Here is a 55,845-nt window from a genome sequence, read left to right on the forward strand (position 1 = left end):
CCACAGCGGTCTGCGCGATGTAGCGGAAGGCGCCGGTCTCGTTCAGGCTCTTCACGCCCTCAGCCAGGCTGGCCTTCTTGAAGAAGCTCACGCGCACGTCCTTGGCTTCCTTGCTCAGCTTGTGGGTGTCCCACAGGCGCACGAAGATGATGTACCAGGAGCCCATGGACATCAGCGCCAGAATCACCAGCACGCCCTGGTCGACGGCGTGGCCGTGCTTCACCAGGGCCATCAGGCCGTAGGGGTTCTCAACCGACTTGGCTGCGGTTTCCGCAGCAGCAGCAACGGCGGGCGCAGCCGAAGCCGCATCGGCGGCCTGGGCAGAGGCATTCATCGGGGACACGGCCAGCGTCGCGGCCATGGCGATAGCGGCAAACAGGCCGGCAAGACGAGAGATCATGGAGTCAACTCCTACTAGACGAGATCGAGAAACGAAACTCAGGTTGGGTTTGGATTCGGGAGTGCTTGTGACACCCCCGGGGTGCAGGACGCCTTCGCGCCTGCACTACTCGATACGGAACAGGAACTCCTGCTCGAACACATGGTCGCCAGGGCACTCGTAAGTGCTCTGCAGCGTTTCGGTGATGGCGGCGATCAGCGCACGCTGGGCGCGACGATCGACGCCACCGCGCATCGGCGTGATCTCGACCGACACCACACGGCCAGCCTTGACGGTGGCGAGCGCCTTGTACATGGCTTCGCCGCTCCAGTTCACAGCCGGCACCTCAGGCTTGCCCATCTTGGTACAAACCATGCCAGCCTTCACCGGACCAGCCGGGCGAGGCGCCGGCGCGGGCGCGGGCGGCGCAGGCGGCGGTGTAGGGGCCACATCCCGAACCGGCGGCGGTGTATTGCTCACCGGGGCCTGAATGGCATTGGGGGGCGGCGGGGCAGCCACCTGCACCTCGGGCGGCGGCACGAAGGGGGGCGGCGGCGCCTTCATGTCGGGCGGCGGCGGCACCACCTTCTCAGGCGGCGGCGGCGGCTTGACCTTCTCTTCGACAACCTTCACGTCGATCGGACCCTTGACCGCCTCGACCACCTTGTGAGCCAGACCACTGGCCAAGGCCCAGACGATCAGGACGTGGATCAACACGACGATCACGAAGCCGGTCACGCGCGACGAGCTCTGGTTCTCCTGCGCAAAGTTCATGCGCACTCCTTCGTATCACTGCGAAATTCGTTCATCGGTACACGCGCAGAGTCTGGCTCTTCACAGTCCGAGCAGGGTTCCCGTCGCTGCCCAGTCGCGTCCTGGGCCGGGGCGCCACGTGCAGCGGCACCGCGATGAGAGCCATGGCCGGCTGCGCCGCAGCTGGACACATCGAAAACGACCGCCAATGGCTTAGGCCACTTCCGACACACTCAATGTCTCGACTCACGAACCAGGGCACGTTGGGAACCCGCACTCAACAAAAATGCCCGCCGGCTTGTGGCCTGCGGGCTATCCTCAGGTGAACACACCACCCGATCCCAATGGGGACGGATGCTCTCGAGAGAGACTTGAATCATACCTTCACCTGGAACTGGCGACCCATCGGGCTTTCCCGCCCCTTACAGAATCAGCAAGAACCCTGGTAAAGCACCTTTAACACCATCGCATAGATGGAAACCCCATGTGCATGCGTGGGGCATTGCATCATCTGAGCAACAGGATCCGGCCTGACTGGAAGTCGCTGAGCCGGATAGCGGCGCGTCAGCGAGGGTGACCCCAGGCGAGCAGCAGGTCGCGCCCCTGCACGACCAAGTCTGCCCGCACACCGACCGGCAAAGTCACCTTCGTCGGCACATGACCGACAGGCAGGCCGTCGAGGATAGTGAGGTTCGGGCAACGCGCCTGGACAGCCGCCACGACATCCTTCAGACCATAGCCGCGATCCAGCGGCGACTTCTTCCACTCGGTGAAGCGCCCCAGCAGCAGCACCTTCTGCGACTCAAGCACGCCAGCCTGCTGCAGCTGAAGCAGCATGCGTTCGATGCGATAGGGATGCTCGGCGACGTCTTCGACAAAGAGGATGCCGCCCTTCACCTTCGGCAGGTGCGGCGTGCCGATCAGCGAACAGAGCATGGTGAGATTGCCGCCCCACAGCGTCCCGCGCGCCTCGAAGCCATCGTGCCCCGATGCGGTGCGGCAGCCGACGGCCTCCAGCACACCCTCCATGGCCTCGACGAAGCAGTCGCGCGTGATCTCGTCGACGCCGCCCTCTTCTTCTTTGCGACCGAAGTCATAGCAGGCCATGGGTCCGTGCCAGCTCTGCGCCTTGGTGTGCGCCAGCAGCCCCAGCTGTAGGGCGGTGAGGTCGCTGTGGCCGACCCAGCGCGTGCCGCGCTCAACGCTGCGCGCGAGCAGCTTCCAGTCGATGCCATCGAGCAAACGCGTCAGGCCATAGCCCCCACGGGAGGCCAGCGCCACCGACGGTGCGGCTTTCGCGATGCGGTGCAGCACCGCGAGCCGCGTCGCGTCGTCGCCAGCAAAGCGCTGCTGGCGTGTCAGCGCATCGGCATCGATCTCGGTCTCGAAGCCCAGCTGTTGCAGGCGCTTGGCCGCGCGACGCAGCACGGGTGCCTGCGCGACCATGCCGGCCGGGGAAAAGAGTGTCAAGGTGCTCATGGTCTGTCGCTGTCTGTGTCGTCGAGATGAATCGCTTCACCGGTTGGTATGACCTCTGGCTCCGGCGCCGCACCCGCGCTGCGCGCGAGTTCGCGTCGTAGGCGCGCCGCCTGTCGGCGCTCGGCAAAGAAATCGCGCAGCAGCCGCGCCGAGGCCTCGGCCAGCACGCCGCCTTGGATGAGGGTGTGGTGGTTCAACTGCTTCTGGCCGAACAGGTCCAGCACCGAACCAGCAACGCCGGTCTTGGGATCGGGAGCCGCAAAGACCACGCGCTTGAGCCTCGCATGCATCATCGCCATCGCGCACATCGCGCAGGGCTCCAGCGTCACGTACAGCTCGCATTCGGGCAGCCGGTAGTTGCCAAGCAAGGTGGCCGCGTGCCGGAGCGCAACGATCTCGGCATGCGCGGTCGGATCGTGAGTGGTGATGGGCCGGTTGTAGCCTGTAGCGATCACCTGGCCCTGGCGCATCAGCACCGCGCCCACCGGCACCTCGCCGACCAGCAGCGCGTTATGCGCCTGGTCCAGCGCCAGGCGCATCGCGTACTCGTCGGCAGCAGTGGTGAGCGAGGGTGAGGAATCCATGCGGGCAACGTCGTCCGGCGGCGAGCTGGGGCGCTGCCCCAGGGCCGCGCAGTGTAATGAATGAACCAAGCGAATGCCGCTATTCTCGCCGCCCATGCAGGACGCCCTGTTCCCTGACGAGAGCCCCCCCGATGCGGCACAGCCGAAACGGACGCCCACGCGTGGCGGCGTGCGGCCAGCTCCGGTCGACGAACCGCTGCGCGATCTTGCCTCGCAGCTGCCGCTGCGACTCTTTCTCGGCACTTCGACCTGGAGCTATCCCGGTTGGGCCGGCCAGGTCTGGGACCGGGGCTACAGCGAGCAGCTGCTTGCGAAGAAAGGCCTCGCCGCCTACGCGCAGCATCCGCTGCTACGTTGCGTCTGCATAGACCGCAGCTTCTACCGACCGCTGACGGCCAGCCAGTACGAGGCCTATGCGGCGCAGGTGCCGGAAGGCTTTCGCTTCGTGGTCAAGGCCCCAGCACTGGTCGCCGACGCGCTGGTGCGCGATGACCAAGGCCACGGCAGCCGCCGCAACCCGGCCTTCCTCGATCCGCAGCTGGCCGTGCAGGAATTCGTGCAGCCGGCGCTCGAAGGCCTGGGCGCCAAGATCGGCGCACTGGTCTTCCAGCTCAGCCCCCTGCCCGCCGCCCTGCTCGGCGAGATGCCCGCGCTGATCGCACAGCTCGATCGGCTGCTCGCCGCGCTGCCCAAGCTCGCGCCGATCGCGCCAGACGGCGTGGTCGCGATCGAGGTACGCGACCGCGAATGGCTCAGCGAGGACTTCGTAGCCGTGCTCAAGCGCCACGGCGCCACCTACTGCCTGGGCCTGCACCCCAAGCTGCCGCCGCCCGAAGAACAGCTGTGGCTGCTGCGCCGGCTCTGGCCCGGCCCTTTTGTCTGCCGCTGGAACCTCAACCGCCTGCACGGGCCCTATGGCTACGAGGCCGCGACGCGCAAGTACGGCGCCTACGAGCGCATCGTCGATCCGGATCCGGGCACGCGCGCGCTCGTCGCCAAGGTCGCCCGCGCTACCGCCAGGGCCGGCCAGGCGGCCTATGTGACGATCAACAACAAGGCCGAAGGCTGTGCGCCGCAATCGGTGGCGGCGCTGGCGCGGGAGATCGTCGAGGGCTCGGCCGAGTAATAACTCATCCGCTCAGCGCCCAGCTCGCCAGCTCTTCATGCCGGCTCTTGCCCAGATGGCTGAGCATCAGCGCGAAGCCTTCGACGCCGAAGCTCAACGGCTCGATGGAGCGCAGCTGCACGGCCGTGTCGTCGTAGAGCAGGGTCAGATGTGGCGTGTAACGCTCATGTACCCAGCGCGCCAGGCCTTCACGTCGCAGCGCTTCACCCAGCGCCTGTTGCAGCGCCAGCAGACCATCCAGGCCCGCATCGGCCTGCGGATGCGCCACCAGCGGCCGGTTGCGCGGCTTGTGCGCGAAGCTGGCCACGCGATCGAGCGTCAGCGCGAAGGGACCTGCACGCACGCTGTCCGCGGCGCGGCGTGCCGCGGTCACCAGCCCGGGCTCCAGCGTGGCGTGGTTGCCCAGGTGATGCAGCGTGATGTGCAGTCGCTCGGCCGGGAAGGCGCGGCCGGCGAGCTTGTGGTGCTCGCGCAGCTGCCGGCCCAGCGCGGCAAGCTGCTCGGCCGTGCCGGCGTCGGGATAGACGGCGAAGAACAGCCCGTGGCGGGCTGCTGCGGTCGCCGTCCCTCCCGCAGCCATCACTCCCACTCGATGGTTGCGGGCGGCTTGCTCGAGACGTCGTAGGTCACGCGGTTGATGCCGCGCACCTCGTTGATGATGCGGCTGGAGACCTTCTTCAGCAGGCCATAGGGCAGCTCGGCCCAGTCGGCGGTCATGAAGTCGCTGGTCTGCACTGCGCGCAGCGCCACCACATAGTCGTAGGTGCGGCCATCGCCCATCACGCCCACGCTCTTCACCGGCAGGAAGACGGTGAAGGCCTGGCTGGTCAGGTCGTACCAGCTCTTGCCGGAATGCTCGTCGCGCCACATGCGCAGCTCGTCGATGAAGATCGCGTCGGCGCGACGCAGCAGGTCGGCGTATTCCTTCTTGACCTCGCCGAGGATGCGCACGCCCAGGCCCGGGCCCGGGAAGGGGTGGCGGTAGACCATCTCGTGCGGCAGGCCCAGCGCCACGCCCAGCTCGCGCACCTCGTCCTTGAACAGCTCGCGCAGCGGCTCCAGCAGCTTCAGGCCGAGCTGCTCGGGCAGGCCGCCGACGTTGTGGTGGCTCTTGATCGTCGTGGCCTTCTTGGTCTTGGTGCCGCCGCTCTCGACCACATCGGGATAGATCGTGCCCTGGGCCAGGAAGGTGGCACCCTTGTGGCCGCCGTCACCGGCCTTGAGCTTGGCCGCCTCGGCCTTGAACACATCGACGAAGAGACGGCCGATGATCTTGCGCTTCTGCTCGGGGTCGGTGACGCCGGCCAGCTCGCCGAGGAACAAGTCGCTGGCATCGACGCGGATCACCTTGGCGTGCAGCTTGCCGGCGAACATGTCCATCACCATATCGCCTTCGTTCAGGCGCAGCAGGCCGTGATCCACGAAGACGCAGGTCAGCTGGTCGCCGATGGCGCGGTGGATCAGCGCCGCGGCCACCGAGGAATCGACGCCGCCGGACAGGCCGAGGATCACTTCCTCGTCGCCGACCTGCTCGCGGATCTTCTGCACCGCCTCGGCGATGTAGTCGCCCATGATCCAGTCGCCCTTGCAGCCGGCGATTTCGCGCACAAAGCGCTCCAGCATCGCCTGCCCCTGCAGCGTGTGCGTGACCTCGGGGTGGAACTGCACCGCGTAGTAGCGCTTGTCCTCGTTGGCCATGCCGGCGATCGGGCAGCTGGGCGTGCTGGCCATCAACTTGAAACCCGGCGGCAGCGCGGTGACCTTGTCGCCGTGGCTCATCCAGACCTTGAGCATGCCGTGGCCCTCGGCGGTGGCGAAGTCCTGGATGCCCTTGAGCAGCTCGGTGTGGCCATGCGCCCGCACCTCGGCATAGCCGAACTCGCGGTGGTCGCTCCATTCCACCTTGCCGCCCAGCTGCACGGCCATGGTCTGCATGCCGTAGCAGATGCCCAGCACCGGCACGCCCAGATCCCACACCGCCTGCGGCGCGCGCAGCTGATGGTCCTCGTAGGTCGAGGCATGGCTGCCCGACAGGATGATGGCCTTGGGCGCGTAAGCGCGGATGAAGTCGTCGCTGACGTCGTTGGGGTGGATCTCGCAGTAGACATGCGCCTCGCGCACGCGGCGCGCGATCAGCTGCGTCACCTGGGAGCCGAAATCGAGGATCAGGACTTTGTCATGCATGGTGGATTCAACTCCGTCAGGAAACATGGGGCACGGCCGCGGCGGCACGGCGGCTGTGCGAGAAATGGCGCCAGGCGAAGACCAGCGAGAGCAGCTGCATCGCCGCGCAGAAGTAGAAGGGCGCGCCGATGCGCCAGTCGCCCTTGGGCAATTCGGCCACGAAATACATCAGTCCCGAGCCGACCACAGGTGCCAACACGGCCATCAGGCTGTTCAGAGAGGCCACGGCGCCCATGGTCTGGCCCTGGGTGCGCTCATCGGCGGCATTGGAGATCATGCTTTGCAGCACCGAGCCGCTGGCGTAGGACAGCAGGTTGAACACGATCACCGCGTACATCATCCAGCCCGCAGTCGCAGCACCCCAGGCGAGGTTGGCCAGCACGCTGGTGGACAGCCCGGCCAGAAGCAACATGCGGCCGGAGATGCGCTTGAGCAGATGCTTGAGCAGAAAGCCCTGCACCAGCACCGAGAGCAGGCCCACGACGAACAGCGACAGCCCGTTCTCCTTCGGGCCCCAGCCGAACTTGAAGCCGGTATAGAGCACCCAGCTGGTCTGCAGCACCAGCTGCGCCAGACCGCTGAGCGCAATGACGAAGACCAGTCCGCCCACACCCTTGAGCGCCCTGAGCTTGCGGAACGAGGCCAGCGGATTCGCCGCGCGCCAGTCGAAGGGCCGGCGATGCTCTGGCGAGAGCGATTCGGGCAGCACGAAGTAGCCATAGACCCAGTTCAGCAGCGCCAGGCAGCCGGCCACGTAGAAGGGCAGGTGCAGGTCGATGTCGCCCAACAGGCCGCCCATCACCGGGCCGAGGATGAAGCCCATGCCGAAAGTGGCGCCCAGCATGCCGAAGCGCTTGGCGCGCTCCTCGGGCGGCGTGATGTCGGCCACATAGGCATTGGCCACCGCTGCATTGGCCTGCATCGCGCCGCTGAACAGGCGCACCAGCACCAGCATCCACAAGGCACTGGCCATCGCGGTGACGAAGAAGCTCAGCGCCAGGCCTGAGAAGCCGATCAGCATCACCGGCCGGCGACCGTAGCGGTCCGACAGCGCGCCCAGCAGCGGCGCGCCGACGAAGTTGGCCACGCCGAAGGCCAGCGTCACCGCCAGATAGGCCAGCGTGTGCTCGGACGGGCTGGTCGCGAACGTGCCCACCAGCGGCGGCAGCACGGGGATGATCAGGCCGATCGAGATCATGTCGATCAGCACGGCCAGCATGATGAAGCCCATGCCGGCGGCGCGGGGCTTGTTGCCACCTGGCGCGTCGTCGACCGTCGTCTGGGCTTTGCTATCGCTCACTTAAATGCTGCTCCTTGCCGGCGAGGAACCACCGGATGCCGCCTGGGGCCGAGAAAGGCAAAGGGGCCGACGCCTCGCAGCCCCCGCCCCTTTGCCGTCACCTTCAGGCGTCATTCCGAACGGTAGTTCGGCGCCTCCTTGGTGATCTGCACATCGTGCACATGGCTCTCGCGTATGCCCGCCGACGTGATCTCGACGAACTCGGCCTTGCTCTGCATCTCCGCGATGGTCGCGCAGCCGCAGTAGCCCATCGAGGCGCGCAGGCCGCCGGCCATCTGGTAGACGATCGCCACCATCGAGCCCTTGTAGGGCACGCGGCCTTCGATGCCCTCGGGCACCAGCTTGTCCGCGTTGGGGTTGGTGGTCTCGTCGTTCTCCTGGAAGTAGCGGTCGGCCGAGCCGGCCTTCATCGCACCGATCGAGCCCATGCCGCGATAGCTCTTGTAGCTGCGACCCTGGTAGAGGATGACCTCGCCCGGGGCCTCCTCGGTGCCGGCGAACATGCCGCCCATCATCACCGTGCTGGCGCCAGCGGCGATGGCCTTGGCGATATCGCCCGAGTAGCGGATGCCGCCGTCGGCGATCAGCGGCACGCCGGTGCCCTTCAGCGCGGTGGCCACATAGTCGATCGCGGTGATCTGCGGCACGCCGACACCGGCGACGATGCGGGTGGTGCAGATCGAGCCGGGGCCGATGCCGACCTTGACGCCGTCGGCACCGGCTTCCACCAGCGCCAGCGCCGCTGCGCCGGTGGCGATATTGCCGCCGATGACCTCGATGTGCGGATAGTTCTTCTTGACCCAGCGCACGCGCTCGATCACGCCGGCACTGTGGCCGTGGGCCGTGTCGACGACCAGGGCATCGACGCCGGCACGCGACAGCAACTCGACGCGCTCTTCGGTGCCCTCGCCCACACCGACCGCGGCGCCGACGCGCAGCTTGCCTTGCGAGTCACGCGCGGCGTTCGGGAAATTGGTCTGCTTGGTGATGTCCTTCACCGTCATCAGGCCACGCAGCTCGAAGCTGTCGCTGACGACCAGCACGCGCTCGAGCTTGTGCTTGTGCATCAGCGCCTTGCCTTCGTCCAGCGAGGCGCCTTCCTTGACAGTGACCAGGCGCTCGGCCGGCGTCATGATCTCGCGCACCGGCGCGTCCATGCGGGTCTCGAAGCGCAGGTCGCGGCCAGTGACGATGCCAACGACCTTCTTGCCTTCCAGCACCGGGAAGCCCGAGATGCCATGCTGTTCGGACAGCGCCTTCACCTGACGCACCGTGGTGTCGGGCGTGATCGTGATCGGGTCGCGCAGCAGGCCGGACTCGTAGCGCTTGACCTTGGCGACCTCGGCCGCCTGCTGTTGGGCGGTGAGGTTCTTGTGCACGATGCCGATGCCGCCCTCCTGCGCCATGGCGATGGCCAGGCGGGCTTCCGTCACCGTATCCATGGCCGCGGAGACCAGGGGCAGGTTCAGGCGAATATTGCGGGTCAGCTGGGTGGCGAGGCTGGTGTCGCGGGGCAACACCTGGGAGAAGGCTGGCACCAACAACACATCGTCGAAGGTGAGCGCTTTACCGAGAAGGCGCATGTGGGAAGCTCCAGACGCAAAGCGGCATTATACGGAAGGCCTGAAGACGGGGCCCGACGCTACACTCGGCTCCATCGTCTCATGCAGGATTCTTCGCGATGCCGATGCCGCTGTTCTCGTCGCCCAGGTTCCGCCCCGCCTTGCTTGCACTGCTGCTGATCGGCACGCTGCCGATGGCCGCCCATGCGCAATGGAAGTGGCGCGATGCCGCCGGCAAGGTGCAGTACAGCGATCTGCCGCCGCCGCAGGGCACACCAGAGCAGGACATCCTGCAGCGCCCGCCGACGGCACGCAAACCGGTGGTCGTGCGTCCGATCGGCAGCGCCGACGCAGCCAGCGTGCCCGCCTCGGCCGCGGCAAGCGCGCCACGCCAGCCCAACCGTGCCGAGCTGGAAGCCCAGGCCAAGCGCAAGCAGGCCGAGGCTGAGATCGCCGCACGACGCAAGGAAGAAGAGCGCAAGATCGCCGAACAGCGGGCCGAGAACTGTCGGCGCGCCACCGAGCACCTGCGGGTACTGGAAAGCGGCGCACGCATCACCAAGCAGAACGCTGCCGGCGAAACCATCTTCCTCGACGATCAGCAGCGCGCGCAGGAGATCCAGTACGTGCGCGGCATCATGTCCAGCGACTGCCGCTGAGCCCCGCAACAGGCGCGGCGTACGCGCCTAGCCCTCGCCACCGCCAGTCGCACCGACGACGCTGCGTCCGGCCTTGGGCCGGTGCCGCGAGACGATGCGCTCGCCCGCAGCGCGGTAGCGCAAGCGCCGCGCCTCCTTGGGGTCAACGGTCAGCGGCCGGTAGACCTCGATGCGGTCGCGGTCGCGAAGCAGCGTCTGCAGCGGCTTCACGCGGCCCCAGATGCCGATGCGCAAATCCGCCAGGCGCGGCAGCATCGCGGCGAACTCGGTACAGCCGCGCAGCGCCGCTTCGATGCTCGTGCCTTCGCTGACGCGCAATCGCTGGTGAAGCACCTCGCCGCGCTGCGGGCTCCACACCAGTTCGATGTCGAGCAGCGCCAGAGCACCAGCCGAATCAGCGGGGACCATAGACGCCTTCGGCACGCTGCACGAAGCTGTCGACGAAGGTGTTGGCAATGCGGTCGAACACGGGGCTGACCACCGCCTCCAGCGCGCGGCTGGAGAAGGCATAGCGCAGCTCGAACTCGATCTTGCAGGCCTGCGGCTCGGCGCTTGCATCTCCGCCAGGCTTGCCCAGCGGGTGGAACAGCCAGACACCGTCCAGCAGCGAGAACGGCCCGTCGACCAGCGCCATCTCCACGCGCTTGCCGTGCTCGTGGCTGTTGCGCGTGGTGAAGGCATGCTTGACGCCGGCATAGGCCAGCGACAGCCGCGCCGTCATGCCGCCCTCGTGCTGCTCCAGCACCTCGGCCTGCTGGCACCAGGGCAGGAACTCCGGATAGCGGCTCACGCCGGTGACCAGCTCGTACATCTCGTGCGGCGAGTACCAGAGCAGGACGGACTTTTTCACGTGCTTCATACAATGCCGAAATTGTATTGGCGCGCGCCGCCCCCAGATCGAGACCCATGACCATCGCTGAAAACCGGCGCGCCCGGTTCGAGTACCACATCGAAGAGCAGTTCGAAGCCGGCGTCGTGCTCGAAGGCTGGGAGGTGAAGGCGATACGCGCCGGCCAGGTGCAGCTGACCGACGGCTACGTGATGATCAAGAACGGCGAGCTGTTCCTGATCGGCTGCCGCATCAACCCGCTGCGCACCGCATCCACCCACGTCAACCCGCTGGCCGACCGCACCAAGAAGCTGCTGATGAAGAAGGACGAGATCCGTCGTCTCATCGGCAAGGTCGAACAGCGCGGCTTCACGCTGGTGCCGCTGAACCTGCACTACAAGGCCGGCCGGGTGAAGTGCGATATCGCCTTGGCCAAGGGCAAGGCCCAGCACGACAAGCGCGAGACCGAGAAGAAGCGCGACTGGGAACGCGAGAAAGGCCGTTTGATGCGACACAAAGTCGCATCGAATCCGAAGGACTGAGCCCCGCGCAGCGCCCATGGACATTGACTTCTCCCGCATTCCGCGCAGCGCCCTGCCCGCGCTGCTGGCCGCCGCACCCAAGGCCGAGCTGCATCTGCACATCGAGGGCTCGCTGGAGCCCGAGCTGATGTTCGCGCTGGCGCTGCGCAACGGCATCACGCTGCCCTATGCCGATGTGGATGCGGTGCGCCGAGCCTATGCCTTCACCAATCTGCAGAGCTTCCTGGACATCTACTACGCCGGCGCCGGCGTGCTGCAGACCGCGCAGGACTTCGAGGACCTGGCCTGGGCCTATTTCCAGCGCGCCGCCGCCGACAAGATCCGCCGCGCCGAGATCTTCTTCGACCCGCAGACGCACACCGCGCGCGGCATCGGCCTCGATGTCGTCATGACCGGTTTCACGCGCGCGGTCGCGCGGGCCGAGCGCGAGCTGGGCCTGAGCGTGGGCCTGATCGCCTGCTTCCTGCGCCACCTCAGCGAAGAGGACGCACTGGCCACGCTGGAGCTGCTCAAACCCTACCGCGCGCAGCTGCTGGGCGTCGGCCTGGACAGCAGCGAGGTCGGTCACCCGCCGGAGAAGTTCGCGCGCGTGTTCGCTGAGGCCGGCGAGCTGGGGCTGCATCGCGTCGCGCATGCCGGCGAGGAAGGCCCGCCGGCCTATGTGTGGGGCGCGCTGAACGCGCTGCAAGCCGAGCGCATCGACCACGGCGTGCGCAGCCTCGAAGACAGCGCCTTGGTCGACGAGATGCGCCGTCGCGGCACGCCGCTGACCGTGTGCCCGCTGTCCAATCTGAAGCTCTGCGTCGTGAAGACGCTGGCCGAGCATCCGCTGCCCGCGCTGCTGAGCCAGGGACTCAAGGCGATGCTGAACTCGGACGACCCGGCCTACTTCGGCGGCTATCTGGGCGAGAACTTCCAGCAGAGCTTTGCCGCGATGCCGGCGTTGGGCGCGGCCGAGGCCTACACGCTGCTGCGCAATGGCTTCGAGGCCTGCTTCGCGCCGGCGGCAGAGAAGGCGCGCTGGATCGCCGAGCTGGACGAAGTCTTCGCAGCCGCTGCGGCCTGAGCCCTGCAGCTCAGCCGCGCAAGCGTGCCAGGGCCTGCGCCAGATCGGCGCGCAGATCGGCCTCGGCTTCCAGCCCGATCGCGAAGCGCACGATCTGACCCTTGCTGTAAGGCAGACCGAGTGAGCGGCTGCGGCTCATGTCGTAGGGCACGGCCAGGCTCATCGGCCCGGCCCAGGAATAGCCGATACCGAACAGGTCCAGCGCATCGACAAAAGCATCGACCTGCTGCTGGCTGTACTCCGGCTTGAACACGGCGGAGAACAGGCAGGCAGCACCGCCGCTGCTCACCTGCTGCCAGTGCTGATGACCAGGCGAGTTCGGCAGCGCCGGATGCAGCACCTGCGCCACCTCGGGCTGCTCGGCCATCCAGGCTGCCAGCGCACGCGTCGTGGCGTCCTGTGCGCGGTAGCGCAGCTCCAGCGTGGGCAGGCCGCGCAGCACCAGCTCCACATCGTTCTGGCCCAGGCCGTAGCCCAGGTGTTCATGCGCATGGTTGAGCTTGTCGTGCAAGGCCTGGTCGCGGGTGTAGACCGCACCCATCAGCACATCGGCGCCGCCGGAGGGGTATTTAGTCAGCGCCTGCATCGAGATGTCGACACCGAAGCCGGGCTCGCTCGCCGGCAGCAGGTCGAAGGGCTTGAAGGCCACGCCGGCGCCCCAGGTGTTGTCGAGCGCAGTGGCCACGCCACGGGCCTTGCAGGCGCGCAGCAGGCCGATCAGATCGGGAAACTCCAGCGTGATCGAGCCGGCGGCCTCCAGCCAGACCAGCTTGGTGCGCTCGCTGAGCAAGGCCTCGAAGGCCGGCAGGTCCAGCGGATCGTAGAAACGATGCGTGATGCCGAAGCGCGGCAGCCAGTCCTCGCTGAGATAGCGGTTCTGGCCGTAGACGTTGTCGGGCACCAGCACCTCGTCGCCCGGACGCAGCAGGCCCAGCGAGACCAGCGTGATCGCCGACAGGCCGCTAGGCGTCAGCAGGCAGTGCTCGGCACCTTCGAGCGTGGCCAGGCGCGCGGCCAGCGTGTACGAGGTCGGCGTGCCGTGCAGGCCGTAGCGATACGACAGCCCATCGCGCGGCCGCGGCCGACGCAGATCGGCCGTGCTCTTGAACAGCACCGTCGAGGCCTTGTACACGCCGACCGGAAACGCATCCCAGCCCTCCGGCGCCTGGTAGGGATGGTGGATCTGCTGCGTGGAAATCGCGCGCTGCTTCTTGTCGCTCAAGGCCGGCCTCACAAATGAAAAAGCGGGCTGAAGCTCATGCCGCTCCAGCCCGCTGCAGATTGTGCGCGATCAGATCGGCATGCCGATCAGGTCGTGGCCCTCGACGGCCACGATGCGCGCGCGGGTGAATTCGCCGACCTTCAGCGTCTTGCTGGCCTTCTCGGGCGGCAGCAGACGCACGGTGCCGTCGATCTCCGGCGCGTCGGCGTAGCTGCGGCCGACACCGCCCTTGCGGCCCAGGGCCGGAGCCGAATCAACCAGCACCTGCATCGTCGCGCCGACACGGCTGCGCAGTTTGTCGATGGACACGGCCTCGGCCACCGCCATGAAGCGCGCGCGGCGTTCCTCGCGCACCGCGTCGGGCAGCGCGCCGGGCAGATCGTTGGCCGGCGCGCCCTCGATCGGCGAGTAGGCAAAGCAGCCAGCGCGGTCGATCTTGGCTTCCTGCATGAAGTCCAGCAGGTACTGGAACTCCTCCTCGGTCTCGCCGGGAAAGCCGGCGATGAAGGTGGAGCGGATGACGATCTCGGGGCAGATCGCGCGCCAGGCCTGGATGCGCTCCAGATTGCGCTCGCCATTGGCCGGGCGCTTCATGCGCTTGAGCACGTCGGGGTGCGCGTGCTGGAAGGGCACGTCCAGGTAGGGAAGGATCAGGCCGGAAGCCATCAGCGGCAGCACTTCGTCCACATGCGGATAGGGGTAGACGTAGTGCAGGCGCACCCAGGCGCCGTGGGCCTTGGCCAGCTCGCCCAGCTGCGCGACCAGGTCGAGCATGCGCGTCTTCACCGGCTTGCCGTCCCAGAAGCCGGTGCGGTACTTGATGTCCACGCCATAGGCGCTGGTGTCCTGGCTGATGACCAGCAGTTCCTTGACGCCGGATTCGAACAGCGCGCGCGCCTCGCCGAGCACATCGCCGATCGGGCGCGAGACCAGGTCGCCGCGCATGCTGGGGATGATGCAGAAGCTGCAGCGGTGGTTGCAGCCCTCGCTGATCTTCAGGTAGGCGTAGTGCTTGGGTGTCAGCTTGATGCCTGCCACGCCGCGCGCCTCGGGCACCAGGTCGATGAAGGGATCGTGCGGCTTGGGCACATGGGTGTGCACCGCGTCCATCACTTCCTGCGTGGCATGCGGCCCGGTGACGGCCAGCACGCTGGGGTGCATCTCGCGCACCAGGCCGCCGGCCTCGTGGCTCTGGTGGCCGGCCTTGGCGCCCAGGCAGCCGGTGACGATGACCTTGCCGTTCTCGGCCAGGGCTTCGCCGATGGTGTCCAGGCTTTCCTTGACGGCATCGTCGATGAAGCCGCAGGTGTTGACGATCACCAGATCGGCGCCGGCGAAGGTCTTGGAAGTTTCATAGCCCTCGGCGCGCAGCTGAGTCAGGATCAGCTCGGAATCGGTCAGGGCCTTGGGGCAGCCGAGAGATACAAAGCCGATCTTGGGAGCAGCCTTGGCGGCGGCTGGGTCGTAAGTCATTGATTCCATTTGAATTCCGCCCTTCGGCCTGACTGGTGTACTCGGGCTGCATTCTACGATGGCCACTCCCTTAGCCCTTGACTCTGACCGACTCACGAACCAGGCAAGTGAGCTCCCCGGACAGTTGACTACCACCGCGCCGTTCCCCTACCGACTAGTACTTGCTTCTGCAACTCGGATATGGGGCGCTTTCGTTCGGCTTCTGCTCGCAGACGAGGATCGGATTGAGTGCTTTCAAGCGACCACTCCAGATCGCGGGATCAAGATTCGGGGCAGCAGCCTGCGGGCTACCACGCTCAGACCACTGTACGGAATAGACGTTTTGAGCGCCTTTAACTACAGCCACCAATGCGACCTCACTTGTAGCCGTTCTCGTTGTCGTCAAGTTATGCGTGCCACAGCCCACCAGGACTACGTGCACGGGATGACCTGTTTCGATTCGGGAATCTGCGACGCTTGCCCCAACAAACGTCGTCGGGCACGACTGCTGAAAGCCCTGGGCAATTCGCATAGCAACAGCCTTTGCCGTTAGCTCCGACTGCTTCCCGAGATCCTTGTTGGCGGTAACCAAGACACGCTGCGTCCAAGGACCGGTATCCGGATCAGTGGCGAGCACGATGGTCCGTGCATACACATCGCCACGCGTCTGCTCAGTCTGGGCCTTGAAGCCGTTCGGTATCTGATGCGCAAAGAGCTCGCCGAACAGCGGAGACACGACGAGCGCCGCTGGAAAGTCAGATGTTGTTCCCACAAACTCGGCAGCAACGGAATGACTAGCCATCACGGCCAGCCAGATGGAAACGCCAGTTCGCAAAGATGACGCCAATTGCATTTAGTTCTCCCTGCTTTGCTCGCATCGTAATCGTGGGCCTAATCACATGAACGATGTCCCTGCCTCACCGACACGACGCACCATGAAAAAAGCCCGCTGCTAACGGGCTTCATGCTGCTCTGAATGCTGTTTGTCTGACGCCTTACCAGCAACCTCGGCTAACGAAGCCGTTCCTCGATGCGGGCTGCGGGGTAACAGAGGTATCGCTCATGGCCTAGACTGTCCCCGATGCGCCGACCTCGCGCCGCCGCTCGGGCATTTGCGCCCGGCCGTGGGGCGCGACCAGGGATCAGTCTCGCCATGCGGGACATGGCTCGCCCTTCGCTGGGCGTCGTACAGCCCGCAATGGGCTGTCCTCGGTCCGTGCTCAGGGCTTCTTGGCGGGCGGGAAGCCGGGCATGCCCGGAAACAGGGCAGCCGCCTGGTTCATCTGCTCCTGCATCTGCGCCAGCAGGTTCTTGCTCTGCTCCATATAGCCGCCCATCAGGTTCTGCATCGTCGGCGACTGCTGGCCGAGGAACTGCGTCCACAGCTCGGGGCTGAAGGCCAGGCCCTTGCTCTGCTCGGCGAACTTGGCCTGCATGTCGGAGAAGAGCTGCATGTTCTTCTCCAGGTAGGAGCCCATCACGCCCTGCATCGCATGGCCGTAGAAGCGGATGATCTGCTCCAGTGCCTGGGTGCTGAACATCGGCACGCCGCCGGTCTCCTCCTCGAGGATGATCTGCAGCAGGATGGAGCGCGTCAGGTCTTCGCCGCTCTTGGCGTCGCGCACCTCGAAGCTCTGGCCTTCGAGCACCATCTTCTTCACGTCGGCCAGTGTGATGTAGCTGCTGGTCTGCGTGTCGTAGAGACGGCGGTTGGGATATTTCTTGAGCACGCGCACGCGGGCAGCGGCGTCTTCGGTAGAGGTGTCCTGCTGCTGCGTCGAGGCAGTCCTGGCGCGACGGGCCGTGGCCATGATGAGCTGATCTCCCGGATAGTCGTTCGTTCTATGGCTCGCTTCGCTGCGAGGGCCAGGCGAACGATTCTAGGAGTGGCGCCGGAGCCGACCCGGACGGGTTTACCCCTGAGAAAACGCCCGGCTTGCGACAGGCGTACAACAGTGCGCGCCCGAGCTGGCGTCCAATAGCGACATGGACGAAACCAAGACAGAAGCGGCGACGGCTCAGGCCGAGACCGAGCGGCGACTCACCGAGCTGGAGATCAAGGCCAGCTATGCCGACGACCTGCTCGAAGAGCTCAACCGCGTGGTCGTGCGCCAGCAGCAGCAGATCGACAAGCTGCAACGCGAGCTGGCGGAAATGCGCCGCCAGATGCCCGACCCGGGCAGCGCCGCGCCCTTCCGCAGCCTGCGCGACGAACTGCCGCCACACTACTGAAGCGACGCTGGCGACTCAGGCGTTGACGTTGACCACCAGTCGCCCGCGCACCTTGCCGGCGAGGATGTCGGCGCCAGCCTGCAGTGCCTCGGCCAGGCCGATCTCGCGCGTGAGTGCTTCAAGCTTGGTCAGGTCCAGATCGCGCGCCAGCCGCGCCCAGGCTTCCTGGCGACGCGCCAGCGGCGCCATCACGCTGTCGATGCCGTAGAGCGTCACGCCACGCAGGATGAAGGGCGCTACCGAGCCGGGGAAGTCCATGCCCTGGGCCAGGCCGCAGGCGGCGACGGCGCCGCCGTAGCGCGTGCCGGCGCAGGCATTGGCCAGCGTGTGGCTGCCCACCGAATCGACGACGCCCGCCCAGCGCTCCTTGGCCAACGGCTTGCCCGGCGCCGACAGCTCGTCGCGCGAGATCACGTCGGCGGCGCCGAGCGACTTCAGGTAGTCGCTCTCCTGCATCCGGCCGGTGGACGCCACCACGCGATAGCCCAGCCGCGCCAGCAGCGCCACCGCAACGCTGCCCACGCCGCCGCTGGCGCCGGTGACGAGGATGTCGCCGCTGTCCGGACGCAGGCCGTGCTTCTCCAGCGCCAGCACGCAGAGCATCGCGGTGTAGCCCGCGGTGCCTATGGCCATGGCATGCCGGGCGCTGAGCGCCGCAGGGATAGGCAGCAGCCAGTCGGCCTTGACGCGCGCCTTCTGCGCGAGGCCGCCCGAATGCGTCTCGCCCACGCCCCAGCCATTGAGCAGCACGCGATCGCCGTGCTTGAAGCGCGCATCGCTGCTCGCCTCCACCACGCCGGCGAAGTCGATGCCCGCATGCAGCGGGAACTTGCGCACCACCGGGCTCTTGCCGGTGATTGCCAGACCGTCCTTGTAGTTGATCGTCGAGTAGTCGACGCGCACCGTCACCTCGCCCTCGGGCAAGGCGCTGTCGTCCACATCCTTCAGGCTGGCGCGGTAGCCAGCCTGCTCATCCTTCTCGATCACGATGGCTTTGAACACACGAGTCTCCTCAGGCCTGACATGCAGGCTTGTTGCCGATGTGCGCAGAGCATAGAGCGGCGCGCATCCAGCTGTTGTCGCAGGGGCAACAGGGACAGGCGTGAGAGCCGGACACGCAAAGCAAAAGCCCCGAACCGCTTTCGCGATCCAGGGCTTTATGTCTTCAGAATTTGGTAGGCGCGATTGGACTCGAACCAACGACCCCCACCATGTCAAGGTGGTGCTCTAACCAGCTGAGCTACGCGCCTGAAGAGCTTCGCAGTATAGCAGAGATTTTTGGCAGCGCCAGCGAATCAGCCAGGCGTGTACGAAATTCCCCAGGGCGCACGCGCCTCAGCGCCGCCGAGCACCACGCACGCCGCTGATCTGCGCGACGGCGCGCAGGACCTGGGCCAGGCGGGTCGAATCGGCCACCTCGACGGTGAAGCTCATCCACGCGGTGTCGCCACGCGGCACCTTCACCGATTGGGTGTTCACCGCGGTGACATTGAGCCGCTCCTTGGCGAAGACTTCGAGCACATCGCGCAGCAGGCCCGGCCGGTCGGAGGATTCGACGATCACGTCCACCGGATAGAGCCCGCCCTTGTCGGACTTGCTGCCCCACTCCACCGCGATGACGCGCTCCGGCGAGCGCTGCGCCATCTCGCGGAAGTTGCTGCAGTCGGAGCGATGGATCGCCACGCCCTTGCCCCGCGTCACATAGCCGGCGATCGCATCGGGCGGTGCCGGACGGCAGCAACGCGCCAGACTGGTCAGCAGCGAATCGACGCCGACCACGAGGACACCGCCACGCGGACCGCCGCCGCTGCTGGCGCTCTTGGTACGCCGCTGCGCGAGCATCTCGTCTTCGTCGACCTCGGGCACCGGCGGGCGCAGCAGGGTCTCGATATTGCGCAGCGAGTATTCGTCCTTGCCGACCACCTCGAACAGCGCATCGGCGTTCTTGAAGCCCAAGCGCGCGGCGAGCTCCTCGAGCTTGATCGCCGTCTTGCCCTCGCGCTGCAGCAGTTTCTCGACCAGTTCCCGGCCACGCGCGATGGTCTGCGCCTGCGCCTGCGCGTTGAACCAGGCACGCACCTTGGCGCGGCTGCGCTGGCTCTGCAGATAGCCCAGTTCGGGGTTGAGCCAGTCCAGCGACGGCGCGCCTTCCTTGATGGCGGTGATCTCCACCGTCTGCCCGTTTTGCAGCCGCGTATTCAGCGGCACCATCTGGCCGTCGATCTTGGCGCCGCGGCAGCGATGGCCGAGCGTGGTATGCACCGCGTAGGCAAAGTCGATCGGCGTGGACCCGGCCGACAGTTCGACGATCTGCGCCTGCGGCGTGAACACATAGATGCGGTCGTCGAACACGCCGCCGGTCTCATCGGGCTGCTGCGCCTCGGCGAAATCGCGCTCCCAGGCCAGCAGCTGGCGCAGCACCGCCTTGCGTGCCTGCGCCACCTGTTCCTCGAAGTCGCCAGCCGCCGTCACGCCGGCATAGCCGCGCGCACCGGCCTCCTTGTAGGCCCAGTGCGCGGCCACGCCATGCTCGGCATGCTCGTGCATCGCGCGCGTGCGGATCTGCACCTCCATCGCGCGGCCGTCGCTGCCGATCACCACGGTATGCAGCGACTGGTAGCCGTTGGGCTTGGGCTTGGCGATGTAGTCGTCGAACTCGCCGTCCACCGGCTTGTAGAGCTCGTGTAGGCGGCTTAACGCGCTGTAGCAATCGGCAACCGCAGGCACGATGACGCGCAGCGCGCGCAGATCGAAGACGCGCTCCAGCGGCAGGTTCTTGCCCTGCATCTTCTTCCAGATGCTGTAGAGGTGCTTGGGCCGGCCCTGCACCTCGGCCTGCAGACCTTGCGCGCGCAACTCGGCTTCGAGACGCGTGCGCGCGGCCTCTACGGCCTGCTCACGCTCGACGCGCTTTTCGTCCAGCGCACGCGCCAGCTCGCGGTATTTCTGCGGCTCGAGGAAGCGGAAGGCCAGGTCCTCCAGCTCCCACTTGATCTGCCAGATGCCCAGCCGATTGGCCAGCGGCGCGAAGACCTGCTGCGACTCGGCCGCCAGCGCGCGCGGGCACTCGGTCTTGCTCGCCGCGTAGTAGCGCAGCGTCTGCAGCCGCGAAGCCAGGCGCAGCAGCACCACGCGCAGGTCGCGCGAAAAGGCCAGCAGCATCTTGCGCACGCGCTCGGTCTGCTGCTGGCGCAGTTCAGTACCCAGCTCACCGCCGACGTGTTGCGCCTCGCGGGCCGCGCGCTGGATCTGTACCAGCTTGCGCGTGTGCTCCACCAGGCTCGCATAGCTCTCGCCGAAGCCCTTGGCGACCACGTCCTCGGGCTTGGTCAGGTAGTCGGCCGCATAGACCAGATAGGCCGCGGCCTGCATCGCCGGCGCCGCGCCGACGCCGCCCAGGATGGCGGCCACGCCATCGGCATGGGCGAGCGCATCCTCGCCGGTATCCAGCGGCTGCTCGGCCAGCAGCGGCTCGGCAAAGGCGCGCGCGCGCTGCACCGCCGCCGCGTCGGTCTGCTCCAGGCGATCCGGCCCGCTGTCGGCCAGCGCAACGATGGCTGCGGCCGACTGGGCGCCCTGGGCGTCCTGCCCTGTCCTCATCGGCTGGCGAGCAGGAACTGGCGCACCACGTCGATCTGCTCCGGCGCCACCAGCGTCGGCGCATGGCCGACACCGGCGAATTCGTGCAGCTGCGCGCGCGGGCCGCGCTGCGTCATCGCCTCGGCCGTGGCGCGCGAGAGCAGATCCGAGTCCGCGCCGCGCAGCAGCAGCGTCGGGCAGGCGATGCGCTCGTAGCTCTGCCACAGCATCGCCTCGCCGGCGGCGATGATCTCGGGCGTCGCAGCACGGAAGGGCACCGCGATCGCCGGGTCGTAATGCAGCTTGAAACGGCCCTCGCCATCGGGCTGCAGCATGGGGCGCGACAGCGTCAGCCAGTCCTCGTCGCTATGCGGGCCAAAGGGCTGCGAGATGCTGCGCAGGTAGGCGGCGCCCTGCTCCACGCTGTCGAAACGCAGCGGCTGACCCAGGTAGGTGCCGATGCGCTGGATCGCCTCGAATTCGATCGCCGGCCCGACATCATTGAGCACGAGACGCGCGATCGGGCTCTTGGGCAGCGATGCCAGTCCCATGCCGATCAGCCCACCCATCGAGGTGCCGACCCAGTGCACCTGCTCGACACCCAGGCGCGCGATCAGCGTGACCATGTCGGCCACATAGGTCGGCACCTGGTACAGCGCCGGATTGGCCAGCCAATCCGAACGGCCGCGGCCGACGACGTCGGGGCAGATCACCCGGTAGTCCTTGGACATCGCCCGAGCCAGCCAGTCGAAGTCGCGCCCCTGGCGCGCCAGCCCATGTACGCAGACCAGCACGCGCGGGTTGTCGCGCTCGCCCCACTCCCAATAGGCCATGTGGTGCAGGCCCACGGGACTCAGACACTGGACTTTGTGCAGCAGCGGTTCAGACATGATCGGCTATCCTCTTCGAGCATCGTATCAACCCCCGCGGGGGCTTCCGCCCCAGAAGGACCAAGCATGTTGTTGAAAGGCAAGACCGCACTCGTGACCGGCTCCACCAGCGGCATCGGGCTGGGCATCGCGCTGAGCCTGGCGCGCCAGGGCGCGAACATCGTTCTCAACGGTTTCGGCGACGCCGAGACGCCGAAGGCACAGGTTGCCGCACTCGGCGCCAAGGTCGGCTACCACGATGCCGACATGAGCAAGCCCTTCGAGATCGAGCGCATGATGGACTACGTCGATGCGCATTTCGGCGGCTGCGACATCCTCGTCAACAATGCCGGCATCCAGCATGTCGCGCCGGTGGAGAGCTTCCCGCAGGACCGCTGGGACGCGATCATCGCGATCAACCTCAGCTCGGCCTTCCACACCACGCGCATCGCGCTGCCGGGCATGAAGGAGCGCGGCTGGGGCCGCATCCTCAACATCGCCTCGGTGCACGGCCTCGTGGCCTCGGCGCAGAAGTCGGCCTATGTGGCAGCCAAGCACGGCCTGGTCGGCTTCACGAAGGCGGTGGCGCTGGAAACCGCGACCACGCCGGTGACGGTCAACGCGATCTGCCCGGGCTGGGTGCTCACGCCGCTGGTGCAGAAGCAGGTCGACGCACGCGCCGCTGCCGACGGCGTGGACAACGAGGAAGCCAAGCGCCGCCTGCTCGGCGAGAAGCAGCCCTCGCTGCAGTTCACCACGCCGGAGCAGCTCGGCGAGCTGGCGGTGTTCCTCTGCTCCGACGCCGCCGCCAATGTGCGCGGCCAGGCCTGGTCGCTGGACGGGGGCTGGACGGCCCAGTGACTTTGAGCCCCTCGGCCGCGGCGTACCGCAGCCGATCCCCCGAGGGGAACGAAGGCTGCGGCTCCAAGCTCGCCTGCGCGAGCTTGGACAGCCTGAGTGCCATGCGCGTCCTGCTCATGGCCGCGGGGCCGGCTTGGGACGGCCCGGCGCTCGGCCCGCCCGCGCTCAACTGCGGTTCATCGCGTCATCAGCACCACACCGCTGACCGAGGCGCTCACTGTCGCCTTGCCGGCCTCCACCGGCAGGGCCTCTTCCACCAGCGCCGCGCTCTTGAAGCGCATGGCTGCCGGCGCGGCCATCGGCACGGACACGCCTTCCGGCGCGTTCACCGCCACCTCGCCGATGGTGTAGCCGCTGTAGCCGAACTGACGCGCATAGTCGCCGGCACGCGCCTTGAAGCGCGCGATCGCCTGGCTGACCAGTTCGGCTTCGACCTTCTGCTGCGCCTCGCGCGACAGGCCCCAACCGACCCTACCGATGCTCATCGTCGTGATGCGACTGCTCAGCTGCGCGATTGCCGTGCTGTCCTTGCCCTCGACCACGAGCTCGGCACTGCCGGCCCAGCCGTTGATGCCGCCGGTCTTGGGTGCATGGCGCGGATAAAGCGAGAAGTTGCCGGTTTGCACCTCCAGCTGCCCCGGCTTGGCCACCTTGCGTGCCTCGGCCAGCGCCGCATCCAGCGCCTGCTTCAGCGCCGCCTGCACACTGGCCGCGTCGGCGCCCTCCTTGGTCGTGGTGAACACCAGGCTCAGCAGATCGCGGGTGAGCTCCTGGCTCGCAGTGGCGCTCAGGCTCAAGGCATCGCGGCGCGGTGCTGTCGCGGCATTGCCCTGAGCCGACGCCGAGGTGACAAGAGTCAGTGCCGCCAGCAGGCCCAGCAGCGGCTTGTTCATGTGCTTGGTATCCATCCCGGTGTGTCCTTTCATCGACGGATCATGCGCCAACGCGCAGCCACCACCGGCAGAGGACAGCGAAACATCTGCTCACAGTCCCAAGCCGCAAATTTGTAACAGCGGCGCAAACCTGCGCAAAATCCTGCTGTTACATCTTCTGGAGTGGTCATGAGCAGCGCCCCCAACCGCCCGAATCGCATCCTCGTCGTCGATGACGACGCGCGCATCCGCGACCTGCTGCGCCGCTACCTGACGCAGGAGGGTTTCGACGTCGTGCTGGCCGAGGACAGCAAGGCACTGAACAAGGTGCTCACCCGCGAGACCGTCGACCTGATGGTGCTGGACCTCATGCTGCCCGGCGAGGACGGCCTGTCGATCTGCCGCCGCCTGCGCGCCGCAAATGACAACACGCCCATCATCATGCTCACCGCCAAGGTCGAGGAAGTGGACCGCATCGTCGGCCTGGAGGTCGGCGCCGACGACTACCTGGCCAAGCCCTTCAATCCGCGCGAGCTGCTGGCCCGCATCAACGCCGTGCTGCGCCGGCGTCCGCCGCCCGAGGCGCCCGGTGCGCCGTCCAAGGAAGCGATGACGGTGAACTTCGGCCCCTTCGAGTTCGACCTCGCGCTGCGTCGCCTGACCAAGAACGGCGAGGTGCTGCCGCTGACCACTGGCGAGTTCTCGATGCTCAAGGCCCTGGTGCGGCATCCGCGCCAGCCGCTGTCGCGCGACAAGCTGGCGCAGCTGGCGCGCGGCCGCGAGTTCGAGCCCTTCGACCGCAGCCTGGACGTGCAGGTCTCCCGCCTGCGCAAGCTGCTGGAGGACGACCCCGCCCAGCCGCGCTACATCCAGACGGTCTGGGGCGTGGGCTATGTCTTCGTACCTGACGAGGCGAGCGCCAGCAACGCCGCCGCATGACCCAGCCCCGCCTGGCGCTGACGCTGTTCTGGCGCACTTTCGCCTTGCTGGCCCTGCTGCTGGCCGGCGGTGTGCTGGCCTGGCAGCAGACCTTCAAGGCGCTGGAAGCCGAGCCGCGCGCGCTAGACGCGGCGCACCAGCTGGCCGGCCTGGTCAACCTCAGCCGTGCGGCGCTGGAGCACTCCGACCCGATCAACCGCGTCGCGGTGATCAGCTCGCTGGAGCGCAGCCAGGCGGTGCGCGTGCGCGTCGCCGAGAGCAGCGACCAGTGGCTGAACTATGACGTCAACCCCTTCGCCAAGCGCCTGGTCGCCGAACTGCGCGGCCAGCTGGGCATAGACACCTTGGTGGCGCGCAGCGTCAACGGCGTGGACGGACTGTGGGTGCGCTTCGGCATCGGCCCCGACCACTTCTGGCTGCAGACCAGCCCGGCGCCGCTGTCACTGGGCCTGACGACCAACTGGTGGTGGCTGGGTATCGCGCTGGCGGCCTCGCTGCTCGGCGCGGTGGCGGTGGCCCGACTGATCAACCAGCCGCTGCGCGAGCTGTCCATCGCTGCACATCGCATCCGCGAGGGCGAGTACGACTCGCGCCTGGACGAGAGCACCCGCACCAGCGAGATCCGCGAGGTCAATATGGGCTTCAACCGCATGGCCCGCGAGCTGGCCAAGATGGAAGAGGACCGCACGGTGATGCTGGCCGGCATCTCGCACGACCTGCGCACGCCGCTGGCGCGGCTGCGCCTGGAGGTGGAGATGAGCGTGGCCGACGAGCAGGCGCGCCTGTACATGGCGCAGGACATCGACCAGCTCGACGCCATCATCAACAAGTTCATGGACTATGCGCGGCCCAGCGAGCTGAAGCTGCAGCCGCTGCCGCTGGCCGAGATCGTCGAGCACGAGGCGCAGGCCTTCCGCAACCCCGAGCAGATCCGCATCGAGGTGCATGTGCCGCGCAGCCTGCGCGTCTTCGCCGACGAGACCGAACTGAGCCGCGTGCTGCTCAATGTCTTCGAGAATGCCCGCCGCTACGGCCATGACCCGGGCGAAGCGGCGCTGGTCGAGGTGACGGCGGACGCCAGCGGCGACCGCGTGCTGCTCAAGCTGCGCGACCACGGCCCCGGCGTGCCGGACGACAAGCTGGCCCGGCTGACCACGCCCTTCTACCGCGGCGACGCTGCACGCACCGCGGCCACCGGTGCCGGCCTGGGGCTGGCCATCGTGGAGAAATCGGTGCAGCGCCTGGGCGGCGAGCTGCAGATCAGCAATGCCGACGGCGGCGGCCTGCTGACGGTGATCAGCCTGCAGCGTCCCCGTTAGTTTCAGCTGCGAGCAACACCACGGCCCGTGCCTCGATCGCACGGCCCTCGCCCACCGGGCCCATCTTCTCGGCCGTCTTGGCCTTCACATTGACCTGGCCGGCATCGATGCCCAGCACCTCGGCCAGGCGCGCGCGCATCGCAGCGATGTGCGGCGCCATCTTCGGTGCCTGCGCAACGATGGTGCTGTCCACATTGACCAAGGTCCAACCCTCGGCGCGCACGCGCCGGTAGGCTTCGGCCAGCAGCAACATCGAATCGGCGCCCTTGAACTCCACTGCGGTATCAGGAAAGTGGCGCCCGATATCGCCCAGCGCCGCGGCGCCGAGCAGCGCATCGGTGATCGCATGCGCCAGTGCGTCGGCATCGGAGTGGCCGAGCAGGCCGTGGCTGTGCGGGATGGTGACGCCGCCCAGGACGAGCGGGCGGCCGGTGACGAGGGCATGGGTGTCCCAGCCTTCGCCGATACGGAACGGAACAAGAGGAGAAGCCATCGAGAAGCGCGCGGTGCGGATGAATGCGACAGACAGGTGAGCGAGCTTACGCGAAACCGCAGGCCGACCGCTGCAACCGCCCCGCTGCCCGCCGATACGATGCGATGGCCGCAAGAACAGGAGAATCAAGCACATGTCCCAGTCGACCGCCACGCAGCCGGCCCTGGCCGAGCGCCCCCTGCCTCGCGCCGAATTCCGCGTCTTCGGCCAAGGCCTGATCGCCGCGCTGCAGCCGCGCCTGTTCAACGGCCGCACCGTGCTGGGCCATATGCGACGCCACCCGCCCGAGGTCTACCTGGTCTCGGCCGCGGACGACGGGCTCAACGTCAAGCTGCGCGACGGCATGCTGGACGTGAAGACGCGCATCGCCATCACGCCCGAGGGCTACGAGACCTACGCGCCGCGCGCCAAGCTGCCGCTGCCGCTGTCGCCCGCCGCAGTGGCCGAGCTGTTCGAGTTGCTGAGCCTGCCGGCGCAGGCACTGCCGGCCGGCGCGGTGGACATGGCAGCGCTGCTCGCACTGGCGCGCGCGCAGCCCGGCCTGCGCGTGCTTGAGGTGGAGAAGCAGCGCCATGGCTTCAGCATCGACGGCGTCAGCTGCGAGTACGCACAGGTGCTGTTCAACGGGGCGCAGCTGGAGACCGTCTGCGTCGAGAGCAGCGATCCCGCGGCGATGACGCCGGTGATCGCCGAGCTGGGCCTGACCGGGATGAGCAACACCGGCTATGTGCGCGCAGCCCAGCGCGTGCTGGGCCTGCGCTGAGGTCGCCGCGATGGCCGACACCGCACCCAGCCAGAACAAGGCCCCACCGGCCGCGGGCGGCTTCGACCCGCTGGACATGCGCAACTATGGGCTGGAGAAGCTGCAGGAGATCCCCGGCGGCCCGTGGATGGCGCGCGCCAAGCTGGTGGGCGTGCCGCTGGCGGTGCTGCTGCTGCTGTTCTTCCATCTGCGCTGGTGCGGGCCCATAGACTTCTTCGAGCAGGCCAGCGGCGTCAAGGACGTCGGCAAGCTCTACACCGTCACTGGCATCTTCATGTTCTCGCTGGTGCTCTGGCTCACCGAGGCGATTCCGAGCTACCTGACCTCCTTCATCATCATCGTCGTCACCGTGCTCTTCGGCGTGCTCGACATGAAGAGCACCTTCGCCTACCTGGGCGAGCCGGTGATGGTGCTGAACATCGCCAGCTTCATCCTCGCCAGCGCGCTGGTGGTGACAGGTCTTGCCAAGCGCATCGCGCTGCTGCTGGTGATCAACTGGGGCCGGCACCTGAACGGCATCTTCTGGGCCTTCATCGCGCTGAACCTGGTGCTGGGCGCCTTCATCAGCGCCACCTCGGCCAAGACCGCACTGCTGCTGCCGCTGTTCATGGTGATCGCGGCGATGTACGGCGCGGTGGCCAATGTCCAGGGCGAGGTCCGACGCAACAACGTCGGCCGCAATCTGGTGCTGCAGAACCTGCTGGCCAACAATGTCTCGGCCTCGGGCTTCATCACCGGCTCGGCAGCCAATCTGGTCGCGGCGCATCTGCTGGAGCGCGCCGGCCACAAGGTCTACTACTCCGAATGGCTGCTGGCACTGCTGCCGCTGGCGATCCTGCAGTGCGCCGTCTCCTGGTACACCGGCACGCGCTGGATCTTCCCGATCAGCAAGGCGGATGCCCAACCCAAGCTGGAAGGCGGGCTGGAGCATCTGCAGGCGGAGCTGAACAAGCTCGGCCCGCTGCAAGGCGCCGAGCTGCGCGCCGGCGGCGTCTTCCTCGGCGTGCTGGCGCTGTGGGCCACCGACACGCTGCACAGCATCCCGGCGCAGATCGTCGCGATGTGCGGTGCCATCCTGGTGCTGATGCCGGCCTTCTCGGGGCTGAAGCGCTTCGGCGTGATGAACTGGAACCAGGCCGACATCCCCTGGCACATGCTGATGTTCAGCTGGGGCGCCTATGTGCTGGGCGGCATCCTGGACAACACGCATATCGTGGATCTGGGCATGGCGGCGCTCTTCGGCCATCTGGGTATCGATGCGTCAACGCCCAAGTGGCTGGTGTTCGTCGTGCTGGCCGCCCTCTTCGGCTTCTCCACGCTGATCAGCGAAAGCAAGACGGCGCGCACGATGATCATGTTCCCGATGATGATCGCCACCGCCACGCAGTTCGGCTGGGACGTGGTGGGCTTCTGCCTGCCGATGGCCTTCCTGATCAACCAGGTCTATGTGCTGTACTTCAACAGCAAGCCGGCCAACATCAGCTATCTGACCAATATGTACTCGATGGGCGAGTCGGCCCGCTTCGGGCTGATCCAGCTGATGCTGGCGCTCGTGATGCTGGTGCTGTGGACGCAGTACGCGATGCCGCTGCTGGGCTTCGACAGCCGGCTTTGGTAAGACCAACAAGGAAGAGCAGAACCATGGGCCAGGAAATCGAACGCAAGTTTCTCGTCGACGTCGCGCGCTGGCAGCCGCGCGACGCCGGCGTGCACTACAGCCAGGGCTATCTCAGCTCCGACAAGGAGCGCATCGTGCGCGTTCGCATCGAGGGCGAGCAGGCCAAGCTGACCATCAAGGGCCGCAGCACCGGCATCACGCGCGCCGAGTTCGAATACCCGATCCCGCTCGCCGACGCGCAGGCTATGCTGCAACTGTGCGAGCAGCCGCTGATCGACAAGCACCGCCACATCGAGCAGCACCATGGCAAGACCTGGGAGATCGACGTCTTCCACGGCGACAACGAGGGCCTGGTCGTCGCCGAGATCGAACTGGCCAGCGAGGACGAGACTTTCGAGCGGCCCGATTGGGCGCTGCGCGACGTTTCCGACGATCCGCGCTACTTCAATGCGGCGCTGCTGAAGAACCCGTTCAAGAACTGGGGCTAGGGCTGAGCGCAGCGGTGGCGGTAGCGGCAGCAGCTGCGGCTGCAGCGAGACGCGGGTAGCTCATCATCCCTGCAAACGCTGGGGCGCGGCACTGCGGCCCGGGCAGCCACCGGGTTCAGGTGCGGCGGCCGGCCCTGCGGGCCGACTCCCTTGCGCTGCTCGCCACGCCGGGCCGGCGCCGAACTCGCTTCGCTCACTGCGTTCGCTACGCTCAGACAGGCGGCGCCTAGTCAGTGCTTGATGCGCGCTGCGCGCGCGCCCGGCGCGGCTGCGCTGCTCAGCGCCGCACATTCACCCGGCGACTACCCGGGCCGCAGTGCCCGAGACGCTGAGTGCTGGCACGAACTCATGGCGTGCCAACACAGTGTGCTGGCAGCGGGCCGAGCCGCCGCCGCGCGCCGACCACCGCATTGCTCCGGTCGCCGCGCCGCCTCCCCTCGCCGCACCGCGGCAAAGAAGCAAAGAGAAGGGGCGCCATCGGCGCCCCTTGCTTTCATACACGCAGGACTCTGCCGAGATCAGAACATGTACTGCGCCCGCAAGCCCAGCACCTTGATCTTGTCGCCACCGAGGATGGGCACCACCGTGCCGTTGGCGTACTCGAAGCTCCCCGCGTCGGCATCCGCGTAGTTGTCGAGCTTGATCAGCATGTAGTTCAGCACGAACTTCAGATTGGTATGCGGATACCAGTTGACGCCCAGTGTGGCGATCTTGGCCTTGCCGCCGAACACGCCGCGGCTGCTGGCGCGATAGCTGGACGTGCGATTGCGCGTGTAGCCGCCGTCGGGATCGTTCATGTCGGCCATCGAGTAGCGCGCCGTCAGCTCGATCGCGTTCTTGCCGGTCACGCCGGCGAACTCTGCCGCGGTCGGGTCGTACTTGCGGTCGCCGTTCAGGAAGTAGCTGTAGGCCACGTAGTAGGCATCGAACTTCGGCCCCTTGATGTTCGGCCACTGCGCCGCCAGCCCAGCATCCATGTCAGGCCGCACGCCGCCGAGCTTGACCTTGGTGTGCAGGTACTCGCCGCTCAACATGTGCGGGCCGTACTTGAAGGCCAGCTCCAGCCCGGTGGTCAGCGCGCTATCCACGCCCTGGATCTGCTTGGTGTCGATGAACTCGACCTGGCTGAGCTCGTTCTCCAGCACCGAGGCGAATTTCAGCCGCGCATCGTCAGGCTTGGCATTGCTGCGCGGCCGGTTGTTCAGCACGTTCAGGCCGACATGGAAGACCTTGCTGCTCTCGCCACGCCAGAAAGGCCGCGCCACCGCGCGCATCGAGTAGCCATAGGTCTCGCTCTCGCCGTTGAGCGACGGGTTGTCGCGCGCCTCGCCCTCGGTATTGGCCTTGTCGCCGAACACGCCGGCACCGACGAAGACCCAGTCGTTCGAGTAGTCGCCAGCCAGGCCGATGCGACGGCTGGGTGCGAACAGCTCGGTCGCAATGGACGACTCCATATAGGTCGCCACGCGCGACGAGGTCACCTGATCGAGGCTGAAGTGCGGCTTGAAGTGACCGAACTTGATGCCGACATTGGGAATGCCCTTGTAGGCCACCCACATGTCCTTGGTATCAACCGCGTTGTTGGCGAAGTCCAGATCGAACTCGGCTTCCCAATCGGGTCCCAGCTTGGTCTTTGTGGCCAGGCGGACGCGGCGGAACTTGGTGTCGGACTTGACCACGGCGCCATTGAGTTCAGAGTCCACCGAGCCGGTATCCAGCTGCACCCGGCCGTCGAGCTTGAGTTCGTAGTTGCCGTCGGCCGAACTCCAGACGATGTAGCCGTCCTCGTACTTGCTGCGCACCGGGGACGCCGGCGGCGCGACGGCTGCCGCCGTCATCGCCTGCGCAGGCGCCGCGGGAGCAGCCGCAGCCTTGGCTGCCGGTGCGCCGCGCTGCGTCGCCACCTCGGCCTTCAGCGCATCGATCTGCGCCTGCAGCGCTTCGATCTTCTTCAGCAACTCGGCCTCCGAGGCCTGCGCCACACCCGGCAGCAACGCCGCAGCACCGAACGCCGACGCCAGCAGCGCCGACAACACACTCCGCTCGAATCTCTTGCTGCTCATCGTGGTCTCCTTGCTCGTTGAATCCTGACGTTTCCCTTGTGAGAAATGTCACGCCGCAAGCCGACCCTCGTGTTGATCGATCTCAAGAGGAGTGATGCGAGCGTGGCGAGTGTCGCCATCCCACGCCAGGCCACGACATTCGCTGTTGCCTGCGGCCGACGCGCACTGGCGGCGTTGGCGATGCAGTAGTTCGGCCGAGCAAGCCCAAAAGGACAAAGGCGCAGGCCCTTGCGGGGCTGCGCCTTGGAGGCACTGCGGAGTGCTTGTCCTCGGTCCCGCCTCAGCCCTCCCGCTCGTAGGCGGCCGGTCCTTCGGCGGGCGTCGCACAGTGCGCAGGCACTGTGCTCGGTCCCGCCTCAGTGCACCACTCGCCCGAAGGCGAACTCGCCGTTCTCGACCCGCACCGGGATCGTGTCCTTGGGGCCGAAGCGGCCCTGCAGGATCAGCTTCGACAGCGGGTTCTCGATGCGCTGCTGAATCGCACGCTTCAGCGGCCTTGCGCCGAACAGCGGATCGAAGCCGACCTTGGCCAGCTCGGCCAGCGCTTCCTCGCTGACGTCGAGCTTCATCTCCAGCTTCTCCAGCCGCTCCTCCAGCGCCTTGAGCTGGATCCTGGCGATGGACGCGATGTGCTTGTTGTCCAGCGCATGGAAGATCACCGTCTCGTCGATGCGGTTGAGGAACTCGGGGCGGAAATGCGCCTTGACCTCGCCCCACACGGCGTCGCGGATCACTTCCTGCGGCTCGCCGGCCAGCGCCATGATGTGCTGCGAGCCGAGGTTGGAGGTCATCACCACCACGCAGTTCTTGAAGTCCACCGTGCGGCCCTGGCCGTCGGTCAGGCGGCCGTCGTCCAGCACCTGCAGCAGCACGTTGAACACGTCCGGGTGCGCCTTCTCGACCTCGTCGAGCAGCAGCACGCTGTAGGGCTTGCGGCGCACGGCTTCGGTCAGGTAGCCACCCTCGTCATAGCCCACATAGCCCGGAGGCGCGCCGATCAGGCGGCTGACCGAGTGCTTCTCCATGAACTCGCTCATGTCGATGCGGATCATGTGCTCCTCGCTGTCGAACAGGAAGCCCGCCAGCGCCTTGCACAGCTCGGTCTTGCCCACGCCGGTGGGGCCGAGGAAGAGGAAGGAACCCAGCGGCCGGTTCGGGTCCGACAGACCGGCGCGGCTGCGGCGGATCGCATCGGCCACCGCGGTGATCGCCTCTTCCTGGCCGACCACGCGCTCGTGCAGCTTGTCTTCCATCTGCAGCAGCTTGTCGCGCTCGCCCTGCATCAGCTTGGCCACCGGGATGCCGGTGGCCCGCGCCACCACCTCGGCGATCTCCTCGGCGCCGACCAGCGTGCGCAGCAGCTTGTTGGCCTTGCCTTCGGCACCGCCCTTGCCGGCCTCCTTGGCCTGCGCTTCCTTGAGCTTGGCTTCCAGGCCCGGCAGCTTGCCGTACTGCAGCTCGGCCACCTTCCCCAGCTCGCCCTTGCGCTTGAGTTCCTCGATCTGCAGCTTGATGCGCTCGATCTCTTCCTTCACATGGGCCGAGCCCTGCGCAGTGGCCTTCTCGGAAGTCCAGATCTCCTCGAGGTCGTTGTACTCGCGCTGCAGCTTCAGCAGCTCTTCCTCGATCAGGCCCAGGCGCTTCTGCGAGGCCTCGTCCTTTTCCTTCTTGACCGCCTCGCGTTCGATCTTCAGCTGGATCATGCGGCGGTCCAGCTTGTCCATCACCTCGGGCTTGGAGTCGATCTCGATCTTGATCTTGGCCGCCGCTTCGTCGATCAGGTCGATGGCCTTGTCGGGCAGGAAGCGGTCGGTGATGTAGCGGTGGCTCAGCTCGGCCGCGGCGACGATCGCCGGGTCGGTGATCTCGACACCATGGTGCACCTCGTACTTCTCCTGCAGGCCGCGCAGGATGGCGATGGTGGCCTCGACGCTGGGCTCGTCGACCAGCACCTTCTGGAAGCGGCGCTCCAGCGCGGCGTCCTTCTCCACGTACTTGCGGTACTCGTCCAGCGTGGTTGCGCCTATGCAGTGCAGCTCGCCGCGCGCCAGCGCGGGCTTGAGCATATTGCCGGCGTCCATCGCGCCCTCGGCCTTGCCGGCGCCCACCATGGTGTGCAGCTCGTCGATGAAGAGGATGATGCGGCCCTCGTCCATCGCCACTTCCTTGAGCACGGCCTTCAGGCGCTCCTCGAACTCGCCGCGGTACTTGGCACCGGCCAGCAGGCCCGCCATGTCCAGCACCAGCACGCGCTTGTCCTTCAGCGTCTCGGGCACCTCGCCATTGACGATGCGCTGCGCCAGGCCTTCGACGATGGCGGTCTTGCCGACGCCCGGCTCGCCGATCAGCACCGGGTTGTTCTTGCTGCGACGCTGCAGCACCTGGATCGCGCGGCGGATCTCGTCGTCGCGGCCGATCACCGGATCGAGCTTGCCTTCGCGGGCGCGCTCGGTCAGGTCCAGCGTGTATTTCTTCAGCGCCTCGCGCTGGCCTTCGGCTTCCTGGCTATCCACTTTCTGTCCTCCACGCACGGCTTCGACGGCGGCCTCCAAGGCCTTGCGCGACAGCCCGTGGCTGCGCGCGATGCCTGCCAGATCGGTCTTCGCATCGGCCAGCACCAGCAGGAACATCTCGCTGGCGATGTAGTGATCGCCACGCTTGGCGGCTTCCTTCTCGGCAGCCTGCAGCAGGCTGATCAGGTCACGGCCGGGCTGGACCTGCTGGCCTTCGCCCTGCACCTGCGGCAGACCGGACACCACGCTCTCCAGCGCGGTCTTCAGCGCGGCGATCTTCACGCCGGCGCGTTCCAGCAGCGCCCGCGGGCCGTCTTCTTGGCCCAGCATGGCCAGCAGCAGATGCGCCGGCTCGATATACGGGTTGTCGCGGGTCACCGCCAGGCTCTGGGCCTCGGCCAGGGCTTCCTGGAAACGGGTGGTCAGCTTGTCGAAACGCATGGTGAGAAATCCTCCGTTGCCGCCCACATGGGGAATGGCAGTCCGAATTTCAAGTCACCAGCAGCCCCGCTGGGCTTGCGAATTGTCAAAGCCTGAGCAGCAGCGCCTGCATCAGCTTCAGGCCCAGCGCGGCTGCACCCAGCGCGCCCAGCACATGGGCCAGCGCATGCGCCAGCGCCATGCCGAAGGCACCGCGCTGCAGCAGCGCCAGCGATTCGCCCGAGAAGGCCGAGAAGGTGGTCAGCCCGCCGAGGAAGCCGGTGACCAGCAGCAGCTTGAGCATCTCGTCGGGCTGGCGGCCGAACCACTCCAGCGCCATGCCGATCAACAGGCCGCCGACGATATTGACCAGCAGCGTGCCGAGCGGAAAGCCGGCCCAGACGCCGTTGAGCAGCACGCCGCCGCGCCAGCGCAGCAGTGCACCAGCGGCGGCACCCAGCGAGACGGCCGCCGCCTGGGCCAGCACGCCTGCGCTCATCGCGCCTCAGCGGCGTTGCCGCCCGCAATGCCCCAGCGTGCCAGCGCCGCGTCGTCGCTGACGCGGGCATCGACCCACTGCGCGCCCTCGCCGGTGTGTTCCTTCTTCCAGAACGGCGCCTGCGTCTTCAGATAGTCCATCAGGAACTCGCAGGCCTTGAAGGCTTCGCCCCGGTGACCGGATGCCACCAGCACCAGCACGATCTGCTCGCGCGCCGCCAGCGGCCCGACACGGTGGATCACCCGCGCGGCGCGGATGTCGAAGCGCCGACAAGCCTCGTCGATCATCGCCTCGATGGCCGCCTCGGTCATGCCTGGGTAATGCTCCAGCTCCATCAGGCTGACCGCCTGGGGCTGGCCGTGCGTCAGGTCGCGCACCGTGCCGACGAAGGCGACGACGGCGCCGATGCCGCCATCGGCGGCACGCAGCGCGGCCGTCTCGGTCGAGAGGTCGAAATCTTCGGTCTGAACGCTGACGCGGGGTGGGATGACGGCCATGGCCGGATTCTGGCACCGCTGCGTGGCCTGCCGGCCCCGACTGCCAAATAGCGCACGAATGGCCGGGCACCGGGGACGGTGCCGACAGGCATCCCGGGGACGGCTTGCTATATTCGCCGCCCATCACACCGTCCGGCTGGCCTGCGGGTGGTGATAGGGTAAGTCCAACAACAACGAACGACTGCGCCAGAGGCTGACCTCATGCACTACGGCAGGGGCGAGGGTGATCGAGCAACGACGAGCGGTGCGTCCCTGCTGAGCCTGGGCCGCGACCTGATCGCGACCGCGCGCTACGACGAGGCCTACCGGACGCTGATGCGCGCGGCCAAGCTGGCCCACGACGCCAACGACCTTGCCGACGAAAGCCGCTGCCTGGCCCAGCTCTCCTATGCCACCGCGGCGCTGGGGCTCAACGAGGAGGCGATCGAGACCGCGATGCTGTCCTCCCAGCTGGCCGACGCCTGCGGCGACGCCTCCGCGCGGCTGATTGCGCTGAACTACCTGGGTGTGGCGCTGATGTGGAACGGCAGCCATGAGGGTGCCGAGGCGATGTTGCGCCCGGCCTTCGAGTTGGCCCGCGAACTGGGCAAACCCGGCCAGAGCTGGCGACCGCAGATCAACCGCTGCTTCAACGAGGCCTACCGGCAGATCGGCCAGCGCCATCTGGAACGCCGTGCACCGGACGTGCAGCGCCTGGCTGTGCTGATGGACGAGCTGCGCGGGCGTGAAGAGCGCTCGACGCCGCTGGCCCTGCTCACCCAGGGTTTGTGGCTGTGGCTGCAGGCACTCACCGCTGCCTGGCAGCAGGGCAGGTCCAGTGCGGGCGCCGAGGCCGAGATCGAGATGGCGGCGCTGTGCGCCCGCCATCCGGAGCTGGGCTTGCTGCAGGCCATGCTTCCGTGGTTGCGATGCGAGCTGGCGCTGGTGGATGGCCGCTTGCAGGCTGCCTCCGAGGCCGCGCTGCAGATGCGCCAGCGTGCGCTGCAGATCGAACAACAGCCGCTGTTGCGCAACGCCTTGCGTCTGTCCTGCGATCTTCATGAGCTGCAGGGCCAGACCGCCCGCGCGCTGGACTGCATGCGAGAGCTGCAACTCAATGAACACCGCCTGCGCCAGGTGAGCATGAGGCACCGCCGCGAGGTGGCCTCCCTGCGCCTGGAGCTGCGCGAGCACAAGCGCGAGATGCAGACACTGCGCAGCGACGCGCAGCAACTGCAGCGACTGTCGGTCGAAGACCCGCTGACCAGTCTGGCCAACCGGCGCGGCATCGAGCAGCGTCTGGTCGAGGCGCTGCTTGGCCAGGGCCGTCCGGAGCCCGAGGCGGCGCTCTATGTCTCGGTGATCGACGTCAACGACTTCAAGGGCGTCAACGACCGCCATTCGCACCAGATCGGGGACCGCGTGCTGCAGACCCTGGCCATACTCTTCCAGCAGCAGCTGCGCAGCCAGGATCTGGCCGGGCGCTGGGGCGGCGATGAATTCGTGCTCGCCTTCTGGGCGCTGGACGACGCACAGGCCCAGGCAGTGGCGCTGCGCGTGAGCGACGCGGTGAGCCGCCACGCCTGGTCGCAGCTGGCGCCCGGGCTGCACATCGGCATCAGCCTGGGCCTGACCCGTGCGCTGCCCGAGGACACGCTGGACAGCCTGCTGCTTCGCAGCGACCTGGGCATGTATGCGCACAAGCGCAGCGCAGCGGCAACCGCGCCCGCCGTGGCGGCCGCCGCGCCGACGACCCAGTCGCTTTGACAGCCCCGGAGTCCACAGTAGCATCGCTGCTGAGACAGACAGATTCCGGAGACCCGCCATGGCTGCAAGCTCCCGCCGCAGCGCCCAGGACCTGATGGTCCAGTACGCCCGCTACCACCGCGATCGCCGCAACATCTCCACCCACTTCGTCGGCATCCCGCTGATCGTCTTCGCCGTCGGCGTGCTGCTGGCGCGGGCGCAGTTCAGCATCGGCGAACAGTCGCTGACGGCCGCATGGCTGGTCTGGCTGCTGAGCACCTTCTGGTACCTGACGCGCGGCGAGTTCGTGCTCGGCGCGGCCACAGCCCTGGTGAATGCCGCGCTGATCGCTGCTGCCGAGCCGCTAGCCGCCGGCTCCATCAATGCCTGGCTAGGCTGGGGCTTGGGCCTGTTCTTCGCCGGCTGGCTGATCCAGTTCATCGGCCACTACTACGAGGGCAAGAAACCCGCCTTCGTGGACGATCTCGTAGGCCTGCTGGTCGGGCCGATGTTCATCGTCGCCGAAGCGCTGTTTGCCGCCGGTTGGGGGCGCAGGCTGCTGACCGAAATCGAGCGCCAGGCCGGCCCCACCTTCATCCGCGACCTGACACGCCCCGCATGAGGGCGGCACACCGGCGATGACAGATCCGCAAGGCGGCCGAGTCCGACTTCCCCGGCTTCGATGCGGCCACCTGGTATGCCTTCGTCGCGCCGAGCAAGACACCTGAAACTCATCCTGAAACGCTGGAACCAGGGACTGGTCAGGGCGAGGCGCGACCCCGAGGTGCGCGACGAACTGGTCAAGCATGGCTCGACCCCGCTGCCCGGCTCGCGCGAGGACCTGGCGCGTAATATCGACACCGAGTCGAAGAAATGGGCGCAGGTGATCAAGGAGCGCAGGATCACGGCGGATTGATTGAGCGCTGGCCGAGAACAGCGCCCGGGGCTGTCCGACTCCAAGTGATAGGACACGCGTCTAGCGCCGCGGCTTGCGCTGAACGTCTCGATCCGACCCACAACAGACGTCATTTTGGGGGGGCAAGCGGACACGCTACACAGCGGTGAGCTTGACCCCGTAGAGCACCAACGCGGCGCTTCAGACGGTGGTGTCGCCAGTGCCGATTGAACCCTGCGAGTCATCGCCTACAGCCATCACACGGATGCCAGCGACCTGCTCACCCGAGACGTATGCCCGAACGTCAAGGCCCTTCCAAGTGATGGCGATGACGATTGGCTTGTCATTGTCAGCAGGCAATGCGCACTCGCACCCGAACATCGGCAGTGGAAGTCCGGTGGCTGCGAGCGCGAGACGCCCCCGTCGCGTTATCGCTATGGATAGGACGACGCCGGAAGACTCCAAAGGCGGAAAATTGACTGGCCGCTGCGTCTTGTCTAACCGGCTTGCTTCGATCATGAACATGACTTTGGCCTCGCGCCGTGGCTCCGCATTCGCTCTAGGTAAGTCGAGCTTGTGACTGAAGCGAACAGAGTGCAGCGGCTTCAGTGGAGGCGGCGAAGCCGGGGCACGGCGACGTACGTAGCCACGCGCGATCGCGGCTTGAATTGCTCGTTCGCCGACCTGAAGAGTCAATCGTGCGTCGCTGTCAAGAATCGCGAAATACGGCTGCAAGTCACCCACGAGGTGGTCATTGATTCTCGCCACGAGCTTCGAGATGCCATGAGCCTCGTGGGCTATACCAGCCCGATCAGCAAGTTCCTTGATGAGCTCTTCGTGCGTGACGCTTTCTCCGTCGATGAATATTGCCTCGTGAATCTTGATGTGCTCCCGCAGCGGCAGCCGCTGAAGCGGTACACGCTCATCGCCCGAACCATCAGGAGCGACAGGAGCAAACACCACCTCAAGGCCACGCGCAAGCGGATGGGAAGTATTGACCCTCCCCGGATAGCGAAGCTCAACGGTGTCATCGAACCCAACGGCATCGCACACTCGCCAAAGCAGTCCGTCGAGCCCGGCTGACGAGCAGATGAGCGCGCGCAACTTAGCTGACAACTCTCGGACGTAGGCCGCGTCTCCGCCGCTCAATCCGTGCAGTGATTGGGCGAGCAAGAACAGGTGATCTTCAAGCGCGCCGATCAGCTGGTCGTGAGTCTTTGGTACGAGCTTTGCCACTCGCACATGATAGATATGCCGATTTTCAGTTGGGGCGGCATGAAGGGCTGGCCGCCGCACCTCGTGTCGAGCGTCAGCTATCGACTGCCAGGCGCGATGGGCGCCTTTTGGCCGCTATCAGAGTTCGCCCCGCGTGTGAGAGTCAGCGCGCGACGCAGCCATGCCGAAATACGGGCTGCCAAAGACGGCCCGCCCCGCCCTACTCCTCACCCCACCACTGCAGCGCCGTCTCCACGCCGCCCTTGCGCGACGGGCCGCCAGGCTTCTTGGCCGGCGTGCCCAGCGCGATCCAGCCGAGCAGGCTTTCGCCGGGGCCGCAGAAGGCCGCAGCGATCGCCGGGTCGCGCACCTTGGCGCCGCTGAGCATCTTGCCGGCATAGCCCATCGCGTGCGCGGCAGCGAGGAACATCGCCAGCGCGCCGCCAACGGCGGCCCATTGCTCGTGTGCCGGCACCTGCGGATGGCCGAGGTCGATGCGCGCGACGACAGCGACGGTGACCGGCGGCTTCAGCGCCCGCTCGGCGTCCAGCGCGGCGCCGGCTTCGTCCTTGCCGGCCTCGCGCGCGGCCTGTGCGAAGAGCTCGGCCATGCGCTGCCGCGCCGCACCGCGCACGACCTTGAAACGCCAGGGCAGCAGCTCACCATGGTCCGGCGCGCGCAGCGCCGCCGCCACCATCAGAGTCAGCTCGTCGTCGCTGGGGCCAGGCTCCATCAGGTGCTTGGGGCCGACCGAGTAGCGGCCGAGCAGCTGCATCAGGTTCGCGTTCTCGCAGGGGTAGTCCATGGCAACTCGTTGGAAGACCAGGCTAGAAGACCAGGCTAAAAGACCAAAGTTCGCCAGGCCGGATCGGCCAGGCGGCTCATGAACTGCACCGCGCCGCCATGGCCGGCTACCGCGGGGATCAGGCCCTCGCGGCTCATGCCGTTGGCATGCAGCGCATCGGTGCAGGCGAGGAAGCGCACACCGTGCGACAGCGCCTGCTGCATGTGCTGCGCGATCGTCATCGCGTTGTGTTCGGAGGCGCGCAGGCCTTCGGCGACGCCGGGCTTGAGCAGCAGCACCGAACGCGCGCTGAAGTAGATCTCCACCTCCAGTTCCAGTGCCGCCGCCGCCGCCGCGTGGAAGAACGGCGTGGCCAGGCGCTGCGGCTCGCCCGGATCGGCGGCCCAGAGCAGGATGGCAAGGCCTGTCACTGCGGGTCCTGCAGCTTGTTCAGCCATGCGTATTTCTCCATCGCCTCGCGCGCGGCGCTACCGGCCAGCAGCGCCGCGCGCTCCTCGTCCAGCCGCTCCGGCCGCAGCTCGATCAGCCAGCCCTGGCCGTAGGGGTCCAGATGCACCAGCTCCGGCGTGGCCTCCAGCGCCGCGTTGACGCGCAGGACCTCGCCCGTCAGCGGCGACTTCACCGACACGATGCTCTTGGCCAGCTCCACCACCGCCATCGAGCGGCCCTGCTCGATGCGCGAGCCGGCCGCCTTGGGCCGGCACATATAGATCTCGCCCGAAGCCTTCAGCCCCAGCGCGGTAATGCCCAGCACCGCAGTGCCGTCCTTACGCAGCCGCGCCCAGGTCTGGTCCTCGACCCAGTACAGCAAGTCCTCGGGGAGTTCAGCGCCGGCGATCAGCATGACAGTGCGGTGCCCAAGGACATTCGAACGCCGTCGCGAGCGGGCTCAGATTGGCTCGAAGCGCGGAGCCGTACACCTGTACGGCGAGCACTGCAAAGCCGAGATGTGCCCGCGCAGTAGGCGAGCGAATGTTCGTGGCGGAGGGGAATGGGAGTCGAACCCACCCAGCGACGCATGGCGCCACCCACCGGGTTTGAAGCCCGGCCGACACACCGGTGTCGTCTCCCCTCCATGAACTCTCTTGTCGGCGCAGCAGCAGTAACGATCATCATCATGCCGCCTCCTGCGCCAGGAACAACTGGCAATCGCCGCGCAGCTTGTGCACATCGCCCACGCGGCGCAGCAGACCGATGCGGTCGAAGTACTCGAGGATCTGGATCGCACGCTTGCGGCCCAGGCCCGTGGCGTCGCGGAAGGCTGCGGCCAGCACCTCGCCGCCGTTCCGAGCGCCGACCTCGCGCGCGATGCCCGCCAGTGTCTTCATCTGCGGCTGCGCGTAGAACAGGTCTTTCACCACTTGATGGATCTCGCCCTGCTGCGCCAGGCGCGACAGCGTGGTGCGCATCAGCGCCTCGCTTTCTTGCGTGTCGCGCGCCAGGTCGCGCGCCCAAGCGCCCTCGAAGCGCGCCTCGGCGAGCAGCGGCGCCACCTTCTGCGCGATGCGCTGCTCGGTGGCCGAGAGACTCACGCCATGCGCGGCCAGATGCACGAAGGCGCCGCGCTGCGCGAGCAGGCCCTCGCTGCGCAGCCGCGCCAGCAGCGCGCGCCACAGCGGCTCGGGCAGGCGCGGCGCGGCCAGACGGCGCAGCCGCGCGGCATCGGGCCCCAGTTCGTCGGGCTGCCGCTGATGGAAATCGGCCAGCACCTGCAGCACGCGCGCCTGCAAGGGCTGCAAGGCGGTCTCGGCCAGGGTCCAGTCGGCATCGGCCTCGTGCGCGCTCAGCGCCAGGCCGCGGGCCGGCGTCAGCAGCGCCGGCAGCGCCTCGGCGCGCGCGAAACGGCGCAGGTCCAGGCCCTGCGGTGCGGCAACCAGCAGCGCCTGCAGGCGCTCGGCCGCGGTGGGCAGCTGCATTGCGGCCAGCTCGGCCAGGCGCTCGGGCGTGCGGCGGTAGCGGGTCGGCGCAAAGGGATCGAGCACCACGCCGCCGGCAATCGTGCGCGAGGCGCTGGCGTCGCGCAGCACGACGCGGTCGCCACGCCAGGCGCCGATGGGCTCGCGCAGCAGCAGCTGCACCAGCGCTTCCTCACCGGGTGGCAAGGCGGCCGATGCGGCATCGCCCTCGCCTGCGCCCTCCTTCAACAGCTGCAGCACCGCCACCGTGCCCATCAGCGCACGCGCGCCGATATGCACATGCACGGGCGCTCCGGAGCGCAGCGCCTTGGCCTCGCCGGGCCACAAGCGCAGCCGCACGTCGAGCCGGTCGGTGGCCAGCGCCACGTCCGGCGCCACCAGCCACTGGCCGCGCTCGATCTGATCCTTGTCCAGGCCCACCACATTGATCGCGCAGCGCTGGCCGGCCCAGGCCTCGTCTACCTTGCGGTTCTGCGCATGCAGGCTGCGCACGCGCGCCAGCGGCGCCGAGCCGCGCAGCGCCGGCGTCAGCGCCAGCTCATCGCCGATGCGCACGCTGCCGCTGTGCACCGTGCCGGTCACCACCGTGCCGACACCGTCCAGACTGAAGGCGCGGTCTATGGCCAGGCGGAAAGCCTGCTGCTCGCGGCCGCGCGGGCTGGCCTCGGCCTGCCGCACGGCCTCGGAAACGAGCAGCTCGCGCAGGGCCGGCATGCCTTCGCCGCTGACCGCGCTGACGGCCAGCACCGGCGCCTGCGCCAGGCCCGTGCCGTCGAGCAGCGCCGCGATGTCGTCGCGCAGCGCGTCTATGCGCTCGGCCGGCACGCGGTCGCACTTGGTGATCAGCACCGCGCCACGCGTCAGGCCCAGCAGGCTCAGCACCGCCAGATGCTCGCGCGTCTGCGGCATCACGCCATCGTCGGCAGCGACCAGCAGCAGCGCGTAGTCGATGCCGGTCGCGCCGGCCAGCATGGTGTGGACCAGGCGCTCGTGGCCGGGCACGTCGATGAAGCCAATGCGTTGCAAGCCTCGGCCGCCGGCGGCGTCCGCCCCCGCCGGGGGCTGCGGCGCGTCCGAGCCGGTGTCAGGCAGGTCGAGAAAGGCATAGCCCAGCTCGATGCTGATGCCGCGCTTCTTCTCCTCGGGCAGACGATCGGTGTCCACGCCGGTGAGTGCCCTCACCAGCGTGGTCTTGCCGTGGTCGATATGGCCTGCGGTGCCGACGATCATGGGTTGAGCGCGCGACGCGCGAAGTTGGACAGCAGATCGACCATGGCCACCAGCGCCAGCGTCGCGAGCAGGATGGTGCCGGTTTCACGCATATGGAACAGGCCCATGTGGAAGCTCAGCATCTGCCCCAGGCCGCCACCGCCGACCACGCCCAGCACCGCCGCGGCGCGGATATTGTTCTCCCAGCGGTACAGCGTGTAGGACAGCAGCTGCGGCAGCGCCACCGGCAAGGTGGCGTAAAGGAAGACCCGCCCGGCGCGAACGCCCTGGCTGCGCAGCGCGAAGGCGGGGCCGTCGGGTGCGTTCTCTATGCTTTCAGCAAACAGGCGCCCCAGCACCCCGCTGGTGTGCAGCGCCAGGGCCAGCGTGCCGGCCAGCGGGCCGAGGCCGGCCGAGATCAGCAGCAGCGCGGCCCACACCAGCTCGGGGATGGAACGCAGCACATTGAGCAGCCAGCGCGTCGGCCGGCGCCACAGGCTGCTCGCCTGGCCGCTCAACTGGCTGGCCGGCAAGGCCAGCAGCAGGCCCAGCAGCGCCGCCAGCAGCGTGCCCACCGCCGACATGGCCAGCGTCTCCAGCGTGGCGATCGCCAGGCGGCCTAGGAAGGCCGGCTCGCGCGCCGGATCGCTCAGCTCGCCCAGGAAGCGACCCATACGCTGCGCGGCATCCCAGGAAAACAGCCGGCCCCAGTCGACGCCGACTTCGGCGAAGCTGGCCGCACTCAGCAGGCCCAGGCCGACCAGCAGCAGCGGCAGGCTCCAGCGCCGCGGCGGCTGGGGCGGCAAGACGCGGGTGGCGGCGCTGCGGCTCATCCGATCACCTTGCGCAGATAGGCGCTCAGCCAGTCGGCCAGGGCCACCAGCAGCACGAAGGCCAGCAGGATGGTGGCCACCTCGCCGCCATTGAACATCTTCATCGAGGCGTCCAGCTGCTGCCCCAGCCCGCCCGCGCCGACGAAGCCGAGCACGGCCGAGGAGCGGATCGCGCATTCCCAGCGGTAGACGGTGTAGCTGGTCAGCTCGCTCGCATTGCCCGGCAGCAGCGCATAGAAGAAGGCTTGCAGACGCCCGCTGCCGTTGCGCAGCAGCGCGCGTGTGGGCTGCAGATCGCCGCTCTCCAGGATCTCGCCATAGACCTTGCCCAGCATGCCGGCGTAGGTCAGCGCAATGGCCAGCACGCCAGCAGCCGGCCCCAGGCCCAGCACGCGCACGAAGACCAGGGCCCAGACCAGCTCGGGCACGCTGCGCAACAGCACCAGCAGCAGACGCACGCCCTGGCGAAGCACTCGGGCCAGCGGATGCATAGGCCCGCTGACCGCCGAGATCGACAGCGCCGCGCTGGACAGCAGCGTCAGCGGCAGCGCCAGCAGCAGGGCCAGCACCATCGCGGCGGTGGCGATGGCCACGGTGCGCCAGGTCTCGCGCGCCACCATCGCCAGGAACTCGGGCGCGGTCGCTGGCGGCAGAAAGTCGGCCAGGAAGCGCAGCGTAACGCGCAGATTGTCGGGCTCGAACAGCAGCCAGGGCTTGAACTCCACCGCCACCAGCGCCGGCGCAAGCAGCAGCGCCGCGGCCACGGTCCAGAGGACGCGGCTGCGCCAGGCGGGGTCGCGGTAGCGATGAGGAGCCAGCGTCGCTTGCATCGGGCGGGGTCTCAGCAATGCGGCGCGACGATGCGCTCGGCCTCGATGGCCGCGTTGCGTGGTGGCAAGGCGCTGGCGCCCTGCAGCTCATGCTCATGGCTGGCGTAGAGCTCCGCGAGCAGCGCAGGCGTCACCTGGGCCGCGGGCAGGTCGAACACCAGCCTGCCCTCGCGCAGGCCCAGCACGCGCGGGAAATGCGCCAGCGCCAGATCCACCTGGTGCAGGCTGGCGACCAGCGTGACGCCACGCTCGGCGGCTTGCTGGGTGAGCGTGCGCAAGGCCAGCAATGCGCGCGTCGGGTCCAGCGCCGACAGCGGCTCGTCGATCAGCCACAGCGCGGCCGGCGCCAGCAGCGCGCGCGCCAGCCCGACACGCTGGCGCTCGCCGCCCGAGAGCCGGTCCACCCGCTCCCACAGCTTGTCGCCCAGCTCGAAGCGCTCCAGCGCTGCATGGGCCTGCTCGGCGCCGCGCGGCCTGATCAGCGAGGCCAGGCTGGCCCACAGGCCCATCGCCGGCAGTCGTGCCGCCAGCACCGCCGTCACCACGCGCTGGCGCGGCGGCAGGGGCGGCGTCTGCGGCGCCAGAAACAGGCGCCCGCGCAGACGCCGCAGCGCCGCAGCGCCAAGCGACCAGGGCTGCTGATCGTCGACCGTCAGTCGGCCCGATGTCGGCGGCAGGGCACAGGCCAGGGCATGCAGCAGCGTGGTCTTGCCGGCGCCCGAGGGGCCGATCACCGCCAGCTGCTCGCCCGGCCGGATGCGCAACTCGATGCCGGCCAGCGCGGGCGCCGCGCCCTCGCCTGCGGCCGGGTGGCGCAGCTGCAGCTGCTCGAGCGTGAGGGCAAGTCCGCTCATCGACTCACTTGATCAGGCCGGCGCTGCGACCCGCCGCCTCCAGGCCCTTGTAGTTCTCCGCCTTGGTCGGCACATAGCGCGTGGCACGCGCCAGGCCCAGCACTTCCTTGCCTTCGGGGTTGTCGCTGCTCAGCGCCAGCAGCGCCTTGGTGATGCGCTCGCGCTGCGCGGCGGGCATGTCGGCATGCACCGACCAGTTGTAGTTGAAGTAAGGCGGCGTCGTGTAGAAGACATCGACCTTGCTGGTGTCGACCTTGTTCTCGCTGACGAACTTGCGCCACACGGTGATGTCCAGCGCGGCCGCATCGACGCGGCCGCTGACCACCGAGGCGATGGTGGCGTCATGCGCCCCAGAGAAGGCCACGCGCTTGAAGTCGCGCTCGGGCTCGATGCCCGCTTCGAGCAGGAAGCTGCGCGGCATCAGATGGCCCGAGGTGCTGGACGCGGAGCCGAAGCTCACCTGCTTGCCCTTGAGGTCGGCCAGGCTCTTGATACCCGAGTCCTTCTGCGTGATGAACACCGAGCGGAACTGCGTGTCTTCCTCGCGCTGCGCCAGCGGGATCACCTTGTCGCCCGAGCGCAGCTTGGCCTGCACGAAGGTGAAGCCGCCGAACCAGACCAGATCGACCTGCTTGTTCACCAGGGCCTCGACCGCAGCGGGGTAGTCGCTCACCGGCACGAACTCGACCTTGCTGCCGAGACTGCGCTCCAGGTACTTGACCAAGGGGCCGAACTTGCGGATCTGCTCGGACGCCGCCTCCTCCGGGATGGTCGTGACCTTCAGCGTGGTCTGGGCTTGCGCGCCCGTGGCCACCGTGAGAGCCGCCATCGCGGACAGCAGGCACACCCGACGGGTGATGCGGTGAAAGAGGGGAATCATTGCAGGGTCCTTTCAGTGAGTGCAAGACGAACAGAGGGAGAGCGCGACTCGTGGCGGGCGCGGCAGGGGCGGCAGGGGCGGCAGGGGCGGCAGGGGCGGCAGGGGCGGCAGGGGCGGCAGGGGCGGCAGGGGCGGCAGCATAGCGTCATTGCTCCGCGCTAGCGCCATGCCTGCTGCAAGGTACCGAGCTGGGCCAACAGTGCCTGCTCCTGCCGCTGCTCCAGACAGCGCAGGTCCAGCCACAGCTGGTCCTCGGCAATGCGGCCGATCACCGGCAATGGCAAGGCGCGCAGCGCGGCGCTCAGCGCCTCAAGCGCCGTGCCGAGGCCTTTCTTGGCCATGCCGGCCGGCGCGATCGCCAGGCCCGCCGAGGGCAGGCGCTCGACCGGCAGCGAGCCCGAGCCGATCTGCCCCTGCATGGGCTTGATCGCCACCGTGTAGCGTGGCGCCAGCGCCTGCGTGACGAGGGGTGCGAGACGCTGCGCCTGCGCTTCGATCTCGGCCAGCGGGCGCGTCAGCAGGCGCAGCGTCGGCAAGTCCTGCGTGAGGCGCTCGGGGCGCAGGTACAGGCGCAGCGTCGCCTCGAGTGCCGCCATCGGCAGCTTGCTCATGCGCAACGCGCGCTTCATCGGGAACTTGCGGATGCGCTGCACGTAATCCTTGCTGCCGACGATCAGGCCGGCCTGCGGGCCGCCGAGCAGCTTGTCGCCGCTGAAGGTCACCACATCGCAGCCGGCGGCCAGCATCTCCTGCGGCAGCGGCTCCTTGGGCAGGCCCCATTGCGACAGGTCCACCAGCGCGCCACTGCCCAGGTCGGTCACCAGCGGCAGGCCCTTCGCATGGGCGATAGGCGCCAGCGTGGCCTCGTCGACCGCGGCGGTGAAGCCCTGCACCTGGTAGTTGCTGGTGTGCACCTTCATCAGCATCGCGGTGCGCTCGTTGATCGCGCTCTCGTAGTCGCGCGGATGGGTACGGTTGGTCGTGCCCACCTCCACCAGCGTGGCACCGGCGCTGGCCATCACATCGGGCATGCGGAATGCGCCGCCGATCTCGACCAGCTCGCCGCGCGAGACGATCACCTCCCTGCCCCGCCCCAAGGCCGCGATGCTCAGCAGCACCGCGGCGGCATTGTTGTTGACCACGGTCGCCGCCTCGGCGCCGGTGAGCTCGCACAGCAGGCCCTCGATCAGATCGTCGCGGTCGCCGCGGCCGCCGCTGGCCAGGTCGTATTCCAGGTTGTTGGGGCCAGCCATCAAAGCCAGCAGCTGCTGCAGTGCGCTGTCGGCCAGCAGAGCGCGGCCCAGGTTGGTGTGGATCACCGTGCCGGTGAGGTTGATCACCGCGCGCATATTGGCGCGCAGCCGCGCCGCGACGCGTGCCGCCAGCACCTGCTGCAGCCCCTCGGGCTGCACTTCGGCCAGGCTCAGGTCTTGCGTCAGCGCGCGGGCACGCATGCCGTCGAGCAGCGCGCGCGCCTCATTGGCGACCAGCGTGTGGCCATGCTCGGCCAGCAGCGCGGCATTGGCCGGCAGGCGCAGCAGTTTGTCGATCGAGGGCAGGTCCTTCGGTGCTGCCTTCGAGCCGTGAACCACGGACTCTTCGGGCGCAGCCATCAGGATCTCCCGGGCTCGTCGGGGGGCGTTGGCGGACTGGCCTCGTCGGGCTCGCCGAACAGCAGCATCAGGTCCACGCCATGGCGGCGCATGCCGGTGTCGGACACCAGCAGGTCCAGCGTGACGCTGGCCAGATCGTCGGCCACCGGATCGACGAAGGGGTCGCGCTCGGTGTGCATGATCTTGAGGTAGTGGCCGCAGTCGTCGCAGGTCTCGGCCTGCACCGCGCCGATGGCGGCGCCAGTGGCGGGCAGCTCATGGCCCTCGCCGGCCTGCAGCTGCTGGTAGGCCAGCGACTTGCCCGACAGGCAGTGCGGACACTGGATGCGCACCATATGCCATTCGCTGGCGCACAGCGAGCAGTGCAGGTAGCGCTGGCCGGCCACGTCGCCGACCTGACGCGTGATGCTGGCGGTCGGCCGGCTGCCGCAGCAGGGGCAGACGGTCTCGTCCTCGATGCGTGCGAAGGCCGGTTCGGTCTCGCTGCCGTAGCGCGCCTGCGTCTGCTGCACCAATGCCGCCCAGTAGCACTGCAGCGCGGCGGCGACGATGGGCGCCGCAGCCATGTCCAGGCCGAGCATCACGCCGGTGAGCAGGCAGTCGGCCTGGCGCTCCAGCCAGTCGGCATCGGCGCTCTGCAGCTGCGTGATCACGGCCCGTGCGCCCTCGGGCGCGCGCGGCTGCAGCCGGCGCGAGATGGCGCGCAGCAACTCGTGCCAGGCGGGGTCGCGCGGCCAGTCGGCAGCCGGCAGCGGCGGCCGGCCGTCGGCACGCGCGCCGGCAATCTGCGCGGCAGTCGGCAGTGGCAGCGCGGGCACCTCGGCCAGCGTGTCCTGCTGGGCCTGCGCCAGATCGGCCATGAAGATCAGGTAGTCGCGCATCGCATGGCCGGCAGCCAGCTGGCGCAGCCGCAGCGAGCGCTCGGCGAACAGGCGGCGCAGCTCGGGCAGGCGCAGATGCTGCAGCTCGCCACCGGCACGCGCCGCGATTTCTTCGGGCGACATCACCTTGATCGTCGCCTGGGCCGGCTGGCCAGATGCCATGCTGCTTGTCTCCATGTCTCTCTTCGAATTCGGGTCCGGCGGGCAGGCGTCTCGCCCAGCCCGCCGGACGGGCGGCAGTCTTACTTGCCGCGGGTTACTTCAGCATGCCACAAGGGATGGTTCTTCTTCGCCCAGGCCTCGCTCACCGTGCCACGCGTCATAGCGCGCACCGTGCCCTTGACCCAGATCGCCGCGTAGACGTGAACGATGGTGGTCAGCACCAGCACCACGGCCGCGATCGAATGCAGCAGCACGGCCGCACGGATCACGTCGATGGGGAAGTAGTGCGCGAACCACGGGCGCCAGAACATGAAGCCAGTCACCAGCAGCACGAACAGGCTGATGGCGAGCAGCCAGAACACCATCTTCTGCCCGTAGTTGTACTTGCCCACCGGCGGCAGCCCCTCCTTGTTGCCCTTGAGCATCTCGCCCATCTTCGCCTTCCAGGCCTTGTCGCCGTCGTTGAAGGCGTTGTCGGCCTTCAGACGGAAGAACAGGCCCAGGAAGCTCAGCACCATCAGCACCCCGAGGAAGGGATGCAGGATGCGCGCCCAGGAGCCGCCGCCGAAGAGGTGGGACAGGAAGAACAGGCTGGGGTGGAAGAAGGCCAGGCCCGAGAGCCCTGCCAGCACGAAGAGCAGCGCCACCATCCAATGGTTCATGCGCTCGCTGTCGTTGTAGCGTTGCAGGTACTTCATCACGAAGCCTCCTTTTCACCGGACTTCTCTTCCTCGACCGGACCCACCTTCATGTAGTGGAAGAAGCCGGCCACCACCGCGCCGACCATGCCGGCCACCGCAAGCGGCTTGGCGATGCCCTTCCACAGCGAGACCATCGGGCTGATGCTCGGATTGGCAGGCAGGTCTTCCAGCTCGGGCTTGTCGGCATGCTTGAGCACATACATGACGTGCGTGCCACCGACGCCCTGCGGGTTGTATAGGCCCGCGTTCTTGAACCCGCGCTCCTGCAGCTCGCCCGCACGCTTCTCGCCGTAGGCCACCATGTCCTCCTTGGTGCCGAAGCCGATCGCGCCGGTCGGACAGGTCTTCACGCAAGCCGGCTCCAGACCGACGCTGACGCGGTCCGAGCACAGCGTGCATTTGTAGGCCTTGTTGTCCTTCTTGCTGATGCGGGGCACATCGAAGGGGCAGCCGGCGACGCAGTAACCGCAGCCGATGCAGTTCTCGGAGATGAAGTCGACGATGCCGTTGCTGTACTTGACGATGGCGCCGGGGGCCGGGCAGGCCTTCAGGCATCCGGGTTCGTCGCAGTGCATGCAGCCGTCCTTGCGGATCAGCCATTCGAGGCTGCCCCCGTCGGGCTCGACCTCGAAGAACTTCATCACCGTCCACGAACTCGGCGTGAGGTCCGAGGGGTTGTCGTAGACGCCGATGTTGTCGCCGATCTCGTCGCGCAGGTCGTTCCAGTTCATGCACGCGACCTGGCAGGCCTTGCAGCCTATGCACTTGGACTCGTCGATGAGCTTGGCGACCTCGGGCGTCGAGCGCACCTGGGGCGTTGCTGTGGTTGTGGCCGAACGGGCGACCACGTCTTGGCTTTGTAGGCTGGACATGGTTTACACCTTTTCGATATTGACGAGGAAGGCCTTGAACTCCGGCGTTTGCGAGTTCGCGTCGCCGACGAAGGGCGTTAGCGCATTGGCCAGATAGCCGTTCTGCGTCACGCCCTTGAAGCCCCAGTGGATGGGGATGCCGACGTGGTGGACCTTCTTGCCGTTGACGTCCAGACCCTTCATGCGCTTGGTCACGACACAGGCCGCGATGACCTCGCCGCGGTTGCTGCGCACCTTGACCTTGTCGCCCTGCTTGATGCCCTTCTCCTTGGCCAGCTCCTCGCCGATCTCCACGAACGGGGCCGGCTGCACGATGGCATTGCTGCGCGCGTGCTTGGTCCAGTAGTGCAGATGCTCGGTCAGGCGGTAGGTGGTCGCCGCGTAGGGGAACTCCTCCTTCTTGCCGAAAGCCTCCAGATCGCCCTTGTAGACCCGCGCGGCCGGGTTGGACACGGCCTTGGGGTTGCTCGGGCACATCAGGTTGACGCCCACCGGCGTCTCGAAGGGCTCGTAGTGCTCGGGGAAGGGACCTTCGGCCATGCCGATGGCGTGCAAACGTGCCACGCCCTCCGGGTTCATGATGAAGGCACCGACGCCCTGCTCCGGCGCCGCATCGGGACGCATGTCCGGAATGTCCGCGCCACCGGCCCAGCTCGTGCCGTTCCAGGCCAGGTACTTGCGGCTGGGATCCCAGGGCTTGCCGTTCGCATCCGCACTGGCGCGGTTGTAGAGGATGCGGCGGTTGGCCGGCCAGGCGAAGCCCCAGTTGGGATGCACGCCCAGACCGGTCGGGTCGGAGTTGTCGCGCCGTGCCGTCAGATTGCCGGCCTGGCTCCAGCAGCCGGCATAGATCCAGTTGCCGCACGCCGTCGTGCCGTCGTCGCGCAGCACCGCGAAGCCCGGGATCTGCTCACCGGCCTTGACGATGGGCTGCGGCGGTGGCGCATTGGGTGGCGGGGGCGGCAGCGGGATGGGCTTGCCCTTTTCGTCCAGCTTCGGGGCCGGCGGCGGTGCATACAGATCCGCCAGCGCACGGCCGCTGATCTCGCGCAGCACCTCCATCGGCGAAGGCACATTGGGCACCACATAGGGCCAGGCCAGTGCAGCCACGGGCTCGGGCAAGGTGCCGCCGTCCTTGGCGTACATGCCACGAAGCTTGATGAACAGGCGCGCCATGATTTCCGAGTCCGGCTTGGCCTCGCCCGGCGGATCGACAGCCTTCTCCTTCCAGCTGATCACGCGGCTGGAATTGGTGAAGGAGCCGGTCTCCTCGGCAAAGCAGCTGGTCGGGAAGCGGAACACCTCGGTCTGGATCTTGGTCGGATCCACATCGTTGAGCGGCCCGTAGTTCTTCCAGAACTCGCTGGTCTCGGTCTCCAGCGGATCCATCACGACCAGGAACTTCAGCTTGGCCAGCGCCGCCGAGAGCTTCTTCTTGTTCGGCACCGCAGCCAGCGGATTGAAGCCCTGGCAGATGAAGCCGTTCATCTTGCCCTGGTGCATGCGCTCGAACATGGCCAGCACGTCGTAAGCACCGTCGCGCTTAGGCAGCCAGTCGTAGGCGAAGTCGTTGTCCTTCGTCGCTGCGGCACCGTAGTAGGCCTTCATCAGGCTGGTGTGCCACTTCGGGAAGTTCTGCGCGAAGTTCATCTGGTTCGGGCGCAGCGCCTTGGGGGTGCGCACCTTCAGATAGGTTTCGCGGTCGACGTCCGACTCCAGCGGCGCCAGCATGTATCCCGACAGCACCTCGGAGTAGGCGCACATATCGGTGATGCCCTGCACATTGGCATGGCCGCGCAGCGCGTTGATGCCGCCGCCCGGACGGCCCATATTGCCCAGCAGCAGCTGGATCATCGCCATGGTGCGGATGTTCTGCGACCCGACGGTGTGCTGTGTCCAGCCCAACGCGTAGCAGATCGTCATCACCTTGTCGGTGGCCGAGGTGGCGGCGATGTGCTCGCAGACCTTGAGGAACTGCTCCTTGGGCGTGCCGGTGATCTTCGAGACCATCTCCGGCGTGTAGCGGCTGTAGTGCTTCTTCATCTGCTGGAACACGCACTGCGGGTCCTGCATCGAATCGTCCACCTTCACGAAGCCGTCGTCACCGAGCTGGTAGCCCCAGGTCGACTTGTCGTAACTGCGCTTTGCCTCGTTGTAGCCGCTGAAGAAGCCGTTATCGAACGCGAAGCCTTCCTTCACCAGGAAGGTGGCGTCGGTGTTGAGCTTCACATAGTCGCGATGGATCTTGTCGTTCGACAGCAGGTAGTTGATCACCCCGCCGAGGAAGGCAATGTCCGTCCCCACGCGAATCGGCGCGTAGTAGTCCGCCACCGCAGCCGAGCGCGTGAAGCGCGGATCGACCACAACGAGCTTGGCCTTGCGATGCTGCATGGCCTCGGTCACCCACTTGAATCCACAGGGGTGCGCTTCGGCGGCATTGCCGCCCATGATGAGAACGAGATCCGTGTTCTTGATATCAGTCCACGAATTGGTCATCGCTCCGCGACCGAAAGTCGGGCCCAGACTGGACACCGTCGGCGCGTGTCAGATGCGTGCTTGCGTGTCCAGGGTGACGATCCCCAGACCGCGAGCGATCTTGACGCTCAGATAACCGGATTCGTTGGAGGATGCCGAGGAGATCAGGAAGCCCGTGGTGTTCCAGCGGTTCACCGTGATGGTCTTGCCGTCCTTCTCGACTGTCTTGACGAGGTTGGCGTCGCGGTCGGCCTTCAGGTGCTTGGCCACACGCGTCAGCGCCTCTTCCCAGCTGATGCGCTTCCAGTCGGCACTGCCGGCTTCGCGCACCTGCGGGTACTTCACGCGGTCGGGGCTCTGAATCATGTCCAGCACGCCGGCGCCCTTGGGGCACAGCGTGCCACGGTTTACCGGATGATCGGGATCGCCCTCGACATGGATCAGGGTGGACTTGACGTTCTTCGCCTTGTCACCCAGCGAGTACATGATCAGGCCGCAGCTGACCGAGCAATACGGGCAGGTGCTGCGGGTTTCGGTGGTCCGGGAGAGTTTGAAGTTGCGCGTCTCGGCAAGTGCTGCCGTGGGCGAGAAGCCCAGCGCCGCAAGACTCGAAGCGGCCAAGCCCGCTCCACTCACCCGGAAGAACTGCCTCCGGTTCATGTCCATTTCGGTTTGCCTCCTGCGGCTCCAGCCGCTTGAGTTGTGACTACGTCGGGGATGGCCGTCACGCGACACTCGCGCAGATTCCCGCACAAATGCCAGGGCTTGTCCACCCGGGCTGAGCCGCAGACAGACTGACCAAGTCCGCGTCAGCTTGTCGCGGCGTATCGAGCTCGGGCAGCGGTCGCGACAAGTTGTCGCCAGCAGGGCAAATCATCTGGATAACCCTGAGACAAGCTGACGCATAGACGGCCGGTGGAGCCATGCGCAGGCCGCACCGACGCTGCGCCGCTGTGCGCTGTTCGCAACGTCGGCGGCTGCGTCTGCCAGCAGCCTGGTGGCAGCGCAGGGCCCCGCTTGGCCCGCATGCCGGGCGTGCAGCGCACCGGCAGCATGCCACCCAAGCAGCAGGGCCAGGGGCTGCGCTACAGTGGCTCTCCATGCCGCTGTCCGACATGCAGTCCCTAGCGCTGGCCTCGCCGATCGACTGGCCCACCAGTGCTGTGCTGGTCGTCGACGACGAGGAGGGCATGCGCAACTTCCTCGTCAAGACGCTGGCGCCGCGCTGCGGCCATGTGGCGGCCGCACCCAGCGCCGAAGCCGGCGAGGCCCTGGTGGCGCGCCAGCGCTTCGACCTGATCGTGCTGGACATCAGCCTGCCGGGCATGAACGGCCTGGCCTGGCTGCGCGAGCTGCGTGAACGCGGCATCAGCTGCGAGGTCATCCTGATCACCGCCTTCGCCGATCTGGACACGGCAATCGAGGCGCTGCGCATCGGCGCCTCGGACTTCATCCTCAAGCCCTTCCGCCTGACCCAGCTGCTCAATGCCGTGAAGCACAGCCTGGAGCGCGCGCGGCTAGCGCGCGAGAACTATGTGCTGCGCCGCACGCTGTCGCAGCGCAGCGCCGCGGCCAGTGCGCTGCTAGGCGACTCAGCGGTGATGCAGGCCTTGCGCCAGGCGCTGGCGCGCGCCGCAGCGGTGGACAGCACCGTGCTGCTGGTCGGCGAATCGGGCACCGGCAAGGAGCTGGCGGCGCAGGCCCTGCACCGCGGCAGCGCGCGCGCCGACGGCCCGTTCGTGCCGGTGAACTGCGCACTGATGTCGCCCGAGCTGGTCGAGGCCGAGCTCTTCGGCCATGCCGGCGATCCAGCCCAGTCCAGTGCCGGCGCACGCGACGGGCTGTTCTATTACGCGCAGGGCGGCACGCTGTTCCTCGACGAGGTGGCCGAGCTGCCGCTGGCCGCACAGGGCAAGCTGCTGCGCGTGCTCGAGGAGCGTACCGTGCGCCCGGTGGGCGGCGAGCAGCAGCTGGCGGTGGATCTGCGCATCGTCGCCGCCACCAACCGCAATCTGCCCGAAGAGGTGGCCGCCGGGCGCTTCCGCAAGGATCTCTACTACCGGCTGCAGGTGGTCGAACTGCAGCTGCCGCCGCTGCGCACGCACAAGCAGGACATCCCGGCGATGGTCGCGCATTTCATCGCCGAGCTGGCGCCGCGCCTGGGCGTTGAGCCGATCATGCTGGGCGAGCGCGAGCTGGCCTATCTGCAGCAATACGACTGGCCCGGCAATGTGCGCGAGCTGCGCAATCTGCTCGAGCGTTCGCTGATTCTGGGCTCGCTCAACGTGTCGGCACTCTATCCCGGCCCGACGGCGCCGGCCGAGAGCGTGAGCGAGCCAGCCGCCACCGATCTCCACACCCTGGAACGCCGGCACATCCTGGCGGTTCTCGCCTCGGTGCAGGGCGACAAGGCCCGGGCCGCGCGGCTGCTGGGTATCTCCAAGCGCACGCTGGAGCGGCGCTTCGCCGAATGGAACCAGCTGGCGCAGGAGGGCTGAGGCCATGCGCACGCTGAGCATACGCGCCAAGCTGCTGCTGCTGTGCCTGCTGCCGCTGTGCGTGGTGCTGCCGCTGCTGGGGCTGATCCTCGCCTACTGGGGCGACGCGGCCTTCGACCGCCTGTTGATCACCAAGGTGCGCAGCGATCTTGCGGTGGCACGAGGCTACTTCGAGCGCGTGCATGCCGAAGTCGGCAGCGGCACCAAGGCGGCCGCGCAATCGCACCTGCTGGTGAGCCGCTTGCAGTCGGGCAGCCTGCAGCAGATCCCTGCGCTGTTGGGCAACAGCCGGCGCGAGCATGGGCTGGAATTCCTCAAT

The 55,845-nt window shown here is 67.5% G+C and carries 52 protein-coding genes, 2 tRNA genes and 1 pseudogene (1 of these 55 only partly in view); 16 read left to right on the forward strand and 39 right to left on the reverse strand.

Translation table 11 applies throughout. From position 1 onward, the window contains the following. The 4 genes and pseudogenes from AC2EBS_RS06445 to tadA all read right to left on the reverse strand — a co-directional run. Positions 1–400, reverse strand: a pseudogene (locus AC2EBS_RS06445) (MotA/TolQ/ExbB proton channel family protein); the annotation flags it as partial. A gap of 105 nt (positions 401–505) precedes the next feature. Then, on the reverse strand, positions 506–1,153 hold the full coding sequence (locus AC2EBS_RS06450; protein WP_484727582.1) for an ABC transporter substrate-binding protein: 648 nt from the start codon (positions 1,151–1,153) through the stop codon (positions 506–508). A gap of 543 nt (positions 1,154–1,696) precedes the next feature. Next, positions 1,697–2,611, reverse strand: coding sequence for an LD-carboxypeptidase (locus AC2EBS_RS06455; protein WP_484727583.1), 915 nt, complete (start codon positions 2,609–2,611; stop codon positions 1,697–1,699). Further along, the gene (gene tadA, locus AC2EBS_RS06460) at positions 2,608–3,195 is read right to left on the reverse strand and encodes a tRNA adenosine(34) deaminase TadA (RefSeq protein ID WP_484728295.1); all 588 of its coding nucleotides are present in this window, start codon (positions 3,193–3,195) and stop codon (positions 2,608–2,610) included. The genes AC2EBS_RS06455 and tadA overlap by 4 nt, the downstream gene beginning before the upstream one ends. 94 nt (positions 3,196–3,289) lie before the next feature. Here tadA and AC2EBS_RS06465 point away from each other — a divergent pair, with 94 nt between their 5' ends. Further along, complete coding sequence (locus AC2EBS_RS06465) at positions 3,290–4,321, forward strand: DUF72 domain-containing protein (RefSeq protein ID WP_484727584.1); 1,032 nt, start codon at positions 3,290–3,292, stop codon at positions 4,319–4,321. Between the two features lie 4 nt (positions 4,322–4,325). Here AC2EBS_RS06465 and thpR read toward each other — a convergent pair whose 3' ends face one another. The 4 genes from thpR to guaB all read right to left on the reverse strand — a co-directional run bounded on the left by thpR (position 4,326) and on the right by guaB (position 9,388). After that, positions 4,326–4,901, reverse strand: coding sequence for an RNA 2',3'-cyclic phosphodiesterase (gene thpR, locus AC2EBS_RS06470; RefSeq protein ID WP_484727585.1), 576 nt, complete (start codon positions 4,899–4,901; stop codon positions 4,326–4,328). Further along, positions 4,901–6,505, reverse strand: coding sequence for a glutamine-hydrolyzing GMP synthase (guaA, locus tag AC2EBS_RS06475; protein ID WP_484727586.1), 1,605 nt, complete (start codon positions 6,503–6,505; stop codon positions 4,901–4,903). Before guaA ends, thpR begins: the two co-directional genes overlap by 1 nt. A 16-nt stretch (positions 6,506–6,521) precedes the next feature. Then, positions 6,522–7,805 (reverse strand): MFS transporter, encoded by a 1,284-nt coding sequence (locus tag AC2EBS_RS06480; RefSeq protein ID WP_484727587.1) that lies wholly within the window; start codon positions 7,803–7,805, stop codon positions 6,522–6,524. A gap of 110 nt (positions 7,806–7,915) precedes the next feature. Next, positions 7,916–9,388, reverse strand: a complete 1,473-nt coding sequence (guaB, locus tag AC2EBS_RS06485; protein ID WP_484727588.1) for an IMP dehydrogenase — start codon at positions 9,386–9,388, stop codon at positions 7,916–7,918. A gap of 98 nt (positions 9,389–9,486) precedes the next feature. Here guaB and AC2EBS_RS06490 point away from each other — a divergent pair, with 98 nt between their 5' ends. Next, on the forward strand, positions 9,487–10,026 hold the full coding sequence (locus AC2EBS_RS06490) for a DUF4124 domain-containing protein (protein WP_484727589.1): 540 nt from the start codon (positions 9,487–9,489) through the stop codon (positions 10,024–10,026). A gap of 27 nt (positions 10,027–10,053) precedes the next feature. Here AC2EBS_RS06490 and AC2EBS_RS06495 read toward each other — a convergent pair whose 3' ends face one another. Next, the gene (locus AC2EBS_RS06495; RefSeq protein ID WP_484727590.1) at positions 10,054–10,434 is read right to left on the reverse strand and encodes an RnfH family protein; all 381 of its coding nucleotides are present in this window, start codon (positions 10,432–10,434) and stop codon (positions 10,054–10,056) included. Continuing rightward, complete coding sequence (locus AC2EBS_RS06500) at positions 10,421–10,885, reverse strand: type II toxin-antitoxin system RatA family toxin (RefSeq protein WP_484727591.1); 465 nt, start codon at positions 10,883–10,885, stop codon at positions 10,421–10,423. The genes AC2EBS_RS06495 and AC2EBS_RS06500 overlap by 14 nt, the downstream gene beginning before the upstream one ends. A 47-nt stretch (positions 10,886–10,932) precedes the next feature. Between AC2EBS_RS06500 and smpB the strand changes: the two genes are divergently transcribed. Then, positions 10,933–11,397 (forward strand): SsrA-binding protein SmpB, encoded by a 465-nt coding sequence (gene smpB / locus AC2EBS_RS06505; RefSeq protein WP_484727592.1) that lies wholly within the window; start codon positions 10,933–10,935, stop codon positions 11,395–11,397. Positions 11,398–11,413: 16 nt separating this feature from the next. Next, positions 11,414–12,463 carry an adenosine deaminase gene (locus AC2EBS_RS06510; protein ID WP_484727593.1) on the forward strand — a complete coding sequence of 350 codons (1,050 nt, stop codon included), beginning with the start codon at positions 11,414–11,416 and terminating at the stop codon, positions 12,461–12,463. 10 nt (positions 12,464–12,473) lie between these two features. Here the strand turns inward: AC2EBS_RS06510 and AC2EBS_RS06515 are convergent, their stop codons facing one another. From AC2EBS_RS06515 to phaR, 4 genes are all read right to left on the reverse strand, one after another. Then, a complete protein-coding gene (locus AC2EBS_RS06515; protein WP_484727594.1) occupies positions 12,474–13,685 on the reverse strand; it encodes a PLP-dependent transferase in 1,212 nt (403 codons plus the stop codon). A 69-nt stretch (positions 13,686–13,754) separates the two neighbouring features. Next, complete coding sequence (gene rimO, locus AC2EBS_RS06520) at positions 13,755–15,158, reverse strand: 30S ribosomal protein S12 methylthiotransferase RimO (RefSeq protein ID WP_484728296.1); 1,404 nt, start codon at positions 15,156–15,158, stop codon at positions 13,755–13,757. Between the two features lie 154 nt (positions 15,159–15,312). Next, positions 15,313–15,990 (reverse strand): hypothetical protein, encoded by a 678-nt coding sequence (locus AC2EBS_RS06525; RefSeq protein ID WP_484727595.1) that lies wholly within the window; start codon positions 15,988–15,990, stop codon positions 15,313–15,315. 367 nt (positions 15,991–16,357) lie between these two features. Further along, complete coding sequence (phaR, locus tag AC2EBS_RS06530) at positions 16,358–16,948, reverse strand: polyhydroxyalkanoate synthesis repressor PhaR (RefSeq protein ID WP_484727596.1); 591 nt, start codon at positions 16,946–16,948, stop codon at positions 16,358–16,360. A gap of 175 nt (positions 16,949–17,123) precedes the next feature. On the opposite strand from phaR, the gene AC2EBS_RS06535 reads away from it, so the two are divergent. Further along, the gene (locus AC2EBS_RS06535; RefSeq protein WP_484727597.1) at positions 17,124–17,369 is read left to right on the forward strand and encodes a SlyX family protein; all 246 of its coding nucleotides are present in this window, start codon (positions 17,124–17,126) and stop codon (positions 17,367–17,369) included. A 15-nt stretch (positions 17,370–17,384) separates the two neighbouring features. On the opposite strand, the gene acuI is transcribed toward AC2EBS_RS06535, so the two are convergent. From acuI to AC2EBS_RS06555, 4 genes are all read right to left on the reverse strand, one after another. Next, complete coding sequence (gene acuI, locus AC2EBS_RS06540) at positions 17,385–18,371, reverse strand: acrylyl-CoA reductase (NADPH) (protein WP_484727598.1); 987 nt, start codon at positions 18,369–18,371, stop codon at positions 17,385–17,387. A 171-nt stretch (positions 18,372–18,542) separates the two neighbouring features. After that, positions 18,543–18,619 (reverse strand) — tRNA-Val (locus AC2EBS_RS06545). Between the two features lie 85 nt (positions 18,620–18,704). Beyond that, positions 18,705–20,969, reverse strand: coding sequence for a RelA/SpoT family protein (locus tag AC2EBS_RS06550; RefSeq protein ID WP_484727599.1), 2,265 nt, complete (start codon positions 20,967–20,969; stop codon positions 18,705–18,707). Then, the gene (locus tag AC2EBS_RS06555) at positions 20,966–21,838 is read right to left on the reverse strand and encodes an alpha/beta fold hydrolase (protein ID WP_484727600.1); all 873 of its coding nucleotides are present in this window, start codon (positions 21,836–21,838) and stop codon (positions 20,966–20,968) included. Before AC2EBS_RS06555 ends, AC2EBS_RS06550 begins: the two co-directional genes overlap by 4 nt. 66 nt (positions 21,839–21,904) lie before the next feature. Between AC2EBS_RS06555 and AC2EBS_RS06560 the strand changes: the two genes are divergently transcribed. Then, positions 21,905–22,678 (forward strand): 3-hydroxybutyrate dehydrogenase, encoded by a 774-nt coding sequence (locus tag AC2EBS_RS06560; protein WP_484727601.1) that lies wholly within the window; start codon positions 21,905–21,907, stop codon positions 22,676–22,678. 176 nt (positions 22,679–22,854) lie between these two features. Here AC2EBS_RS06560 and AC2EBS_RS06565 read toward each other — a convergent pair whose 3' ends face one another. Then, on the reverse strand, positions 22,855–23,586 hold the full coding sequence (locus tag AC2EBS_RS06565; protein ID WP_484727602.1) for an SIMPL domain-containing protein: 732 nt from the start codon (positions 23,584–23,586) through the stop codon (positions 22,855–22,857). A 153-nt stretch (positions 23,587–23,739) separates the two neighbouring features. Between AC2EBS_RS06565 and ompR the strand changes: the two genes are divergently transcribed. Both ompR and AC2EBS_RS06575 read left to right on the forward strand, forming a co-directional pair. Beyond that, positions 23,740–24,489: an osmolarity response regulator transcription factor OmpR gene (gene ompR, locus AC2EBS_RS06570; RefSeq protein ID WP_484727603.1), complete on the forward strand. Its 750-nt coding sequence runs from the start codon at positions 23,740–23,742 to the stop codon at positions 24,487–24,489. Then, positions 24,486–25,808, forward strand: a complete 1,323-nt coding sequence (locus AC2EBS_RS06575; RefSeq protein WP_484727604.1) for an ATP-binding protein — start codon at positions 24,486–24,488, stop codon at positions 25,806–25,808. The genes ompR and AC2EBS_RS06575 overlap by 4 nt, the downstream gene beginning before the upstream one ends. On the opposite strand, the gene ispF is transcribed toward AC2EBS_RS06575, so the two are convergent. Beyond that, positions 25,786–26,301, reverse strand: coding sequence for a 2-C-methyl-D-erythritol 2,4-cyclodiphosphate synthase (ispF, locus tag AC2EBS_RS06580; protein ID WP_484727605.1), 516 nt, complete (start codon positions 26,299–26,301; stop codon positions 25,786–25,788). The two genes, AC2EBS_RS06575 and ispF, sit on opposite strands and share 23 nt — an antisense overlap. Before the next feature lie 133 nt (positions 26,302–26,434). Here ispF and AC2EBS_RS06585 point away from each other — a divergent pair, with 133 nt between their 5' ends. From AC2EBS_RS06585 to AC2EBS_RS06595, 3 genes are read left to right on the forward strand one after another with little or no spacing between them, the layout of a single operon-like run. After that, positions 26,435–27,064, forward strand: coding sequence for a hypothetical protein (locus tag AC2EBS_RS06585; protein ID WP_484727606.1), 630 nt, complete (start codon positions 26,435–26,437; stop codon positions 27,062–27,064). A 10-nt stretch (positions 27,065–27,074) separates the two neighbouring features. After that, complete coding sequence (locus AC2EBS_RS06590) at positions 27,075–28,682, forward strand: SLC13 family permease (protein ID WP_484727607.1); 1,608 nt, start codon at positions 27,075–27,077, stop codon at positions 28,680–28,682. Between the two features lie 23 nt (positions 28,683–28,705). Further along, a complete protein-coding gene (locus AC2EBS_RS06595; RefSeq protein ID WP_484727608.1) occupies positions 28,706–29,170 on the forward strand; it encodes a CYTH domain-containing protein in 465 nt (154 codons plus the stop codon). Positions 29,171–29,688: 518 nt separating this feature from the next. On the opposite strand, the gene AC2EBS_RS06600 is transcribed toward AC2EBS_RS06595, so the two are convergent. From AC2EBS_RS06600 to AC2EBS_RS06615, 4 genes are all read right to left on the reverse strand, one after another. Then, positions 29,689–31,233, reverse strand: a complete 1,545-nt coding sequence (locus tag AC2EBS_RS06600) for an OprO/OprP family phosphate-selective porin (RefSeq protein WP_484727609.1) — start codon at positions 31,231–31,233, stop codon at positions 29,689–29,691. 356 nt (positions 31,234–31,589) lie between these two features. Next, entirely contained in the window at positions 31,590–34,187 is a 2,598-nt protein-coding gene (gene clpB / locus AC2EBS_RS06605; RefSeq protein WP_484727610.1) for an ATP-dependent chaperone ClpB, read from the reverse strand. Between the two features lie 85 nt (positions 34,188–34,272). Beyond that, positions 34,273–34,665, reverse strand: a complete 393-nt coding sequence (gene crcB / locus AC2EBS_RS06610; protein WP_484727611.1) for a fluoride efflux transporter CrcB — start codon at positions 34,663–34,665, stop codon at positions 34,273–34,275. After that, positions 34,662–35,162 carry a molybdenum cofactor biosynthesis protein MoaE gene (locus AC2EBS_RS06615; protein ID WP_484727612.1) on the reverse strand — a complete coding sequence of 167 codons (501 nt, stop codon included), beginning with the start codon at positions 35,160–35,162 and terminating at the stop codon, positions 34,662–34,664. Before AC2EBS_RS06615 ends, crcB begins: the two co-directional genes overlap by 4 nt. A 201-nt stretch (positions 35,163–35,363) precedes the next feature. Between AC2EBS_RS06615 and AC2EBS_RS06620 the strand changes: the two genes are divergently transcribed. The 3 genes from AC2EBS_RS06620 (at position 35,364) to AC2EBS_RS06630 (ending at position 37,803) form a co-directional block, all read left to right on the forward strand. Continuing rightward, positions 35,364–36,908 carry a diguanylate cyclase gene (locus AC2EBS_RS06620; RefSeq protein WP_484727613.1) on the forward strand — a complete coding sequence of 515 codons (1,545 nt, stop codon included), beginning with the start codon at positions 35,364–35,366 and terminating at the stop codon, positions 36,906–36,908. A gap of 58 nt (positions 36,909–36,966) precedes the next feature. Further along, complete coding sequence (locus AC2EBS_RS06625) at positions 36,967–37,509, forward strand: Mpo1 family 2-hydroxy fatty acid dioxygenase (protein WP_484727614.1); 543 nt, start codon at positions 36,967–36,969, stop codon at positions 37,507–37,509. Between the two features lie 162 nt (positions 37,510–37,671). After that, the gene (locus AC2EBS_RS06630; protein ID WP_484727615.1) at positions 37,672–37,803 is read left to right on the forward strand and encodes a hypothetical protein; all 132 of its coding nucleotides are present in this window, start codon (positions 37,672–37,674) and stop codon (positions 37,801–37,803) included. Positions 37,804–37,983: 180 nt separating this feature from the next. On the opposite strand, the gene AC2EBS_RS06635 is transcribed toward AC2EBS_RS06630, so the two are convergent. From AC2EBS_RS06635 to fdnG, 15 genes are all read right to left on the reverse strand, one after another. Further along, positions 37,984–39,018 (reverse strand): hypothetical protein, encoded by a 1,035-nt coding sequence (locus AC2EBS_RS06635; protein WP_484727616.1) that lies wholly within the window; start codon positions 39,016–39,018, stop codon positions 37,984–37,986. 199 nt (positions 39,019–39,217) lie between these two features. Next, positions 39,218–39,802, reverse strand: a complete 585-nt coding sequence (locus tag AC2EBS_RS06640) for a nitroreductase family protein (protein ID WP_484727617.1) — start codon at positions 39,800–39,802, stop codon at positions 39,218–39,220. Positions 39,803–39,837: 35 nt separating this feature from the next. Further along, positions 39,838–40,212 (reverse strand): DsrE family protein, encoded by a 375-nt coding sequence (locus AC2EBS_RS06645; protein ID WP_484727618.1) that lies wholly within the window; start codon positions 40,210–40,212, stop codon positions 39,838–39,840. Beyond that, entirely contained in the window at positions 40,209–40,646 is a 438-nt protein-coding gene (locus AC2EBS_RS06650; protein ID WP_484727619.1) for a glycine cleavage system protein H, read from the reverse strand. Before AC2EBS_RS06650 ends, AC2EBS_RS06645 begins: the two co-directional genes overlap by 4 nt. 135 nt (positions 40,647–40,781) lie before the next feature. Continuing rightward, positions 40,782–40,877, reverse strand: a tRNA-Sec gene (locus AC2EBS_RS06655). 40 nt (positions 40,878–40,917) lie between these two features. Next, on the reverse strand, positions 40,918–42,948 hold the full coding sequence (gene selB, locus AC2EBS_RS06660; protein WP_484727620.1) for a selenocysteine-specific translation elongation factor: 2,031 nt from the start codon (positions 42,946–42,948) through the stop codon (positions 40,918–40,920). Next, positions 42,945–43,760: a phosphonate ABC transporter, permease protein PhnE gene (phnE, locus tag AC2EBS_RS06665; protein ID WP_484727621.1), complete on the reverse strand. Its 816-nt coding sequence runs from the start codon at positions 43,758–43,760 to the stop codon at positions 42,945–42,947. Before phnE ends, selB begins: the two co-directional genes overlap by 4 nt. Next, complete coding sequence (locus AC2EBS_RS06670; protein WP_484727622.1) at positions 43,757–44,590, reverse strand: PhnE/PtxC family ABC transporter permease; 834 nt, start codon at positions 44,588–44,590, stop codon at positions 43,757–43,759. The genes phnE and AC2EBS_RS06670 overlap by 4 nt, the downstream gene beginning before the upstream one ends. A gap of 11 nt (positions 44,591–44,601) precedes the next feature. Continuing rightward, positions 44,602–45,444 (reverse strand): phosphonate ABC transporter ATP-binding protein, encoded by an 843-nt coding sequence (locus tag AC2EBS_RS06675; RefSeq protein WP_484727623.1) that lies wholly within the window; start codon positions 45,442–45,444, stop codon positions 44,602–44,604. A 4-nt stretch (positions 45,445–45,448) separates the two neighbouring features. After that, positions 45,449–46,324, reverse strand: coding sequence for a putative selenate ABC transporter substrate-binding protein (locus AC2EBS_RS06680; protein ID WP_484727624.1), 876 nt, complete (start codon positions 46,322–46,324; stop codon positions 45,449–45,451). Between the two features lie 158 nt (positions 46,325–46,482). Then, positions 46,483–47,937: an L-seryl-tRNA(Sec) selenium transferase gene (selA, locus tag AC2EBS_RS06685; RefSeq protein WP_484727625.1), complete on the reverse strand. Its 1,455-nt coding sequence runs from the start codon at positions 47,935–47,937 to the stop codon at positions 46,483–46,485. Then, a complete protein-coding gene (gene fdhE, locus AC2EBS_RS06690; protein ID WP_484727626.1) occupies positions 47,937–48,980 on the reverse strand; it encodes a formate dehydrogenase accessory protein FdhE in 1,044 nt (347 codons plus the stop codon). Before fdhE ends, selA begins: the two co-directional genes overlap by 1 nt. Positions 48,981–49,060: 80 nt before the next feature. After that, a complete protein-coding gene (locus AC2EBS_RS06695; RefSeq protein WP_484727627.1) occupies positions 49,061–49,678 on the reverse strand; it encodes a formate dehydrogenase subunit gamma in 618 nt (205 codons plus the stop codon). Next, the gene (fdxH, locus tag AC2EBS_RS06700) at positions 49,678–50,553 is read right to left on the reverse strand and encodes a formate dehydrogenase subunit beta (RefSeq protein ID WP_484727628.1); all 876 of its coding nucleotides are present in this window, start codon (positions 50,551–50,553) and stop codon (positions 49,678–49,680) included. The genes AC2EBS_RS06695 and fdxH overlap by 1 nt, the downstream gene beginning before the upstream one ends. 3 nt (positions 50,554–50,556) lie before the next feature. Then, a complete protein-coding gene (gene fdnG / locus AC2EBS_RS06705) occupies positions 50,557–53,694 on the reverse strand; it encodes a formate dehydrogenase-N subunit alpha (RefSeq protein WP_484727629.1) in 3,138 nt (1,045 codons plus the stop codon). 434 nt (positions 53,695–54,128) lie between these two features. On the opposite strand from fdnG, the gene AC2EBS_RS06710 reads away from it, so the two are divergent. Beyond that, positions 54,129–55,526, forward strand: a complete 1,398-nt coding sequence (locus AC2EBS_RS06710) for a sigma-54-dependent transcriptional regulator (protein ID WP_484727630.1) — start codon at positions 54,129–54,131, stop codon at positions 55,524–55,526. 4 nt (positions 55,527–55,530) lie between these two features. Then, positions 55,531–55,845, forward strand: partial view of a sensor histidine kinase gene (locus AC2EBS_RS06715; RefSeq protein ID WP_484727631.1) — the start only. Its footprint extends 1,707 nt past the window's final position; the window shows 315 of its 2,022 coding nt (coding positions 1–315); it begins with the start codon at positions 55,531–55,533; its stop codon lies off the right edge, out of view.

It is taken from the genome of Roseateles sp. T103 (genome assembly GCF_057219915.1).

Bases quoted from the DNA above. Each gene is read 5' to 3' on its own strand.
- AC2EBS_RS06450 (WP_484727582.1), bottom strand. From the start codon at position 1,153: ATGAACTTTGCGCAGGAGAACCAGAGCTCGTCGCGCGTGACCGGCTTC.
- AC2EBS_RS06455 (WP_484727583.1), bottom strand. From the start codon at position 2,611: ATGAGCACCTTGACACTCTTTTCCCCGGCCGGCATGGTCGCGCAGGCA.
- tadA (WP_484728295.1), bottom strand. From the start codon at position 3,195: ATGGATTCCTCACCCTCGCTCACCACTGCTGCCGACGAGTACGCGATG.
- AC2EBS_RS06465 (WP_484727584.1), top strand. From the start codon at position 3,290: ATGCAGGACGCCCTGTTCCCTGACGAGAGCCCCCCCGATGCGGCACAG.
- thpR (WP_484727585.1), bottom strand. From the start codon at position 4,901: ATGGCTGCGGGAGGGACGGCGACCGCAGCAGCCCGCCACGGGCTGTTC.
- guaA (WP_484727586.1), bottom strand. From the start codon at position 6,505: ATGCATGACAAAGTCCTGATCCTCGATTTCGGCTCCCAGGTGACGCAG.
- guaB (WP_484727588.1), bottom strand. From the start codon at position 9,388: ATGCGCCTTCTCGGTAAAGCGCTCACCTTCGACGATGTGTTGTTGGTG.
- AC2EBS_RS06490 (WP_484727589.1), top strand. From the start codon at position 9,487: ATGCCGATGCCGCTGTTCTCGTCGCCCAGGTTCCGCCCCGCCTTGCTT.
- AC2EBS_RS06495 (WP_484727590.1), bottom strand. From the start codon at position 10,434: ATGGTCCCCGCTGATTCGGCTGGTGCTCTGGCGCTGCTCGACATCGAA.
- AC2EBS_RS06500 (WP_484727591.1), bottom strand. From the start codon at position 10,885: ATGAAGCACGTGAAAAAGTCCGTCCTGCTCTGGTACTCGCCGCACGAG.
- smpB (WP_484727592.1), top strand. From the start codon at position 10,933: ATGACCATCGCTGAAAACCGGCGCGCCCGGTTCGAGTACCACATCGAA.
- AC2EBS_RS06510 (WP_484727593.1), top strand. From the start codon at position 11,414: ATGGACATTGACTTCTCCCGCATTCCGCGCAGCGCCCTGCCCGCGCTG.
- rimO (WP_484728296.1), bottom strand. From the start codon at position 15,158: ATGACTTACGACCCAGCCGCCGCCAAGGCTGCTCCCAAGATCGGCTTT.
- AC2EBS_RS06525 (WP_484727595.1), bottom strand. From the start codon at position 15,990: ATGCAATTGGCGTCATCTTTGCGAACTGGCGTTTCCATCTGGCTGGCC.
- phaR (WP_484727596.1), bottom strand. From the start codon at position 16,948: ATGGCCACGGCCCGTCGCGCCAGGACTGCCTCGACGCAGCAGCAGGAC.
- AC2EBS_RS06535 (WP_484727597.1), top strand. From the start codon at position 17,124: ATGGACGAAACCAAGACAGAAGCGGCGACGGCTCAGGCCGAGACCGAG.
- AC2EBS_RS06550 (WP_484727599.1), bottom strand. From the start codon at position 20,969: ATGAGGACAGGGCAGGACGCCCAGGGCGCCCAGTCGGCCGCAGCCATC.
- AC2EBS_RS06555 (WP_484727600.1), bottom strand. From the start codon at position 21,838: ATGTCTGAACCGCTGCTGCACAAAGTCCAGTGTCTGAGTCCCGTGGGC.
- AC2EBS_RS06560 (WP_484727601.1), top strand. From the start codon at position 21,905: ATGTTGTTGAAAGGCAAGACCGCACTCGTGACCGGCTCCACCAGCGGC.
- AC2EBS_RS06565 (WP_484727602.1), bottom strand. From the start codon at position 23,586: ATGGATACCAAGCACATGAACAAGCCGCTGCTGGGCCTGCTGGCGGCA.
- ompR (WP_484727603.1), top strand. From the start codon at position 23,740: ATGAGCAGCGCCCCCAACCGCCCGAATCGCATCCTCGTCGTCGATGAC.
- AC2EBS_RS06575 (WP_484727604.1), top strand. From the start codon at position 24,486: ATGACCCAGCCCCGCCTGGCGCTGACGCTGTTCTGGCGCACTTTCGCC.
- ispF (WP_484727605.1), bottom strand. From the start codon at position 26,301: ATGGCTTCTCCTCTTGTTCCGTTCCGTATCGGCGAAGGCTGGGACACC.
- AC2EBS_RS06585 (WP_484727606.1), top strand. From the start codon at position 26,435: ATGTCCCAGTCGACCGCCACGCAGCCGGCCCTGGCCGAGCGCCCCCTG.
- AC2EBS_RS06590 (WP_484727607.1), top strand. From the start codon at position 27,075: ATGGCCGACACCGCACCCAGCCAGAACAAGGCCCCACCGGCCGCGGGC.
- AC2EBS_RS06595 (WP_484727608.1), top strand. From the start codon at position 28,706: ATGGGCCAGGAAATCGAACGCAAGTTTCTCGTCGACGTCGCGCGCTGG.
- AC2EBS_RS06600 (WP_484727609.1), bottom strand. From the start codon at position 31,233: ATGAGCAGCAAGAGATTCGAGCGGAGTGTGTTGTCGGCGCTGCTGGCG.
- clpB (WP_484727610.1), bottom strand. From the start codon at position 34,187: ATGCGTTTCGACAAGCTGACCACCCGTTTCCAGGAAGCCCTGGCCGAG.
- crcB (WP_484727611.1), bottom strand. From the start codon at position 34,665: ATGAGCGCAGGCGTGCTGGCCCAGGCGGCGGCCGTCTCGCTGGGTGCC.
- AC2EBS_RS06615 (WP_484727612.1), bottom strand. From the start codon at position 35,162: ATGGCCGTCATCCCACCCCGCGTCAGCGTTCAGACCGAAGATTTCGAC.
- AC2EBS_RS06620 (WP_484727613.1), top strand. From the start codon at position 35,364: ATGCACTACGGCAGGGGCGAGGGTGATCGAGCAACGACGAGCGGTGCG.
- AC2EBS_RS06625 (WP_484727614.1), top strand. From the start codon at position 36,967: ATGGCTGCAAGCTCCCGCCGCAGCGCCCAGGACCTGATGGTCCAGTAC.
- AC2EBS_RS06640 (WP_484727617.1), bottom strand. From the start codon at position 39,802: ATGGACTACCCCTGCGAGAACGCGAACCTGATGCAGCTGCTCGGCCGC.
- AC2EBS_RS06650 (WP_484727619.1), bottom strand. From the start codon at position 40,646: ATGCTGATCGCCGGCGCTGAACTCCCCGAGGACTTGCTGTACTGGGTC.
- selB (WP_484727620.1), bottom strand. From the start codon at position 42,948: ATGATCGTCGGCACCGCAGGCCATATCGACCACGGCAAGACCACGCTG.
- phnE (WP_484727621.1), bottom strand. From the start codon at position 43,760: ATGAGCCGCAGCGCCGCCACCCGCGTCTTGCCGCCCCAGCCGCCGCGG.
- AC2EBS_RS06670 (WP_484727622.1), bottom strand. From the start codon at position 44,590: ATGCAAGCGACGCTGGCTCCTCATCGCTACCGCGACCCCGCCTGGCGC.
- AC2EBS_RS06675 (WP_484727623.1), bottom strand. From the start codon at position 45,444: ATGAGCGGACTTGCCCTCACGCTCGAGCAGCTGCAGCTGCGCCACCCG.
- AC2EBS_RS06680 (WP_484727624.1), bottom strand. From the start codon at position 46,324: ATGATTCCCCTCTTTCACCGCATCACCCGTCGGGTGTGCCTGCTGTCC.
- selA (WP_484727625.1), bottom strand. From the start codon at position 47,937: ATGGCTGCGCCCGAAGAGTCCGTGGTTCACGGCTCGAAGGCAGCACCG.
- fdhE (WP_484727626.1), bottom strand. From the start codon at position 48,980: ATGGCATCTGGCCAGCCGGCCCAGGCGACGATCAAGGTGATGTCGCCC.
- AC2EBS_RS06695 (WP_484727627.1), bottom strand. From the start codon at position 49,678: ATGAAGTACCTGCAACGCTACAACGACAGCGAGCGCATGAACCATTGG.
- fdxH (WP_484727628.1), bottom strand. From the start codon at position 50,553: ATGTCCAGCCTACAAAGCCAAGACGTGGTCGCCCGTTCGGCCACAACC.
- AC2EBS_RS06710 (WP_484727630.1), top strand. From the start codon at position 54,129: ATGCCGCTGTCCGACATGCAGTCCCTAGCGCTGGCCTCGCCGATCGAC.